The 57,671-nt window shown below is 65.3% G+C and carries 38 protein-coding genes (1 of these 38 only partly in view); 7 read left to right on the forward strand and 31 right to left on the reverse strand.

Features of this window, described 5'->3' with window-relative positions; genetic code table 11:
* Nucleotides 1–38: 38 nt before the first annotated feature.
* The 3 genes from AABA86_RS15805 to AABA86_RS15815 form a co-directional block, all read right to left on the reverse strand.
* A complete protein-coding gene (locus tag AABA86_RS15805; protein WP_338307465.1) occupies nt 39–1,727 on the reverse strand; it encodes a ShlB/FhaC/HecB family hemolysin secretion/activation protein in 1,689 nt (562 codons plus the stop codon).
* Between the two features lie 11 nt (nt 1,728–1,738).
* Entirely contained in the window at nt 1,739–18,457 is a 16,719-nt protein-coding gene (locus tag AABA86_RS15810; RefSeq protein WP_338307466.1) for a leukotoxin LktA family filamentous adhesin, read from the reverse strand.
* A gap of 69 nt (nt 18,458–18,526) precedes the next feature.
* Nucleotides 18,527–19,276 (reverse strand): hypothetical protein, encoded by a 750-nt coding sequence (locus AABA86_RS15815; RefSeq protein ID WP_338307467.1) that lies wholly within the window; start codon nt 19,274–19,276, stop codon nt 18,527–18,529.
* A gap of 295 nt (nt 19,277–19,571) precedes the next feature.
* Here AABA86_RS15815 and AABA86_RS15820 point away from each other — a divergent pair, with 295 nt between their 5' ends.
* The 3 genes from AABA86_RS15820 to AABA86_RS15830 all read left to right on the forward strand — a co-directional run bounded on the left by AABA86_RS15820 (nt 19,572) and on the right by AABA86_RS15830 (nt 24,470).
* Nucleotides 19,572–20,603: an ABC transporter substrate-binding protein gene (locus AABA86_RS15820; protein ID WP_338307468.1), complete on the forward strand. Its 1,032-nt coding sequence runs from the start codon at nt 19,572–19,574 to the stop codon at nt 20,601–20,603.
* Nucleotides 20,600–23,293 carry a hybrid sensor histidine kinase/response regulator gene (locus tag AABA86_RS15825; protein ID WP_338307469.1) on the forward strand — a complete coding sequence of 898 codons (2,694 nt, stop codon included), beginning with the start codon at nt 20,600–20,602 and terminating at the stop codon, nt 23,291–23,293. Before AABA86_RS15820 ends, AABA86_RS15825 begins: the two co-directional genes overlap by 4 nt.
* Nucleotides 23,294–23,510: 217 nt before the next feature.
* A complete protein-coding gene (locus tag AABA86_RS15830; RefSeq protein ID WP_338307470.1) occupies nt 23,511–24,470 on the forward strand; it encodes a c-type cytochrome in 960 nt (319 codons plus the stop codon).
* Between the two features lie 47 nt (nt 24,471–24,517).
* Here AABA86_RS15830 and AABA86_RS15835 read toward each other — a convergent pair whose 3' ends face one another.
* Nucleotides 24,518–25,450, reverse strand: a complete 933-nt coding sequence (locus tag AABA86_RS15835; protein ID WP_338307471.1) for a LysR family transcriptional regulator — start codon at nt 25,448–25,450, stop codon at nt 24,518–24,520.
* 127 nt (nt 25,451–25,577) lie between these two features.
* Here AABA86_RS15835 and AABA86_RS15840 point away from each other — a divergent pair, with 127 nt between their 5' ends.
* Nucleotides 25,578–26,516: a ring-cleaving dioxygenase gene (locus AABA86_RS15840; protein ID WP_338307472.1), complete on the forward strand. Its 939-nt coding sequence runs from the start codon at nt 25,578–25,580 to the stop codon at nt 26,514–26,516.
* On the forward strand, nt 26,513–27,139 hold the full coding sequence (locus AABA86_RS15845) for an alpha/beta hydrolase (protein ID WP_338307473.1): 627 nt from the start codon (nt 26,513–26,515) through the stop codon (nt 27,137–27,139). Before AABA86_RS15840 ends, AABA86_RS15845 begins: the two co-directional genes overlap by 4 nt.
* Nucleotides 27,140–27,181: 42 nt before the next feature.
* Here AABA86_RS15845 and AABA86_RS15850 read toward each other — a convergent pair whose 3' ends face one another.
* The 7 genes from AABA86_RS15850 to AABA86_RS15880 all read right to left on the reverse strand — a co-directional run bounded on the left by AABA86_RS15850 (nt 27,182) and on the right by AABA86_RS15880 (nt 35,422).
* On the reverse strand, nt 27,182–28,156 hold the full coding sequence (locus AABA86_RS15850) for a magnesium transporter CorA family protein (RefSeq protein WP_212248564.1): 975 nt from the start codon (nt 28,154–28,156) through the stop codon (nt 27,182–27,184).
* 353 nt (nt 28,157–28,509) lie between these two features.
* Complete coding sequence (locus AABA86_RS15855) at nt 28,510–30,003, reverse strand: ABC transporter substrate-binding protein (protein ID WP_212248563.1); 1,494 nt, start codon at nt 30,001–30,003, stop codon at nt 28,510–28,512.
* Nucleotides 30,004–30,058: 55 nt separating this feature from the next.
* Nucleotides 30,059–31,063, reverse strand: a complete 1,005-nt coding sequence (locus AABA86_RS15860) for an ABC transporter ATP-binding protein (protein ID WP_338307474.1) — start codon at nt 31,061–31,063, stop codon at nt 30,059–30,061.
* A complete protein-coding gene (locus AABA86_RS15865; RefSeq protein WP_338307475.1) occupies nt 31,060–32,073 on the reverse strand; it encodes an ABC transporter ATP-binding protein in 1,014 nt (337 codons plus the stop codon). The genes AABA86_RS15860 and AABA86_RS15865 overlap by 4 nt, the downstream gene beginning before the upstream one ends.
* 2 nt (nt 32,074–32,075) lie before the next feature.
* Nucleotides 32,076–32,969 (reverse strand): ABC transporter permease, encoded by an 894-nt coding sequence (locus AABA86_RS15870; RefSeq protein WP_338307476.1) that lies wholly within the window; start codon nt 32,967–32,969, stop codon nt 32,076–32,078.
* Nucleotides 32,966–33,916 carry an ABC transporter permease gene (locus AABA86_RS15875; protein ID WP_028142417.1) on the reverse strand — a complete coding sequence of 317 codons (951 nt, stop codon included), beginning with the start codon at nt 33,914–33,916 and terminating at the stop codon, nt 32,966–32,968. The genes AABA86_RS15870 and AABA86_RS15875 overlap by 4 nt, the downstream gene beginning before the upstream one ends.
* Nucleotides 33,917–34,000: 84 nt before the next feature.
* Nucleotides 34,001–35,422 (reverse strand): amidase, encoded by a 1,422-nt coding sequence (locus AABA86_RS15880; protein WP_338307727.1) that lies wholly within the window; start codon nt 35,420–35,422, stop codon nt 34,001–34,003.
* 123 nt (nt 35,423–35,545) lie between these two features.
* Here AABA86_RS15880 and AABA86_RS15885 point away from each other — a divergent pair, with 123 nt between their 5' ends.
* The gene (locus AABA86_RS15885; RefSeq protein ID WP_338307477.1) at nt 35,546–36,433 is read left to right on the forward strand and encodes a LysR family transcriptional regulator; all 888 of its coding nucleotides are present in this window, start codon (nt 35,546–35,548) and stop codon (nt 36,431–36,433) included.
* Between the two features lie 12 nt (nt 36,434–36,445).
* On the opposite strand, the gene AABA86_RS15890 is transcribed toward AABA86_RS15885, so the two are convergent.
* The 15 genes from AABA86_RS15890 to AABA86_RS15960 form a co-directional block, all read right to left on the reverse strand.
* The gene (locus AABA86_RS15890; protein ID WP_338307478.1) at nt 36,446–37,381 is read right to left on the reverse strand and encodes a carbohydrate kinase family protein; all 936 of its coding nucleotides are present in this window, start codon (nt 37,379–37,381) and stop codon (nt 36,446–36,448) included.
* A 5-nt stretch (nt 37,382–37,386) separates the two neighbouring features.
* Nucleotides 37,387–39,033, reverse strand: coding sequence for an FGGY-family carbohydrate kinase (locus AABA86_RS15895; RefSeq protein WP_338307479.1), 1,647 nt, complete (start codon nt 39,031–39,033; stop codon nt 37,387–37,389).
* Between the two features lie 40 nt (nt 39,034–39,073).
* A complete protein-coding gene (locus AABA86_RS15900) occupies nt 39,074–39,847 on the reverse strand; it encodes an SDR family NAD(P)-dependent oxidoreductase (RefSeq protein ID WP_212248556.1) in 774 nt (257 codons plus the stop codon).
* Nucleotides 39,848–39,878: 31 nt separating this feature from the next.
* Nucleotides 39,879–40,886 (reverse strand): ABC transporter ATP-binding protein, encoded by a 1,008-nt coding sequence (locus AABA86_RS15905; protein WP_212248555.1) that lies wholly within the window; start codon nt 40,884–40,886, stop codon nt 39,879–39,881.
* 15 nt (nt 40,887–40,901) lie between these two features.
* Nucleotides 40,902–41,732, reverse strand: a complete 831-nt coding sequence (locus AABA86_RS15910) for a carbohydrate ABC transporter permease (RefSeq protein WP_212248554.1) — start codon at nt 41,730–41,732, stop codon at nt 40,902–40,904.
* Between the two features lie 3 nt (nt 41,733–41,735).
* Nucleotides 41,736–42,608: a carbohydrate ABC transporter permease gene (locus tag AABA86_RS15915; RefSeq protein ID WP_338307480.1), complete on the reverse strand. Its 873-nt coding sequence runs from the start codon at nt 42,606–42,608 to the stop codon at nt 41,736–41,738.
* Between the two features lie 85 nt (nt 42,609–42,693).
* A complete protein-coding gene (locus tag AABA86_RS15920; RefSeq protein ID WP_338307481.1) occupies nt 42,694–44,007 on the reverse strand; it encodes an ABC transporter substrate-binding protein in 1,314 nt (437 codons plus the stop codon).
* A 248-nt stretch (nt 44,008–44,255) separates the two neighbouring features.
* Nucleotides 44,256–45,206 carry a sugar-binding transcriptional regulator gene (locus tag AABA86_RS15925; RefSeq protein ID WP_212248551.1) on the reverse strand — a complete coding sequence of 317 codons (951 nt, stop codon included), beginning with the start codon at nt 45,204–45,206 and terminating at the stop codon, nt 44,256–44,258.
* Nucleotides 45,207–45,213: 7 nt separating this feature from the next.
* Nucleotides 45,214–45,876 (reverse strand): HAD family hydrolase, encoded by a 663-nt coding sequence (locus AABA86_RS15930; protein WP_095426497.1) that lies wholly within the window; start codon nt 45,874–45,876, stop codon nt 45,214–45,216.
* Between the two features lie 90 nt (nt 45,877–45,966).
* Nucleotides 45,967–47,886, reverse strand: a complete 1,920-nt coding sequence (locus AABA86_RS15935) for a nitric oxide reductase activation protein NorD (RefSeq protein ID WP_338307482.1) — start codon at nt 47,884–47,886, stop codon at nt 45,967–45,969.
* A 10-nt stretch (nt 47,887–47,896) separates the two neighbouring features.
* On the reverse strand, nt 47,897–48,706 hold the full coding sequence (locus AABA86_RS15940) for a CbbQ/NirQ/NorQ/GpvN family protein (protein ID WP_095426495.1): 810 nt from the start codon (nt 48,704–48,706) through the stop codon (nt 47,897–47,899).
* A gap of 63 nt (nt 48,707–48,769) precedes the next feature.
* Entirely contained in the window at nt 48,770–50,116 is a 1,347-nt protein-coding gene (locus AABA86_RS15945) for a cbb3-type cytochrome c oxidase subunit I (RefSeq protein ID WP_212248548.1), read from the reverse strand.
* A gap of 37 nt (nt 50,117–50,153) precedes the next feature.
* Complete coding sequence (locus AABA86_RS15950) at nt 50,154–50,606, reverse strand: c-type cytochrome (protein WP_212248547.1); 453 nt, start codon at nt 50,604–50,606, stop codon at nt 50,154–50,156.
* A 114-nt stretch (nt 50,607–50,720) separates the two neighbouring features.
* Nucleotides 50,721–50,981, reverse strand: coding sequence for a cytochrome C oxidase subunit IV family protein (locus tag AABA86_RS15955; RefSeq protein ID WP_212248682.1), 261 nt, complete (start codon nt 50,979–50,981; stop codon nt 50,721–50,723).
* On the reverse strand, nt 50,981–51,559 hold the full coding sequence (locus tag AABA86_RS15960; RefSeq protein WP_338307483.1) for a cytochrome c oxidase subunit 3 family protein: 579 nt from the start codon (nt 51,557–51,559) through the stop codon (nt 50,981–50,983). Before AABA86_RS15960 ends, AABA86_RS15955 begins: the two co-directional genes overlap by 1 nt.
* Nucleotides 51,560–51,732: 173 nt before the next feature.
* Here AABA86_RS15960 and AABA86_RS15965 point away from each other — a divergent pair, with 173 nt between their 5' ends.
* Nucleotides 51,733–51,900 carry a hypothetical protein gene (locus tag AABA86_RS15965; protein WP_212248545.1) on the forward strand — a complete coding sequence of 56 codons (168 nt, stop codon included), beginning with the start codon at nt 51,733–51,735 and terminating at the stop codon, nt 51,898–51,900.
* An 11-nt stretch (nt 51,901–51,911) separates the two neighbouring features.
* Here the strand turns inward: AABA86_RS15965 and mmsB are convergent, their stop codons facing one another.
* From mmsB to AABA86_RS15990, 5 genes are all read right to left on the reverse strand, one after another.
* On the reverse strand, nt 51,912–53,102 hold the full coding sequence (gene mmsB / locus AABA86_RS15970; protein ID WP_152103236.1) for a multiple monosaccharide ABC transporter permease: 1,191 nt from the start codon (nt 53,100–53,102) through the stop codon (nt 51,912–51,914).
* A complete protein-coding gene (gene mmsA / locus AABA86_RS15975) occupies nt 53,099–54,676 on the reverse strand; it encodes a multiple monosaccharide ABC transporter ATP-binding protein (RefSeq protein WP_338307484.1) in 1,578 nt (525 codons plus the stop codon). The genes mmsB and mmsA overlap by 4 nt, the downstream gene beginning before the upstream one ends.
* A gap of 128 nt (nt 54,677–54,804) precedes the next feature.
* Entirely contained in the window at nt 54,805–55,878 is a 1,074-nt protein-coding gene (chvE, locus tag AABA86_RS15980; protein WP_338307485.1) for a multiple monosaccharide ABC transporter substrate-binding protein, read from the reverse strand.
* 72 nt (nt 55,879–55,950) lie between these two features.
* The gene (locus AABA86_RS15985) at nt 55,951–56,829 is read right to left on the reverse strand and encodes an SMP-30/gluconolactonase/LRE family protein (RefSeq protein WP_338307728.1); all 879 of its coding nucleotides are present in this window, start codon (nt 56,827–56,829) and stop codon (nt 55,951–55,953) included.
* A protein-coding gene (locus AABA86_RS15990) for an aldose epimerase family protein (protein WP_338307486.1) crosses the window boundary here: on the reverse strand, nt 56,829–57,671 show its 3' portion. The gene runs 234 nt beyond the window's last position; the window shows 843 of its 1,077 coding nt (coding positions 235–1,077); its start codon lies off the right edge, out of view — the gene reads right to left on this strand; it ends in the stop codon at nt 56,829–56,831. Before AABA86_RS15990 ends, AABA86_RS15985 begins: the two co-directional genes overlap by 1 nt.

A 57,671-nucleotide genomic window follows, 5' to 3' on the forward strand; every position in this document is an offset into this window, starting at 1 on the left:
ACGTGACGCAGGCGGAGAGAGAGCGGCGCAGCCCCCCGCTACGACCTGCTCCTGCCGGCCACCGCCGCCACAGGCGCGGGGCTTTCCTGCTTCTGGAACATCAGCAGCGGCCTGAAGATGACGCGGCCATAGGCCTCGTAGTGGTTCTGGGTCGAGACCGCCATCTTCAGTGGCGTCGCATAATTCGCCTCGAAGGTCATGAACGACGCATAGGTCCAGGAGAAGCCGACGCCGACCGAGGCCATTTCGGTGACGCCGGGGAAGGTCGAATACACCGCACCCCAGTCGGTGAAGATGTAGGTGTCGAAACCCCTCAGCCATTGCGACCAGTTGTAGTGCAGCTCGGCGTTGAGATAATAGCCGCTGTCGCCGGAGGCCGCATTGGAGGGATAACCGCGTACGGTGGTGGGGCCGCCGATCGAGAAGATCTGATCGCCCGGCAGCAGCTTCTCCTGCGTGTACTGCCAGCTTGCCAGCACATTGGCGCTGAAGTTCTGGGGCCCTGCGGCGCTGGTGGCGATCAGCGAGCCGGTGTAGGTGTTGAACGCGCGGTTGTTGCCGAGCACATAGTCATGCCACGCGACGTAGTTCACTGCCGGCGAGACCGTGATCGAATAGGTGTTGCCGGACTTGGTCACCGAGATTCCGGCCGTGGTCTTGTCGTAGTGGTCGTCGGTGACGGCGACCGTGGCAAAGCGGCTGACGGTCTTGCCCTCAGTCAAGGCCGCGTTGAGCAGCACCAGCCAATCCTGGGTCACCCAGACCGGCTGGCTGAAATTGACCGCGGCCTGGCTCGATCGGCCGGTGACATCGAGCGCGACGAACGGTCCCTGGACGATCTTGATCTTGCCCTCGGTATAGCTGACGCCGGCGCGGCCGCCCCAGGGATTGACCGGGATGCTGTAGGCGACATTGCCGTTGAGATTGCCGTCGGAGCGGACGCCGTAGAAGGTCAGGCGGTCGTCGACGCCGAACAGGCCATGACGCTTGTAGAAGGCCCCGCCCTCCCAGCGCCCGGTGTTCTCGGAACCCTGGTTGTCTGTGAAGAGCTGCAAGGTGTCGACCGGCGGCTCGATCACCGCGAACTGCAGGTCGGTCAGGCCGAAGCTCGTGCCGGGCTGCAGCAGGGCCTTGATCTGCACGTCGTTGGTCCGGTTGAACCAGATCACGTCACGATTGAGTTTTGGAACGTCGAGGACCTCGCCTTCGGGCTCCTTCACGCGATCGAGGATGTAATCGGTGCGGGTCTGCTTGTTGCCCTCGACCGTCGTCTTCTGCAGCCGTCCTTCGGTCAGCTTGACGCGGACGACGCCGCCCTTGGCGTCCTGCTCGGGCAGCGTCGCGATGCCCGTGACGATGCCGCGCGCGGCATAGACGGCATTGATGTCGGCAACGAGCTGCAGCAGCGAGGCGATGTCGACGTTCTTGCCGACATATTTCTTCGCGATCTCATCCAGCTCCGCCGGCGTGATGAACTTGGACTCGTCGAACGTGATCTTGCGCAGGCGAAACTTCGGCCCGCCCGGCTTCAGGAGCTGGGATTTTTCCCGCTCGCCACCGATCACCGCCGGCCCGGTGAGCTTGGGCGGGGCGCTCTGCTGCTCGAGCTGCCGCCGCTGCCGGTCGACGTCGTTCTGGATCACGCCGGGATTGATCGACTGGGCGCGCGCACAGACGATGCAGCAAGCTGCAAGCCCGATCCCCAACGATGCTCCCAGAATCCGCATCCCGAATCCAATTACCATGCCTGTGCGAGACGGCCAACGGCCGGCTTCGCCGTTTCAACCGCCGCATCCTTCCAGCCCGGTCGTCCCGCACGTTGTCCCTTCTGGCGCAGCTTGCGCATGTCGCTGAGCCCTTCGATGTTGACCGCGGGGCCGGAGCCGACCGCCTCGACCGGCTGCGGCGTCAGCAGCGCGTCGAGGCGCGCCTGACCGGACAGACCGAGCAGGTAGAACGTCCCCCCATCCTTCTTCGCGAGCCAGGTCTCGATGCTCTCTTTGCCCTCGCCGTCGACCGCGATGTTGCGCATCATGCTGGCACCCGTGAAGTCGTTGCAGCAGGTGTGGGTCGACCCGTAATTGGTGACGGTCGCCGAGACATCGCCGGTATAGAACACCACATAGGCGTTGCTGACATTGGCGTTGCCGGTCTGGCTCATCGTGAACACGCCGCCCGGCTGGTAGAGCTGCAGCGACGGCCAGCTGGACGGCGCCGGCGTACGGTTGTTCAGGAGTATCTGCTGGGTCGCTGTGGTGAGCATGAGCTGGCCCGGCACGTAGCCGTTCCGGATCGAGACGGCCGGCGCATCGGTCCAGAAGTTTGCGTCCACCACCCTGAACTGGTTGACGATGATGCTGTCAGGATCGATCGAGACGTTGGCATATTTGGCAACGCCGCCGTTATAGCCGGTGATGTTCAGGATCAGCGGGACCGCCGGGTTCGAACGGATCTGCTCGCCCTTGACGTTGATCGTATCGGCCGCGAGGTCGAGCTCCCGCACGACGCTGACCCAGTTGATCGTCAAGTCACCCGACGACGTCATCTTGACGATGTCGCCGCTGATCCGGTCGAGCGAGACCGGTCCGACCACATCGAAATGCGTGTCGCCGTGCGCGGAGATCGATCCGCCGCGGAGCGAGCCCGTGTCGGACTTGATGTTGAGGTCGCCGGCATCGCCCGGGATCCCCGTCGTGGTGAGCTGGCTGAAGACGACGTCGTTCACGGCATGCAGGGTCTGTGTGCCGCCGCTGATGGCGGTGCCGATGGTGATCCCTCCGGTCGTCGCGGTGACGTCGAGCGTGCCGCCAACGTTGAGATTATCCCAATGAACGACCGTGCCGCTCAGGACCGCGTTGCCGGTCGTGGCCGTGAGGTTATGACCGGTGTTGGTCCCCGCCGCGATCAGCCTCGCCGAGCCGTGGGCCGAGACCGAGCCGAGCGTCGGCACGCCGCCGGCCATCACGGTCTGCGCGTGGATGAAACCGGTGTCGGCGGTGACGTTGATGCTGCCGGCATCGCCGTTGATGCCCGTCGCCGTCAGCGCGTTGAAGGTGACGTTGTCATGGGCGTGGATGGTCTGCGTGCCGCCGCTCTGCGCGGTCTGGAACGTGATGCTGCCCTGCCCCGCGGTCGCGCCCAGCGTCGTCCCGACATTGAGGACGTTCCAGTCGAGCGGGCCGCCGTTGGCCGTCAGCAGTCCGGAGCCGGTCGTCGCGGCGAGCGTGTTGCCGGTGATGGTCGTGGCCGCAACGAGGCTCGCCGAGCCATGGGCCGAAACCGAGCCCAGCGTGGTCACCCCGCCCGACGTCACCGTCTGCGCCAGGATGAAGCCGGTGTCGGCGGTGACTTTGATGCTGCCGGCATCGCCGCTATTGCCGGTGGCCGCGAGCGACTTGAACGTCACATTCTGGGTGGCGTGGATCGTCTGCGAACCGCTGCTGTCGGCGGTGCCGATGAGGATGCTGCCATTGTTTGCGACGGCGCGGAAAGATCCGCTCGCGCCGGTCGCCGTGCCCGCCACCACCTCGGCCAGCGCCAGGCCGCCGGTGCCGATGATGTCCACGCTGCCCTTCACCGCGGACAGCAGGCTCACCTCGGTGTCAGCGAGAACCTTGACGTAGATGTCGCCGGCGCTCGCGCTCGCAGACAGCCGCGCGGCACTGAAGGTAAACCGCCCGGTCGCACTGCCGATGCCGTTCGATGCGCTCAGCGAGAGCTCGGCGCCCGCGCCGGAGGCGACGAACTTGGTCTGGCCGTCGCCATTGTCGATGATCGATCCGAGCGAAGCGACGCCGCCGGCGGTGACGATGATCGACGGGGTGTTCGAGGCGCCCGCGTAGGACAGCGACGAATTCAGTTGGCCGATCGTCGCATCGCCGGTCGTCGTCACCGAGATCAACCCGGGCGCGTTGATGGCGGAATAGGCACCCATCGACAGGGTGGAAGCCACCAGCGTCACGCCGCCCGTGCTGCTGGTCGCAACCACCGGCGCCGCACTGGTGCCGGCCGCGAAGGTCATGCCGCGATTGGCGAGCAGCTGCATCAGGCCGTCGCTGGTGATGCCAGTATTGATGGTGAGTGCGCCGCGCGCCACGTTCAGCGTCAACGCGCCGCCAGCCGTCAGCGCCCCATAGGGGCCGCTGGTGCCGACCGCGAGATCGCCGGTGACCGCGAGGATGCTGAGGTCGCCGACCGCCGAGCCGGTCACCGCGCCGGAGATGTTCACCTGCAGCGGCTGGAAGGCCCCGCCGTTGAAGCCGATGCTGCCGCCGGCGCGCAGGTCGAGGTCGGTGCCAAGGATGTGGATCGCGGAGCGGTCCGTGAAGCCGGCTTCGGCGTAGATGCTGCCGGTCGCGGCGAGCTGGATCGCATTGCCGGCGGCGATGTTGCCGAGGATGAGATCGCCGGTGGTCTGCCTCACATAGATGCCCTGTGCCGACGAGACCTGGTCGAGCTGGTCGTTGCCCGGGTCGGCAAACGCGATCTGAAGCGCGTTGGCGTTGGTCGCGGGATTGCTTCCGGCAGCCCCGGGGGCGCCGACATTGCCGTGCTCGGCGATCAGGGTCAGGTTGGCGATATCGCCCGAAATCACGGCCCCGCCCACATTGGCGGAGATGTTGGTCACGGCGTCGAGCTTGACGTCGCCGCGGCCGGTCACCTCGATGCCGTTGGTTTGCGCGGCCGCGATCGGGCCGTAATTCGCGGTGACGCCGCCGAGCGCGAGGCTGTTCTTGCTGCCGAGATAGACGTTGGTCAGTGCCTTGGCCGAGATCGCGATCGGGTTGTCGACGACGACGAGATTCTGCTGCGACAGGCTGACCGTATAGGTCGTGACATGGGTCGTCGGATCCGTGACCGCGCCGACGGTGAGCTGGCCGGGACCGGCCGTGGCGAGCAATCCCCTCTGCTCCGGCGTCAGCGACGAGGAATCGACGCTGGTGAAGGTGAAGGTCTGGGGCGCAGCCGAATTGCCGACCGAGCCGCGCGGCGCGTAGAGCATGATCTGGTTGGCGCTGACATTGGCCACGACGTTCTCGTCGATCGGCGGCGGTGCCGCGCCGACGGCCGACGACGACACTGTGTAGGCGAGTTGGCTCTGCGTCCACTGCGAGCCCGCGGTGATGATGCTGTAGACCCGCTCGGTCGATGCGAGCGTGTAGCTGTAGTTTGCATTGTAAGCGCCAAGCGCCGTCTGCAACGCCGTGTTGCTCGGCATCCGCTGGCTGGTGGTCGCCACGCCGTCGAACAGCTTGGTGAACAGGGTCGCCGACAGCGAGCTGCCGAACACGGTCCCCAGCGGATCCGCGGGAGCGGCACCGAGCAATGTCGTCAGCGAGGTCTTGAGCTCGTCGGTGGTGATCTTGCCGAGCAGGAACTGATCCCTCAGGAACCGCGTCGTGGCCTCGGTCTTCATCTGCGTCGCGGTGACGTCGGCAGGGTCGATGCCGAGCTTGGCCGCCACCTGCGCCCGCAGCACCGTCTGCCCCACCGAGGTCGGGTTGTAGGTGCTGCCGTTCGCAAAGGCGATGTTCTTGAGCTGGAAATAGTCGTTGTAGGCCGACGTCACCATGGACTGGTAGCTGTTGACCGCGTTGGTGGCGGCGTTGCCACTGACAAGGTCGAGGCTGGCCTGGACGTCCTGAAGATGCTGGCTCTGTGCCTGGGTCAGGCCGACCGCCGCCCGGCCGTTCAGGATGTTGGCCTGGTTGCCGTCGGAGCCGGCGGCCTCCAGGAAGACCGGGCCACCGGTCGACTGGATCGTGCCGAGGCGCAGATCGCCCTTGGACTGCACGATATAGGTGCCGGTGGCCGAGGCGCTGTCGAGGACGCCGCCATCGACGGTGCCATTGGCCTGAATCGTCCCTGTCGCCTGGATCACCAGCGGATTGATGTTGGTCAGGGTGGAGGTGCCGTTGACGACGGCGCTCGTCGCGCCGATCGCACCGCCGGTGGAATTGATCTCGATATTCTTGCCGATCACGACGGGCGTGGCGATGTTGTAAGCGGACGCTGAGTTGATGTCGCCGGTCGCCGAGAGGAAGACGCTGCCCTGCGGCGTGGCGCCTGCCGAATTCACCTTGACGTGGTCGATCGACAGCGAGCCGACAGCCGCGATCGCGATGTCGCGGTCGATCGTATCGGCCTTCAGGCTGCCGCCATAGACCTGCACCTGGACGGGAACGCCGTTCGTGCCGCGCGTGCCGATGCCGCCATCCGCCGACAGCGTGACGTTCTTGCCCGAGATCATCGGGTTGTTGGCGTTCGCGCCTGATGTGATGGCCGAATTGGCGCCGGTGGCGATGACCGTCGTGTCACCCGAGAGGTTGTTGATCGGCCCGTTGATCACGATGCCGGAATTCGAGCTGACATTGACAGTGCTCGCGCCGCCGCCACTGAACTGGATGTTGATCGGGTTCGATGCCTTCACCGTGTTGGTGAGCGTCAGGGTCAGGTGATCGTAGATCTGCTGGAACCAGTCGTAATGACCGTCCGCGCCGCAGCACATCCCAGCCGACGTGTTGTAGCCACCGCCATGATAGCCGCCGGTCGCCGTGACCACTTCCTGGAAGTTCGCGGTCTGCAATTGGCCGGTGTTGCCGCCTCCGCCCGTGGCTTGCATCACGTTCTCGACCAGGCTGACGGTACGGGTCCAGTTGTCTCCGGACGCGTTCGGCGTGTAGTGCCAGCCATAGTCGAACTGCGTGCTGGTCGTCGGACGATCCAGCGTCGCCGTGTCGACCCACTGGTAGTACATGTTGGGCTTTACAGTATACTGGATGCCCGCTGTTCCGCTCATACCGCTCAGCATCGCGGCGGTGTACGAGCTCGCATTGACGCCGGCCGCCCTGTACGTCGACACCTGCTGGCCGCCCGACGCGGAGGGATTGTAGACGTACCACGTCGTCTGCTGCTGGAGCTGATCGACGATCTGGATCACGCTGGGCGCGCTGACGCCGGTGTTGATGGTGTTGGTGACGAGCTGGAGCCCAGTCGTGTTGTTGACCGTGATCGTGCCCGCACCACCCTTGACCGCGATCGTGCCCTGGGAGGTGCCGTCGGTCGAGGTCGAGATGATCTTGCCGTTCAGATAGACGTAGCCGCCCGAGCCCTGCACCACGCCGTTCACCATGATCTGGTCGGTGAGAGCGTTGTACTTCACGCCGATCTTGATATCGCTGGAGAACTGCGTCGTCGCAGCCGCCGTGATGTCGTAATAGCTGCCGTTCCGCGCGTTGGCCTGGGCCTGGGCGAAGTCCGCGCCATTGTTGCTGGTCTTGAGACCGTTGATGGCGGACAGCACCCCGCCGCCGATATCGACCGAGTAATTACTGCTCGTGCCGCTCTGGATGAGGCCGTTGACGTTGATGACCCCCGCCGAGATGATGATCGCCTGGCCGAGGATGAAGGGCCGATCCGAGGGGTTCTGGTACCCCGAAGGCGTGGTCGAGGCCCAGTTCGAGCTCGCGTTGGTGTTCGCGGTCCTCGGTGTGATCACGTCGTTCTGGATATTGACGACCTGGAAGTAGGCCGAGCACCCCGAGCAATTGAACGGCGAGTAGTACGTGTCCGTGTGGGTCGAGGTCGAACCGTCGGGGTGTGTTGTAACGGTGTCGTGGGTCGTGTTGCTGAAAACGCCCTGGCCGGCATAGGTATTTTGCTCCCACGGCGCGGTCGAAATCTGCTGGACCGTCGGGCCTTCCATCGCCGCAAGCGTGGCGGTGCTGCCCACGCTGCCGCCGCCTCCGTTGGGCGAGCCGTTGCCCATCGGCAGGAAGATCGCCGAATAGAGCGACAGGCCGTCGTAATAGGTCATCAGCATGCGGGCGGTGAAGACCGTGCTGTTGGCGGCCGTCTGCTGGACGCCGCTATGGCCGTCGACGCAGCAATAATAGAAATACGGGTGATTGCCGCCGTCGCCGATATGCGGGCTGTACGCGTAGGCGCCATAGGCGCCGAGATAGGTCGCCGCCGCCATCACCGCCGTCAGCGTGTCGTTGTCGGCCGGCTTGTATTCGACACCGGCCCATTGCGAGGTGACATCGTGGTTGGAGTTGTAGAAGCTGCCGACGCCGCCGAGGAAGATGAATGAGCCGTTGGGCGCCACCATCTGGATGGTCGCGGCATTGAGCGACTGCGACGCGACGACGCTGCCGAGCTGGCTGGTGATCTTGAGCAGCCCGTTCTCGTTGGTGACGATGCCGTCGAAATAAATGTCGGGCTTGCGGGTCAGCTGGTTGCCGTTGCCGTCGACACCGAGCCCGGTGCTGGGATCGAGGCGGTTGTAGGTGGCCGAGATGTCGATGATCGGCGTCGCGCTCGGCGTGGCGGTGAAAGTCACGTTGGAATGCGAGTCCGGGTCGACATGGTCGATCTGGCGGTAGGTGATGTTTCCGCCGGTCACATTGGTGACCGTGAGGTTCGCGAAGTCCATGAAGTCGAGGCCGCGGTTCTCGACCCTGATCGTCGGCGAACTCTGCGCGCTCACCGATGGCGCCGTGTGACCGGACAGGCTGTTTCCAGTCAGCTTCTGCGCCAGGATCGAGACATTGCCCGCAGACACCAGGATGTCGCCGAACGCGAAGGCGTTGCCGGCGGCGTCGGAAGTATACGGCGCCTGCTGGATCAGCGCGTTGATCTGGCGCTGTGCGTCGCCGGTCGGATCGGAGCCGGACGGCGCCATCGTGGCGGGATGTGCGGACGTCGACGTCGAGAGCTGGGTCCGGATCTGCGTCGCGGTCAGGCCCGTCAGCGTGGCCAGCTGGTTGACGATGTTGTCATAGGGGTTGAAGCCGCCGACGATGGTGTACTGGATCGTCTGGTGGTTCCAGCTCTTCACCGGGCTGAAATGATCGACATCGGCGACATATTCAAGCGTGGATGACAGCGACGAGTGAGGACTCGTCGTGCTCAGAGTCGGCGCGCTTGCACCAAGATCGATCGTGATGGTCACGTCGTTGTTGATGCCCGCGACCACCAGGCCGTTGAGCGCGACATCGCCCGTTCCGCTGGTATGGCTGTGGTTGTCGCTGTTCTTGGCGCTGAAGATGTCCAGATACGGATTGTAATTGCTGCCGTTGCCGGACGCGGTGACCTGCCCCTGCGTTGCGCCAAGGTAGATGTCCCGTACGCCGAGCACACGCGAGCTGTCGGCAAGCGTGAGGCTTGAGTCGTTCGCGGCATTGGCCGTGCCGCGATAAAGCGTGGAGATCGGAATGGCGGTGTTGTTGTAGACGACCGTCGTCGCCGTTGCCTGCACGCTGCTGAAGGTGATGGTATCGCCTGACATGCCGGCATAGATGTTGATGTCGCGCCATGCCTCGATTGTCGTGCTGCTGCCGACGTTGACCGCCTGGTTGGCATGGACCCAGCTGTTCGTGCTGGCGCCGACGCCGGCGATCGCCCCGTAGAGACTGGCGTTGGCGTTGTTGGACGCCGACATCGTCGCGGCCGTGCCGACGAAGATCTTGCCGACGCTGAACAATTCGCGGGCATTGATATTGACCGCGAGCGTGGCGTTCGCCGTCATGTTGGACTCGGCGCCACCGCCGGCGAAGAAGCTGGCCGTGGCCAGGCTCGCCGTGTCGGTCGTGCTCAGTGTGTTGTAGGCCTCGATATCGATCACCCCGGTCGCCGTCCGCGGATCGCCGTTGAGGCTCAGGATCGTTCCGGCGCCGATATTGGTGGTGACGTACTGGGTCACATGAGAGTCGCTCAGCGCTGCAGCACCCGAGAACGAGCCGCCGGAGCCCGAGCGTGCGCCGCCGCCGGCCTGGTTGACGTTGTCTTTGGAGATGACGACGATGTTGCCGCCATCCGTGTTGACGATCAGGTGCGTACCGATCTCGGCCGTGGTGGTCGAGGTGACATCATTCTGCGCCTTGCCGGCAGAGACGCCGGCCGTGGACGCCTGATAGGCATCGCCGCTGGCCGCATAATTGGTGGTGTGCGTGGCCTTGACGCTGAGGCCGCCGAAATAGAGCGTGTCATCCGTCGTGCCGCCGTCGAACCGCGCATTGGTCACTGCGGTCGAGCTGGTGGTGGCGACCGCGGCAGCGCCGGCATAGGTGCCGCCCGCGCCGACCGTCGCGTTGGAGACGTTGGTATCCGTGCCGGTGGCCGTGATCCGGAGGATGCCGGTGTAGTCGGTGTGGTTCAGATGGGTCGCGTCCATGTCCGCCGGCGCACCCAGATAAGCATAGGTGTGCGCGCTGGACGACGTCTGCGCGACGGTGGCGCCGAGCGCCAGGAATCCGCTCGAAAGGCCGGTTCCCTCGGCGTACTGGGCGCTGTCGTTCTCGGCCGCGATGGTGACGTTGGCGTTCGGTAGCCGGATCCCCGTCCCGCCATAGGCGTTCACCGTCGCGTTTTCGGACGCCACGGCCAGGCTGCCCTGCGCGCCGATCAGGGAGCCGCCGCCGCCCGCGAGCGCCTTGGCCCAGGTCGTCGTGCCGCTGATTGGAACCAGCGCCATGGCGGTCACCGCGAGCGCACCGCCCGAGAAGCTGGCGTTGTCGCCGACATCGGCCGTCACCGTGGCGCCGACCGTGGACTTGGCGATGGCCATGCCGACGGCAGCGCCGCCGACCGAAACGCCGATCGCCTCGCTCGCAAGATTGGGCGTGATCGACGCCGACACCAGCGTGCCGACGCCGGTCGCGGACGTCGTGATGGAGGCACTGCTGCCGATCTCCGCCAGCACGGACGAGTTCTCGTGGGCCTCCGCATCCGCACCGACGCCGGCGACGATGCCGCCGCCGAGTGCTGTGGCAGTCGTCGTCAGCGTGCCGGCACCGCTGGCTCCGACTGCCAGAGTCGCGACGTTGACGGTGGAGCCGTTCAGAACCCTCGCAGCGACCGAGCTCGTTCGGCTCGCCGTTGCGACCGAAGCGCCGACAGCCACGGCGCCGCCGGTGACGCCGCCCGTGAAGACCACCTGGGTCGTCGAATCCATCGCCATGACGGCGGCGCCATTGCCGGTGCCACTCGCGCCGGTGATCTGGCCGCCGAGCAGCGCCACCACGGAGTTGCTGACATTGCCGACCGCGACAGCCGCCTGGGCGCCAAAGTAAAGCGCCGCACCGCCGGCGATGGCCTCGGTGTCGACGGTCTTGCCGGCATAAGGCCCGGTAGTCGCGTCCTTGACGACGGCCGCAACGGTGACAATCGGCGCCGAGACCGCCAAAGGCGTATCGGCGGCCACCAGCACGCCGGAGCCGTTGCGTCCGTAGTCATTCAGATTGGCGAGCACGGTGCTGTTGACGCTGGTGTAGCCGATGCCCGCACCGATGCCGACATTCTTGGCAAAGCCGGCGCCGAGCAGATACATCTTGGCCGCGTTGGCGCTGGTGGCGGCGACGTTGACCTGCGTGCCCGTGACGTTGCCGCCCGCGATCTGCGCGACGACGACGTCGTTGCCGCCGCTCAGCACGTTGCTGACGTCGTAGGTCGAGCTGACATTGGCGCTGTTCGGATTGCCGGCCGTGCCGCTGGCGACGGCGTTGCTGCCCTGCGCGTTGCTGGTGCCGTGGTTCACGGACGCGATGGTGCCGCTGCCGCCCTGATTGAGCTGACCGGTCTGCTGGCCCTGGGTGTCGGCATCGGCGGTGTTGGTGCCGATGATGATGACGCCGACGGTCGCGCCGATGCCGACGCTGCCGCCGATGCCGGCGGTGACCGCGTAGGACAGCACCTCCTTGGTGCTGAGCGCATTGACGTTGATCGCGCCTGACGAGTTCAGATTGCTGTTCCAGCTCTCGGCAACGGTCCGGCTCTTGAACACGATGACGTTGGCTGCGGCGCCGACGCCGACGCCTCCCCCGCTGGCGCCGACCGCAAGTGCGCCTGCGATCTCCTTGATCGCCACGTCTTCGTTGGCGTTGATCGTCACCGCGCCGGCCGTACCGCCCGTCACCCCATGCAGCGTGGTGTCGTAAACGCCGGCGATGGTGGTGTTGTTGGCGACCTCAATGTTGGCCATGCCGGCGATAGCCGCCGTCCCGGTCGAGAGCGCGCCGCCGATCGCATAGGCCTCGAAACGGTTCTTGGTCTTGGCCTCGACGTCGAGCGCGCCGCTCAGATTGAGCGCGGTCGTGTGCGCCGCGCCGTTGCCCTGATAGCGGAACTCGTCGCCGACATAGGCCAGAGTCCGGTTCGAGGAGACCTGGACCAGGAACGCCGCGCCGATCGCGGCCTGGCTGCCATAGGCGCCGGAGCCGTTCGCGGAGAAAATGCCGGTGTTGTTGTTAGCGTTCACCGTCAGTGACGCGGCCGTCAGTGCGCCGCCGTCGACATAGGCTTCCGTCGTCGCCTGGAAGACGTTCAGGCCGACCGAGCCGGTGTTGAAACCGATCGCGATCGACGACGCATCCTGCTCCGCATTGGCCTTCACAGTGACGGCGCCGACCGTCTCGCTCGACGACTGCACGCCGCCGACAGTGGCATTCGTGATATAGGCCAAGGTCTCGCGCGACATCGTCGTCGAGATGATCGTCGCGCCACCGCCGCCACTGCTGCCGTAAGCGATGCCGGCGCCGAACGCGCCGGAATAGGAGAAGCTCGACGCGGCGACCTCGATCTGCGGCTTGAGCGTCGAGGAGGTCAGGCGCGTGTCGATGGCCGCGCTGTCGATATAGGCCCTGGTCGACCCGCTCATCACGTTGGTGATCGGATTGATCATGATCGCGATGCTGGAGCTCGCGGCAAGCGAGGCGACGTTGGTCACGACGGCCTGGTGCGAGCTCGCCACCACGGCAAGGCCGCGCAGGATGTCCTGGTTCTCGGAGAGGTCGGGCGTGGTGTCGGTCGGCGCGTGGGCGGTGCCGAGATCGAACGCGTGGATGAGTGTGCCGTTGTTGACCGACAGCGTATCGGACGAGCTGGTTCCGAGCGCATCGACCTTGGTGTTCGCTCCGCTTATATAGGCGGCCGTCGTCCCGGTGATCTGGTTGGTCACCAGCGAACCCGCGCCGCCGGCCGCGCCCTTGCTGATCGACAAGGCGCCGGCGAACACAGCCGCCTTGTCGTTGTTGCCGGCGATCACGCCGACATTGTTGGTGGCGGTGACGTCCGCACCGTTGATACCGTTGGTGCCAGCCGCGGTGATGCTGGCCGTGACATTGGTCCCCATCAGATTGGTGGCGACCGAGCCGGCGAGCCCGACCTGCGAGGACATCGCGACACCGACGGCGACCGTCGAGATGCTGGCGTTCGAGTTCGCACCGACGGCAACACTGCCGGATGCGGTCAGCTTGGAGCCGGTGACGCCGGCGCTGACATTGTTGGCGATGCTGCTGTAGACCAGCGCCAGGCCGGCGGCGCTACCTTGCGTCGAGGCGCCCGCGACGGCGGCGGTTCCGGTGATGCTGGAATTGTCGGTCGCACTGACGGAAATGTTGCGGCCCGTGACGGACGATTGCGTCGCGCTCGACAGGCTGTTGCCGATGGCCGCCGAGACGGTATTGGCGATCGAGCTGATCGTCGTGCCGCCGACGCCTGCGAACTGTCCGGTCGCGAAGCCGAAGCCAATCGTGACCGACTGGATCTTCGAGGAATCGACCGCACTCACGCTGACATTGCTGACCGCCGACATCAGGACGTTGGCGATATAGGCCGAATGCGTGGTTGCGATGGTGTCGTAGACGATCGAGGCGCCGACATTGTTCTTGCCGGCCTGGATGAGGCCCGCGACAGAGACGATGCTGGCGCCCGGACCATTCCCCGTTCCGTCGTTAAGCGCGGCCGCGCTGAAGTCGATGCAGTTCTGCCCGCCCGTGCCGCCGGCGACCGTGCAGGTGTCCGTGGCGAGATGATTGTTGTTCGACTTCTTGACGAGGTTGCCGAGCGCTGTGTCCAGAGCCGACACGGCGCCGCTGTCCGCCAGCACCGTCACGCGCCCGACGTCGATGCTGACCGTCGCGCCGCTGTTGATGTAGGCCGTCGTGGTGGGCGTGATCTCGCTGACGACGATCGCGCCGGCAAGCCCGTTGGACCCCGCGCCGCCCGAGGCCGCGCCGGCCGCGATCACGCTGGCGCTGTCGGCCAGCACCAGCAGGGTGTCGTAATTCGAGATCGAGGTGCTGCGGATATGCGCGTCGGTCGCGTTTCCGCCGGTGGGATCGCCGATCGAGGCGTAGGTCAGTCCAATGCCGACGCCGGCCTGGCCACCCGAGATATAGAGCGAGCCGCCACCGATCGCGATGTTCGTGGTCTGGTAGGCGTCGACCTCGAGCGCGCGGTTGACGCCGCTCGCCTGCCCCGTGATCGTCGAGCTCTCGATATAGGCGTTGGCGCTGTCGGTGATGATGCCGACCGAGGCCGACAGCGACGCCGCATTTGATTTCGAGCCCGCCACGCCGAGGGCGACGACGGTCTCCGAGCCGCCATTGAGCGCCTGCACCGTCACCGAACTCTGGTTGCTCATGGTGGTGCCGTAGATATAGGCGAGCGTCGCATTGTTCGACATCGCCGCCGCGATCGCACCGCCGATCGCAGCCCCCGTGGCGGACCCTCCGGCCAGATTGAGCGCCGCAGAGCCCGAACCATTGTTGAGCATGGTGTCGTTGAGCGCCTGAACGATCGTGCTGGTCACCACCGCACCGGTCGTGGTGTATTTGTTGACCGTCGTATTCTTGATGTAGGCGCTGGTAGCCAGCGAGACGTCGCTCACCGACGAGCTGCCGGCGAGATCGAGGCTGAAGCCGCTGGTGCTCGATCCCGAGGTCGATCCGATCTTGCCCGCCGCCGTCGTCACGCCGGCGGTGCCTCCGGTCGAGGCGGCGCCGGCAGCGCCTGCCTTGTCGGAGAAATTCGACGACGCCGGGTCGGAGACGGCTGCCGCCACGGCGGCCGCGGTGATGCGCCCCGAAGTGGTCGCGCTGAGTGTCAGATTGTCGACATTGACCGCCCCGCTTCCGCCGCTGGTGCCGGCGAACGGATCGTTGGCACTGAACACGCCGGGCCGGATGTCGGAATGGTTGTCGCCGATATAGGCGGAGGTGTCGGTATTTGCGCCGAGATAGGCGACCGACAAGCCGACCGCCGAACCGCCGCTCCCGTTATAGCTCATAGCGCCGGACAGCGTCACGACCGACAGATCCTGCTGCGCCAAGATGCCGACGGTCGGTGCATAGACGGTGGCCTGGCTCGAGATCGACGCATGCGTCGTGTTGTTCAGGAAACCGAGCGAGGTGATGCCATTCAGCGCCAGCGTGCCGGCAGCCTTGCCGGACGACGGTGCGACAGCGACGAACCGGTCTGAAGTGATCGCGTTGACGGCGATGTCGTCCGCCGCACGCAGCGTCGCGCGGTCCGAAACGCCAGCGATGGTATTGGTGTTGAACTGGACGAGATTGAGCGCGCCGCCGACGGAGGAGCCGCCCGAGGTGTTGCCGAACAGGAAGCCGAGCGTGCCGACATTGCCGGCGGCGTCGATCGACGCCGTGGTCGTGGTGGCCGCGATCTGGAGGCTGGCGTCGTAGGTATGGACGTCGCCATTGTCCATCCCGACCGACCAGCCGGTGCCACTGCCGCAGGCCGCGGTCGCACAGGTCGCCGTCAGGCTCGCGCTGCCGGCCACCCACGCCGTCGTGTTATTGTTCACGACGAAATGGTTCAGCGAACCGGCGATGCCGATCGTGTCGCCGGCGTCCGCGGTGGCATTGGCGTAGCTGGTCAGGATGTTGCCGCCGACGCCGAGATTGCCGTTGAGGTGGCTCAGCACCGCGCCCAGACCATCCCACTTCAGCCAGGTGTTGGTGATCGGCAATTCGGTGGTGGCATCGACGGCGATGTTGGCCGCGTTGATCAGCGTGCCATTGCCGACATAGGCGTTCGAATTATGCGTGAAATTGCCCCAGGCGACGGCCGCGCTGATCGCGGTGCTCTCGCCGGACACCGGGTCTTTCGTGATCGCGCTGGACGTCGCGTTGCTGCGAACGCCGCGATCAATGACATTGCTGGCGACGGCAACGTTGCCGCTGGCATAGATGCTCGGCGCGCCGCCGCTCGGATTCTGCGCGATCGCAGCGGTCGCGCTCTGGGTGCTGTTGGCCAGCGACAGCGCAGCTGCGACCTTGAAATCGAAGCTCAGCGGCACCAGCGATCCCATGTGGTCCCTGATGATCGACGTCGGCGAGGTGACGGCGCGCAGTCCTCTCTCGATCGCCGCGATCAGCGCCGGCAGGCCGGCGATGGACGAGGCCATCGTGGAATTGCTCGTCGTGTCGGACGTCGCTTCGACCAGAACGGAGGCGTTCATCCGGTTGTTGATATCGGTTCCGATCGATGCGCCGAGCGTTGCGGTCGCGGACGTCGTGATGTCGCTGATGGCCAACGCCCCACCGACGGCGCCGCTCGCCCCCGTCCCGGGTGCCGCGACCGACGTTGCGCTGGTCGAGAACGAGTTGTTGTTGATCGCGCGTATTTTCAGCGTGCTACCGCTGGTATTCACCAGGCCCGCAGCAAGGTGCGCGCCGGTCTCGACGTTGGCGGTCGTCGACACCGATCCCTTGGAGTAGGCCACCGTCGGGACGATCTGCGCGCTCGTCGATGCCGCGAGGGCAGAAACGGCAATGGTCGCATCGTTGAGCGCCTTGATCTCGAGGTTGCCGCCGGCGTTGATCGTCGCGCCCGAGGCGATGTTGGTGGTCACGTTGCCATCGATCTTACCGACGACCACACCGGCCGCGACCGGCGTGAGACTGCCGAGCAAGGTGGATGCGACCGCCGGATCCGACGCGGTCTCGGTGGCGTGTGCGGAAATGGTGACGTCGCCGCGGCCGTTGATGTCGGCATGGCTGTTGATGTTGATCGTCGCGGTCGCGCTGGCCGCGACATAGCCGCCATTGAGCCCGAGCAGCGAGGCAGCGAGCGTCGACCCGACGAGCGCGAGATCACCGACCGCAGAACCGTTCAGGAAACTCGACACGGCCGTCGAGGTCGCGGTGATCGAGACGGTACCACCGGTAATCTTGCCGTCGACCGTGATCGCCGTCGCGGCTGTGGCCTGACCGGACAGCTTGATGTCGCTCGCCGTTGCCCGCAACGTCACATTGCCGTCGGCGTAGGTGGTTCCGCCGAAATTGACCGACTGCGCCAGGATCTGCGCGCCATTCATGATCTCGATGTTCGGCGCGTCGATGATGACGTTGTTGGCGTTACCGGTCGAATGGCCGGAACCATCGAGACGACGGGCGTCGATCATCGCATGCGCGGCGAGCGTGATGGAATGATCCGCCTGGATGAGGTAGTCGGCACCGGCGCTGAGCCCGGCGAGCGCAGCCGCGACGGAGCTGTTCGACAGCGTCACGCCGGTATCGCCCTGGGCGGCATCGCCGACGACCAGGTCGGTCGGATCGATCAGCAACGTGCCGGCCTTGCCGTTGGCCGCGCTGAGATTGACCTTGATACCCTGGCCGATGTCGATGACGCCGTTCGCGCTGAAATCGACCAGGCCTGCATTGCCGGTCTTCGCGCTGGCGTTGAACCTGGCCCCGCCCGTCACGGTCAGATTCTGCGCCGCCTTCAGACGGACCTCGCCGGCATCGCCGGTCTTGCTGGCGATATTCAGCCTGGCGTTCCTGCCGATATCGATGTTGTTGCCGGCCTGCACCGTGATGTTGCTCGGCGTCGAGGTCTTGCTGTGCGCGGTCAGGCGGCCGTTGACGCGAGCGTTGTTGACGGCGCCGATATGGATCGAACCGTTGCTGACGGTGATCGAGCTGGCGCTGCGCAGGCCCTTGGAATTGACGGATGCCGCGAACTTGGCGGCGTGGTCGAGATTGGCGATGTCGCGCTGGGTCGCGCCGCCGACGAAGACGTTCTGCCCGGTCAGGCGCACGCCGTCCTGGGCATTGACCCGGCCGTAGATGCGTATGTTGCCGTCCGGCGAGACCGGGAATGAGCCCGCCATGAGATTGCCCACCGCCGTGCCGTTGATCGCACCGCTCGGACCGATCAGGCTGTCGGTGAACTCGCGCGTCGGGGTCGAGACATTGAGGCTGCCGACATTGACCACGCCGCTGCGGCCGACCACGAAGCCCTTGGGATCGGCGAAATAGACATTACCGCCGATCGCACCGTTCATATAGGAATTCAGCGTGCCGTTGACGTAGACCGGCGCGTCGCGAACGATGTTGACGAGGTTTCGCGTCCCGGTCGGCAGTTGCAGGTTGACCGTATTGCCCTGCCCGACGCTGAACTGCGAGAACGAGTTGAAGGCGTTGTTGCCCGAGACCGTCGACGTCGTGACGTTGGTGACGCTGCCGGAAGTTTGAAGGCTGGTCCCGGTGCGGCCGTCGGGAACGATGACGTTCGCCGTCTGCGCCTGAAGGCGGACGCTGTACACCGGCAGGAAGACCATCTGCATCGCGCAGAGCAGCGACATCGAACGGAAGCGCGCCAGCCCCCGCAGCGTCGTCCGCTCGTCATTGTCTCGCGCCGCAGATGGTCCGCGCATGTCAGATCCTCCTCATCGGCATTGGCGCCGATCCACAACCGGGTGGGAGAATGTCGTGCGATCCCGACATCAGAACTGGCCGGGCGGCAGCTTGAAGATGTCGGGGCTCTTGGCGTCGGCCACGTAGAACAGCAGCAGGCTTGTCGGCGTCAGCACACGCTGGTTGTTCTCCTTGTTCTCGAACGTGCCCTGGAGCAGCAGGATCACCGAGCGATCCTTGGCGTCGCTGCCGCGGAACATCACGATGCCGCCGGCGACGGGCATGTTGACGGCGATGGAGTCGGGCTTGAAGCCTTCGCCCATGAAATGGGCGCGCAGGATGTTGGCGTTGGAGAACAGCTTCTCCGGCGTGATCGCGGCGTCAGTCGCCTTCGACCAGACCGCGCCGACCTGGATCAGCGACTTCGACTTGTAGCCGAACACGTAGGAGAGTTCGGCGGTGCCGCCGTTCGGCAGTAACTCCGGCACAGACAGCAGAATGCTGTGCGTCAGCTCGGACGCGTTGTCCTGTGACTTGATGGCGTCGGGCTTGGCGTTGAAATCCTTCGTCATCGCCGCGCGCACATCGGCCTCGTTCATGCCGAACTTGGCGGAGCGGAAACCGTCGATCGCCTTGGTCTTGTCGTCCGCGGCGGGGGTCTCGGCCGAATTCGGCCCGGCCGCGACGGGCGTGCCCGCTGCAGCGGGAGCACCGGCCGCAGCGGCCCTGGGGGCCGGCGCGGCCTTCTGCTTCGGTACGGCGCCCTGGGCCGCGAGCGGTCCGGCAGCAATGAAGGTGAGCAGGCCGACGACGGCCGGAACGAGATAGATTTTGCGCATCGAAAACCTTCGAAACAACTTGAAACAACGCTTCAAAAATCGGCAGCTGCGAAATCGCCTTCCCCGAACCGTCGTCGCAACCGAGACGGAAAATGCTGCAACGCGACAAGGCGTTACAAGGCGTCACGAAGCAGACAACGCTCGAAGCAGCGACTCTTTGGCAGCGTAGGAATACGGTATCGGGCTGCCAAACGCTGCGAATGAGCATTCATAAGCGCATTTTTTCATCAATTGTGGATGCCGGCCGTTCGCGCTAAGCATCCGCTCCGGGGCAAGCCATCATGCGAAGAGTATCATGACCGAACGGCCTTCCGCTCTCGCGGTCGATCGCCGCGGCTTCATTCGCCTTGCGGGCGCAACCGCCGCGGGATGGGTCGCGCTCGGCGCAACGTCGGATCGCATGCGGATCGTCGGATCGCTGACCGCATTGCCGCTCGACGACGAGCTGACCCGGCGGAGCATGATCGACAGTGCAACCTCCCGCCTCGGCGGCCTCGTCGCCGGCTTGAGGCAGCGCGGCTGGGTCGAAGGCGTCAACTTCCGCCTCGAGCTCCGTTCGACCTTCGGCACGCCGGACCGGCTCAAGGCCGCGATTCAGGAATTGCTGGAGCTGAAGCCGGACGTGATCCTAACGGGGTCGACGGTCGAAACCGTGGCGGTCCTTGCCGCCACCAGGACCATCCCGATCGTCTTCGCGACCGCCAACGATCCCGTCGGCAACGGCTTCGTCGAAAGCCTTGCGCATCCCGGCGGCAACGTCACCGGCTTCACCAACAGCACTGCCGAGATGGGCGGCAAATGGCTGCAGCTGATCCGCGAGGCCGTGCCCGATCTTGCGCGCGTCGGTATCCTGTTCAACCCTGCGACCACCCCTCGCGGCGGGCGCTTCTTCCTCGACTCGATCGAGCAAGAGGCGGCCGAGTCCGGAGTGTCCGCGATCCCCGCCCCCGTCAACGCGCCGACGGACATCGACGAAGCCGTCGGGCGCTTCTCCGAGGCGCCCAAGGCGGCGATGATTGCGCTGGTCGACAGCTTCCTCGTCGTCAACCGGCAGGCGGTCGTTGCGGCGGCAGCCAAGTATCGCGTGCCCACGATCTATCCGTTCCACTACTTCATGGATGCCGGCGGGTTGATGAGCTACGGGCCGACGCTGGAAGTGCGCTCGGCCGATTACGTCGATCTCATCCTGCGCGGCACCAAGGCCGGCGACCTGCCGGTGCAATCGCCGCGGAAATACGAGCTCCTGATCAACCGCACCGTCGCCCGCACGTTGGGATTGACCATCCCGTTCACGCTGCTCGCGCGCGCCGACGAGATCCGCGAGTGAACGAAACGGTCGACCAGGGACATTTGCGGACGCCTCCCGGCCGGCTGTTCCGCAAATATCTCTATTCGATCGTCGCCCTTGCCTTTGCCGCGCTCGCCATCAACACCGGCTTCGACGTCTGGTTCTCCTATCGCGAGCAGAAGCAGCTTCTGGCGGCGACCCAGCGCGAGCAGGCGGCGTCCGCTGCGATTCAGATCGGCCAGTTCATCGGCCAGATCGAAAACCAGATCAGATGGCTCTCGCGCCTGCCGCCGGAGCTGTCGACCAACGAAGACGAGCGGCTGAACGCCATCCGTCTCCTGCGCCTCTCTCCGGCGATTGCGGAAATCGCCGAGCTCGACTCGCGCGGGCTTGAACAGATGCGCGTGTCCCGCCGTGTGGCGGACAGGATCGGCAGCAAGGCCGACCTCTCCGCCTCACCCGCCTTTCGCGGTGCCAATGAAAGCCGGGCCTATTACGGGCCGGTCTACTTCTTCGGCGACACCGAACCATTCATGACGCTCGCCACGCGCGGAATTGGCCGCAATCCCAACGTGATCGTCGCCGAGGTCAATTTGCGCTTCATCTGGGACCTCGTCGCCGGGATCAGGGTCGGCAACACCGGCAAGGCCTATGTGGTGGACCGCACGGGGGTCTTGATCGCGCATCCCGATCTGTGGCGAGCCCTGCAACGCAGCGATCTCTCCGGCCACGCCGACGTCCGCGCCGCGCTCGACGGCGTGGGGCCGCCCTCCGGCGGCCTGGTCAAGGAGGACCTGTCCGGTCAGCGCGTGCTGTCGACCTATGCGACGGTCCCCTCGCTCGGCTTGCTGGTGTTCGTCGAGCTGCCGCTCAGCGAGGCCTATGCGCCGATCTATGCGTCCATTGGCCGTTCGACCTTTCTCCTCGTCGTCCTGCTCGCCGGCGCGGTGCTGGTCTCTCTCCTTCTCAGCCGGCGCATGACGGGGCCGATCCAGCTGCTGACGCAGGGCGCGCGGCGGATCGGGAGCGGCGATCTCGGCCTGCGGCTCGCGATCAAGACCGGCGACGAGCTGGAAGCGCTCGGCGATCAGTTCAACCGGATGGCCGCGCAACTGCGCTATTCCTACGCGACGCTGGAGCGCAAGGTGATCGAGCGCACCTCCGAGCTGGAGAAGGCGCGCGATCAAGCCCTTGCCGAGCACGATGCCGCCGAGCGCGCGCGCAGTGCAGCTGTGGCGGCCAATGAGACCAAATCGCGCTTCCTCGCTGTCGTCAGCCACGAGCTGCGCACGCCGCTGAACGGCGTCATGGGCGTGCTGCAGCTGCTCGACGACGGCAGCCTCGGCGAAGCGCAGCAGCGCCGCCTCACGACCGCGGCCGCATCGGGCGAAACGCTGATCGCGCTGGTCGACGCCATCCTGGAATATGCGCGCCTCGAGGCCAGCACCGAAACGTTGGAGACGCGCGATTTCCGCCTCGGCCAGCTGATCGAAACGGCCGCCGACCTGATGCGTCCGCAGGCTTTCGGCAAAGGACTGACCTTCGACCTCGCCTGCGATGCGACGGTCAATACCTCCGTGCACGGCGATCCCGTGCGGCTCAATCGCATCCTGCTCAATTTGATCGGCAACGCGATCAAGTTCACCCCACGCGGCGGCATCGGCTTGAACGCGGCCGCCGAGCGCCACGACGATCATGTTCTGCTGCGCATCACCGTTCGCGATACCGGCATCGGCATCGCGCCCGACATGCACGAGCGGATTTTTGAGGATTTCGTGCAGGCGGACGACAGCATCGCGCGGCGGTTCGGCGGCACTGGCCTCGGCCTTGCGATCGCGCGGCGCCTCACCCGCCTGATGCGCGGCGAGCTGACGGTGGCGAGCACGCCGGGCGCGGGCAGCTCGTTCATGCTTGACGTGCCGCTCGGCCTCGCCGCGAGCGGTATCGCGCAAGGCGCGCTTCCGCCGCCGTCGCGGCAGCTTCGCGTGTTGCTGGTCGACGACGATCCCGTCAATTGCGAGGTCGGCGAAGCGATCCTGAAGCGGCTCGGCCACCGCCCCACCCTCGCCGGCAACGGCGCCTCGGCCGTCGCACTTGCCCGCGATCAGGCCTTCGACGTCATCCTGATGGACCTGCACATGCCCGACATGGACGGCGTGGAGGCCGCGTCGCGGATCGGCAAGCTCGGTTTGCCGAAGATGCCACGCATCATCGCCGTCACCGCCGACATTTCCACCAAAGCCCGCGAACGGCTCGCTGGCGCCGGCATCACCAAAATCGTGAGCAAGCCGATCCTGATCAACGCGCTGCGCGAGGCGATCGAGGACGATCCCAGGGAGGAGCCCGCCGCAGCGCAACTCGCTGCAGGTGCATTGATCGACCGGCATTTCCTCGACGATCAGAAGGAGCTGCTCGGCGCGACCCAGATCGCGAAACTCAACCAGCTTCTACGGCAAACGAGCGAGCAACTGATCGGCGATATCGTCAAGGCCGCGGACATTGGTGATCACGAGCAGCTCGCGCGGTCCGCCCATCAGCTCGGCAGCGCCGCGAGCGCGCTCGGCCTCGTCCACCTGTTCGAGCGATGCCGCGAGATCGAGCTGGCGGCAGCCACGATGTCTCCACCCGAGCGCCAAAGTGCCGCGCGTGAGCTCGCTGCGCTGCGAGCAGCGTCGATGAGCGCGCTCGACGATCTGCTCCAGCCTACCGAGCAGCGATCGGTCAGCTAGATTTGCTCGGGTCGAGCTCTTAGCGTTTTGACCCTGAGCGGACCAACTCGGCTGAAATCGCACATTGACGTCTGCGAGCCCCCGGCGTTGAATGGTGTTTTCGATGTGGCGGAGAGCTGCGGCGTCCCGTCGCCCGACAAGCGCTCGTTAGCCGCTCCTGATCTTCGCCTTCGGAAAGTACAGTTGGCTTCACCGACTCGCTGGGAGGTCGAGAGCCATGAGATTTCCAGCTGCTCTATGCGTGTTCTCGTTGGCATTGCTCACCGCGGCGGGGGCGCGTGCGCAAATCCAGGAGGGCCCGCCAGCGTGGGCCTACCCGGTCAACCCGCCCAATTTTCAACGCACGCCTGACGATGGCACGATCAGGCACGTTCCTGACAGCGCCGCAGGTTTTACGCTGACGCAAGTGCGCGATCTGTTCGCCGCGCCCGACTGGCACCCGGACGATCATCTGCCAATGCCGGAAATCGTGGCGAGGGGGAGAAAGCCAGAGGTGTTTGCGTGCGGCGTCTGCCACCGGGCAGACGGACCGGGCGGTCCTGAGAATGCCAGCCTATTTGGCCTCTCCGCGGAATACATCATTCAGCAAACGGCGGAGTTCAAGACGGGCCTGCGCACGAACTCTGCACCTCGCGTCGCCACCGACCTGATGATCAAGTTGTCCAAAGCGGTGACCGATCAGGAACTCGCAGAGGCCGCAGCCTACTTCGCCTCCATCAAGCCGAGATCGAATATTGTCGTCGTAGAGGCCGAGGCGGTGCCAAAAACACAGGTGAGAGACTTGTTCCTGGCTCCGCTGGACGGCGCCGAGAAAGAGCCCATCGGTCAGCGCATCATCGAGATACCGGAAGACGTTGAGCACTTTGTCAGCCGGGACTCGCGCGCTCGTTTCATCGCCTACGTCCCGGTAGGCAGCGTTCAGAAAGGACGGACGTTGGCAACGAACAGCGATCCGCGCGTCCAGTGCGGGACCTGTCACGGTGCTGACCTCAACGGGACTGTCATCGCGCCGGGGCTTGCGTCCCGTTCGCCCACCTACATGTTCCGGCAGCTCTATGACTTCAAATCGGGTGCGCGGAAGGGCGCCAACAGCGAACTCATGAAACCGGTTGTCGAGAATCTCAGCGTCGACGACATGATCGCGCTGGTCGCCTTTTCAGCGTCGCTCAAGCAATGACAATCTTCGGGTGCTGTGCAGAGCGGGCCAGCCGGCGCGTCGTGGGCTTACGGCCTGGCCTCCGCACGTCTGCCCCCGCCGTCGCCTTCGTCCTCGTCACGGCTGAAGCGCTCGACCAGAAAATCGATGAAGAGCCTGACCTTCACCGACAGATGCCGCGTCGGCGGATAGACCGCATAGAGCGCGAGCGGCGGCGCGGAATAGTCTTGCAGCACGGCGCGCAGCTCGCCCTTCCTCAAAGCATCAACGGCAATGAACTCCGGCAGCAGCGCGAGGCCCCTGCCTTTGATCGCGACGTCGCGCAGCACCTCGGCATTGTTGACGCAGAGCGACCAGGCCGGCTGGATCCAGTGATCACCGTCCGCGCCCGTCAGCTTCCATTGATTGCCGGTGAGGAGGAAGCCGTAGGTCAGCGACGCGTGATCGCGCAGATCCTGCGGATGCTTTGGCGTGCCGTGACGTGCCAGATAATCCTGCGAGGCGCAGATCATGCGCGCCACCGGCATGATTTTTCGCGCGATCAAACTTGACGATTCCAATTCTGCAATCCGAAGCGTCACGTCAAAGCCGTCCTGGACGGGATCGAGCAGGTCGTCGCTGAGCACGATCTGGAGCTGAAGCTCGGGATAGCGCGTCATGAATTCAGCCAGCACCGGCCCTAGCCGCATCGTGCCGAACGACATCGGCGCGTTGACGCGCAACAATCCCCGCGGCGCCGACTGCGCCTGCGTCACCGCCTGGTCGGCCGCCTCGACCTCCGAGAGGATCACGAGCGCGCGCTCGAAATAGCGCTGGCCGTTCTCGGTCGGGCTCGCATGCCGGGTGGTCCGGTTCAGGAGCTGGACGCCGAGGCTCTCCTCGAGATCGGCGATGTATTTGCTGATCGCCGAGCGCGACAGCCGCAGCTGCCGGCCGGCTTCCGCAAAGCTGCCGCTTTCCACCACCTTCACGAAGGCCCGAAGACTGCCGAGCTTATCCAAGGGCTGCTTCCGTCGATTGTTTCCAAATCGTAGACATAGCCGTCATATTTGCATGGATTGTCTCCAATCCAAAGCGGAACAATATTTCCGACCAGAGCAAGACGCTCCCCGAGCTTGGAGGACGACAATGTCTGGACTGCACCATGTCACCGCGATCGCCGGCGACCCCATCCGCAATTTCGGCTTCTACACCCGGGATCTCGGTCTGCGCTTCGTCAAGAAGACGGTCAATTTCGACGATCCCGGCACCTATCACTTCTATTATGGCGACGAGACCGGCCGCCCCGGCACCATTCTGACGTTCTTCCCCTGGGCGGGCGTTTCGGCCGGGCGCCGCGGTGTCGGCGAGACCCATCAGACCGCCTTTCGCGTGCCGCAGCGCTCGCTCGGCTACTGGACCCAGCGCTTCACCGAGAAGGGCATCGCCTACGAGGCGCTCGAGAAGCGTTTTGGCGAATCCGTGCTGCCGTTCACCGATCCCGACGGCATGGCGCTCGCGCTGGTCGGCATTCCCGGTGCCGAGAGCGAGCCCGGCTGGAGCAATGGCGACGTGCCGGTCGAGCACGCGATCCGCGGCTTCCACGGTGTGACACTGCTGCTCGACAGCGCGGTGAAGACCGCCGCCGTCCTCACCGACGTGTTCGGCTTCAAGGAAACGGGGCGCGAAGGCTCGGTGATCCGCTTCAAGGCGCCGGGCGACGTCGAGGGGAGCGTGGTCGACATCTACGAGGCCAAGGGCTTCTTGCGCGGCCATCAGGGCGGCGGCTCAGTGCATCACATCGCCTTCCGCGCGGCTGACGATGCCGAGCAAGGCAAGATGGCCGAGAGGCTCGTAAGCAATCACGGCCTGCATCCGACCGAGCAGAGGGACCGCAACTACTTCCGCTCGATCTACTTCCGCGAGCCCGGCGGCGTGCTGTTCGAGATCGCGACCGACATCCCCGGCTTCGCCGTCGACGAACCCGTCGCGACGCTCGGACGTGACCTCAAGCTGCCGAGCTTCCTTGAACAACACCGCCAGCAAATCGAGGGCGTTCTACCGAACCTGGAAGAGAGCGTGTCATGACCGAGAGTGCCTTCATCCATCGCTTCGAGCCCGCGGCCAGCGCGGGCTCCACGCCGCTGCTGCTGCTGCATGGCACCGGCGGCGACGAGAACGACCTGCTCGGGCTCGGCAAGATGATCTCGCCGGGGTCCGCGCTGCTCTCGCCGCGCGGCCGCGTGCTCGAGCACGGCATGCCGCGGTTCTTCCGCCGTCTCGCCGAAGGCGTGTTCGACGAGGACGACGTCCGCCGACGCGCGCGCGAGCTCGGCGACTTCGTCAACGAGGCGCGGAAGCGATACGGCATCGCCGCGCCGGTCGCGGTCGGCTTCTCAAACGGCGCCAACATCGCAGCCGCGCTGTTGCTGTTGCAGCCGGATGTGCTCGCAGGCGCGATCCTGCTGCGCGCGATGGTGCCGCTGTCGGATCCGCCCGCAGCCGATCTTGCGGGCAAGCCGATCCTGCTATTGTCCGGACAGGCTGATCCGATCGTGCCGGCCGGCAATTCGGCCAAGCTTGCGGCCCTGCTCTCGCAAACAGGTGCAAGCGTGACCCACAGGGTCCTGCCGGCGGGCCATCAATTGTCGCAAGCCGACGTGACCCTCGCCCGCGACTGGATCGGCAGCGTCGACGCCAAGGCAGCATGACCTGACGAACGGCGCATCGTTACGAGCGATGCGCCGCTCTTTTCACTCGAACCAGCCGCGCCGCTTGAACCAGATCAGCGGCAGAACGCCGCTTGCGATGATCGCGAGGCATGCCAGCGGATAGCCGAACGTCCAGTCGAGCTCCGGCATGTGCTTGAAATTCATGCCCCAGATGCCGACCAGGATGGTTGGCGGCACACCGACCACGGACACAATCGTCAAGATCTTGAACAGCTCATTCTGCTGGATATTGATGAAGCCAAGCACCGCATCCAGCAAAAGTTGGATCTTGTCCGACAATCTCGTTTCGTAATCGTTGAGCGAGGCGACGTCCTTCGACACCGCCTCGAGGCGCTTCTTCGAGGCTGCCGTGATCCACTCGCTGCCAACGTCGCCAGCAAACGAAGCGATGCGGCCGACCCCAAGTAGAACATCCCGCGCCTTGGCCAATCTGTCGGCCAGTTCACCGATGTTTTCGAGCGCTTCCCGCATCCTGCGACTGGAGTGGGCCAGCCGCTTGGTCCGAACGAGGCCGCCCTTGAAAACGCCCCGCGAAAGCCCGTCGACTTTCGCACCAAGATGCTCCAGGACATCGGCGCCGCGATCGACCATTGCTTCGAGCAAGCTGGTGAACACACACATGCCGTTCTCGAGACTGTCGTCGGAGCCGATGCGCTCACCGATGGCCTCGAAGATAGGCAATTTGGCAAAACGCACTGTCACCAGCACGTGGGGACCGATGACGAAGCCCACCGGCGTAATCTCGGCCTCGCCGCCCTCGTCGGGCTGGACTGCAGGAGAGCTGAGATAAAGCGTGCCGTGGTCAAAGATCAGTCGGCTCGATGCTTCGATCTCGCTAAGAGAATCCTGGGACGGAATCCGTATTCCCAACAGCCGTTCGACAAACTGCTTTTCCTCGTCGGTCGCATTCAGCAGATCTGCCCAAATGATCTCCGAGGGCATTTCCGTGCTGATGCTTCGCCAGTCGTTGGACGGCCATCTATACAGTTTGAGCAAGAACCGAACTCCGTGTGCCCCCGGCGGCGGACCACGCGGCATGCGGCCATCCTGCGTCAAGCTAACGCACGAGGATTTCGATCGTTCAATGTCTGGAAATCGACGGAAGCTGCGCTCGAAAGAAACGCCTTCTGATGATGCTGCCATCATGCCGGTGTTTTGCCCGACGCATCAACCGGTCTCAGCTGCGGCGCATGATGCCGAGCACCCCCGCAAGCCATTGAAATAGCTGGCCCCGTCTACTGTGCATGGGGTTGTTTTCGAGTTTTTTGCCTGGAGCAGTCGAACCAATGGCCTCTTCCCGATGGAAGAGGCCATTGTCGACGCGAACCAGCGATCTGTTGGAGTATTCGCTACTCCCAAGACCACGTCGAGAAATCGTTCTCGAACTGCGGGACTTCCTTCCAGACGCCCTTCAGCTTCTTGTTGGTGACGGTGGGCCATTGCGGCTGGAACAGGTAGGCGGAGACGGCGTCGGTCGCCAGCATGCGCTGGGCATCGCCGAGGAGCTTGGTGCGGGCGGCTTCATCCGGCGTCGACACGATCTGCTTGTAGAGCGCGTTGAACGCCTCGTTGTTGTAGCCGAGATAGTAGTCCGGCTCGGTGATCTTGACGAGGTCGAACGGCTCGACATGGCTGACGATGGTCAGGTCGAAATTGTGCGGACCGTTGGGCGCGAACACCTGCGACAGCCACTGCGCCCATTCGACGTTCTCTATTTTGGCGACGATGCCGACCTTGGCGAGCTGGGCCGCGACGATCTCGCCGCCCTGCCGCGCATAAGGCGGCGGCGGCAGCTTCAGCGACAGCTCGAGCGGCGCGGTGACGCCGGCTTCAGTGAGCAGCTTCTTGGCCTTCTCGGGGTCGTAGGGGTTGACGCCGGTGGTGTCGACATAGCCGAGCGATCCCGGCGTATAGAAGCTGCCGATCGGCGTGCCGAACCCCTCTACGGCGCCGTCGATCAAGGCCTTGCGATCGATCGCAGCGAGGATGGCGCGGCGAACACGGACGTCGTCGAGTGGCTTCTTGCGGTGGTTGATCGCGACGATGGTCTTGGCCCTGGAACCGCCGATCAGCACCGTGAAGCGCGGATCAGACTTGAATTGAGCAACGACGCGGGTCGCGATGCGCGGGAATGCGTCGACGTCGTTCGAGAGCAGCGCCGCGGCCTGGGCGGCCGGATCGGAGATGAAGCGGATCGTCACCTTCGAAAGCTTGATCGCCGAAGCGTTGCGATAGTCGGCCCATTTGCTGAGCGTGATCGAGGAGCCCTTGGCCCAGGCGCCGAGCTGATAAGGCCCGGTCCCGACCGGCTGCGTGACGTTGGTGGCCGCGCTCTTCGGCTCGACGATCGAGCCGCTCGCCTGCCCCAGCAGGAACGGCAGGTTCGGCTCGGAGTATTTCACCGAGATCACGACGGTGTCGGCGTCGGGCGTCTCGACCTTCTCGAAGGCCTGGAACAGGCTCTTGTCCTTGTTGGTGCTGGTTGCCGCGGCGTTGCGCTCGAACGAGAACTTCACGGCCGCGGAATCGAACGCCTCGCCATTGTGGAATTTGACGCCCTTGCGCAGCTTGAACGTGTAGGTCTTCAGGTCGGGCGACGCGGTCCAGCTCTCCGCCAGCAGCGGCGAGACCGAGCCGTCCTCGTTGATCTTGGTCAGGGTCTCATAGATGTTGTAGAGCGTGACCTCGGCAATCGCGGCAGCGGCGGCATTGGTGGGGTCGAGCCCGGGGGGCTCCAGCGTCATCGCCATGACGACGCTGTCCTTCTTGCTCTGCGCCAGCACCGGCAAAGGCGTTGCGACCAACGCGGCGGCAAATGCAACGATCGACAATTTCCTGAACATGCGTAACTCCCCGGCCTGTTCTGTTCTTAAGCCTACGCCAATCCTGCTCCGGACACTAACCTTCCATGGCCGCCTGCGGCAACGCCATCACGGCCTCCGCCTTGTGGCAGGCGGCAAGGTGCCCCTCGCCCACCTTGCGTAACTCAGGCAGGGCCTCGCGGCAATGCTGGTCGGCGAGCGGACAGCGCGCGACATAGGGACATCCGGCCGTGGCCGCCGATTGCGAGGCGATCGCCTGGCCCCCGCGCCGCCGCCGGCCGCCGCCGGCGCGCGCCCGCGGCACGGCCTCCAGCAGCGCCCGCGTATAGGGATGGGCGCAATGCTCGAACAGGTCTTCCGGCCGGCCCTGCTCGACGATGCGGCCGAGATACATCACCGCGACCTCGTCGCAGAGATAGTCGACGACGGCGAGGTCATGGCTGATCAGGATGTAGCTCAGCCCGAACTGCTCCTGCAGGTCCTGCATCAGGTTCAGCACCTGCGCCTGCACGGAGACGTCGAGCGCGGAGACCGGCTCGTCGGCGACGATGAGCTTCGGCTGGGTGATCAGCGCGCGCGCGATCGCGATGCGCTGGCGCTGGCCGCCGGAGAACTCGTGCGGATATTTCTCCATGTCGGCATCGCGCAAACCGACCTGGCGCAACACTGCGGAGACGCGCGCGCGAAAGGTGGTGCGGTCGGCGTCTTCCAGCACCGTCAGCGGCTCGGCGACGATGCGGGCGATGGTCTGGCGCGGATCGAGCGATCCGTAGGGGTCCTGGAACACCATCTGGAAATCGCGCCGCGCGCGGCGCAGCTCGTCGGCCGAGATGCGGTTGAGGTCGCGCCCGAGCAGCGCGACCTGCCCCGAGGTCGGCCGCTCCAGCGCCATCACCAGCCGCGCGAAGGTCGACTTGCCCGAACCGGATTCGCCGACGACGCCGAGGCTCTCGCCGGCGGCAACCCGCACGCTCACGCCGTTGAGCGCGCGCACCTGCCCCGGCGGCCGGAACAGGCTTTCCCGCGGCAGGGCGTAGCGCTGTTCGAGATCCTTCACGTCGAGAAGAGGCGCAGCGGTCATGCGGTCACCGCTCCGACGTTCTCGGCCATCGAGACATCCGTCCTGATGCAACGCACGAAGTGCCCGGGTCCGACATCGACCATCGGCGGAAGCGCGGCGCGGCACCGATCGATCACGAGGGGACATCGGTCGGAGAAAGTGCACCCCGCCGCCAGATCTGCAAGCTCCGGCACGGTCCCCGAGATCGTCTTCAGCCGCGTCCCCTTGCGCGCGCCGAGCTTCGGCCGGGCGCGAAACAGGCCCTGCGTATAGGGATGCCCCATGCGGCGGAACACCTCGTCGGTCGGCCCGCTCTCGACGACAGTGCCGCCATACATCACCATCATGCGCTGCACGTTCTCGGCGATGACGCCGAGATCGTGCGAGATCAGGATCATCGACATGCCGCGCTCCTCGACGAGATCGGCGATGAGGTCGAGGATCTGGCCCTGGATGGTAACGTCGAGCGCGGTGGTCGGCTCGTCCGCGATCAAGAGGTCAGGCTCGCAGGCAAGCGCCATCGCGATGGTGATGCGCTGACGCTGGCCGCCGGAAAACTGGTGCGGATAGGCGTCGACGCGCCGCGCCGGATCGGGGAGTCCGACGCGGTCGAGCAAGGCGATCGCCTCTTTGCGCGCCTGTGCCGCCGAATGCTTCTTGTGGCGTCGCAGCGGCTCGGCAACCTGATGCCCGATCGTGTGCATCGGATTGAGCGCGGTCATCGGCTCCTGGAAGATCATGCTGATGCGGTTGCCGCGCAGGCGGCAATAATCCGCGTCCGGCAATCGGGCGAGCTCGTTGCCGTCAAGCTTGATGCTGCCCGAGACCACGGCGCTGTCTGGCAGCAGCCCCATCAGGGACATCGCCGTGACCGATTTGCCGCAGCCGGATTCGCCGACCAGCCCCAGCGTCTCGCCGCGCTTCAGGGCGAAGCTGACGCCGCGCACGGCCTGCGCCGGCCCGCGGCTGGTATTGAGACGCACGCCGAGATGATCAACCTCGAGCAGCGGCACGGCCTGTCGCTCGCCCATCGTCATCGCTCCCGTGCCAGTCTGGGATCGAGCAGGTCGCGCAATCCGTCACCGAGAAGATTGAGGCCGAGCACCGCGATCGCGATCGCAGCGCCCGGATAGACCGCGAGCATCGGCGACTGGAACAGCAGCGTCTGCGCATCGTTCAGCATCCGTCCCCAGGACGGCTGCGGCGGCTGCGTGCCCAGGCCAAGATAGGACAGCGCGGCTTCGGCGAGGATCGCGAGCGCGAACTGGATGGTGACCTGCACGATCAGGATCGACAGAATATTCGGCAGCACGTGCTCGATGGTGATGCGGAAGGCACCCTTGCCCGCGGCGCGCGCGGCCAGCACGAATTCGCGCGCCCAGATCGCGTTGGCCGAGCCGCGCGTCAGCCGGGTCAGCGTCGGGATCTGGAAGATGCCGATCGCGACGATCGAGGTCACCATCCCCGGCCCCACCACCGCGGCGAGCATGATCGCGGAGAGCACCGCCGGAAAGGCGAAGGTGAAGTCGGAGAAGCGCATGATGATCTCTTCGGTCCAGCCGCGCCGGGCCGAGGCGACCAGTCCGAGCGTAACGCCGAAGCTGAGACCGATGCTGACGGCGATGACGCCGACCATGATGGTGGAGCGGGCGCCGGCGAGCAGCAGCGAGACGATGTCGCGGCCGAAGGAATCGGTGCCGAGCCAGTGCGCTGCCGAAGGCGGTCGCAGCTTCGAGGCGATGTCGATCTCGTAGGGCGACCACGGCGTCCACACCAGCGAGAGCAGCGCCGAGGCGAGCACCAGAAGGCTCAGCGAGCCACCGAGCACGAAACTGCGATGGCGCAGCGCGCGGCCCCAGAAGGTCTTGGCCGGCACGCGGCGCGCCGCGACCGGCGCGTCAATTGGAGTGGTCAGGGGCGCGCTCACAGGTCGTGGACCTTGATGCGGGGATCGATGAAGGCATAGAGCACGTCGACCACGAAATTGACGATGACGACCATGGTCGCCAGCAGCATCACGCAATTGCGCACCACGATCAGGTCGCGGTTGGCGATCGACTGGAAGATCAGCCGGCCGAGGCCCGGCAGATAGAACACGTTCTCGATCACGATGGTGCCGGCGAGTAGATTGGCGAATTGCAGCCCCATGACCGTCATGACGGGGATCATCGCATTGCGCAGCACGTGGCTCCACAGCACCTCGCGCTTGCCGAGCCCCTTCGCGCGGGCGGTGCGGACGAAGTCCTCGCGCAGCACTTCGAGGACGGCCGAGCGCGTCACACGCGCGAGGATCGCAGCCTGCACCACCGCGAGCGAGATCGCCGGCAGCAGCAGCGACTTGACGCCGAGCCAGATGCCTTCTTCCCAGCCGGAGAATCCCCCCGCCGAGAGCCATTGCAGCCGTACCGAGAACAGGAGAACCAGCAGTATCGCGAACCAGAAATTCGGCAACGCGATGCCGACCTGCGTCAGCGACATCACGCCGACGTCGCCGAGCTTGTTGTGGTTGGCGGCGGTGTAGATGCCGGCCGAGAGCGCCAGCGTCACCGTGATCGTCATGGCCATGATCGCGAGCGGAACGGTCAGCACCAGCCGCTCCGCGATCAGGCTGGCGACCGACGTGCCGTAGACATAGGAGTTGCCGAGATCGCCGACGAGGAGGCCCTTGATCCATTGCAGATAGCGAACCGCCAGCGGCTGGTCGAGCCCGAGCTTGACGGTGAGCGCACGCACCGCGTCTGGCGAGGCATCGGCGCCCATCAGCATCTGCGCGGCATTGCCGGGAAGCGCATCGAGCACCAGGAAAATGATCAGGGATGCGCCGACCAGCGTCGCCAGCAAGGTCAACAGACGTCGGAGGACAAATACGCTCATGCGCGCTCGGCTTCAGGGCTCAGCTGCGGCACGATCAACATGTCCGGGCGGCTGAGGCAAGCCTTTTGCTGCATACCCATCTTCTCAAGCCGGCCAGCGGGACAGAAGGTCGCTTGAAGCCTCGAACAGTGCGCTGACGCGCAGCAATTCCGCATCGGCACGGAAGCGGCCGACGAGCTGAAGCCCGATCGGCAGGCCGTCGCGGCCAAAGCCGCTGGGCAAGCTGACGGCGGGATGGCCGGTCATGTTGAACGGCATGGTCCAGGGGAACCAATGCGGCCGGACGCTGTCGAAATGCGCCCCGTCGATCTCGATGGTGCCGAACAGATCCTGCTTGATCGGCAGCGCGGTGCGCGTCAGCGTCGGCATCGCCAGAAAGTGCCCGCGCGCAAGCAGCGATTGCACGCGGCGGAACAGCGCGGTGCGCGCGAACATCGCCTCCTGATAGTCGACGCCGCTGACCTCGGTGGCGAGCGCGAGCTGCTTGAGGAAGGCCTCGCTCAGCTCGTCCTTGTGCTCGGCTGCGAGTTTTGCAAAGCGCGTGCGCCAGACCGTGTGGTTGATGGCGCGCCAGATCGGCTCGATATCGAAACCGTCGCTAGAGAATTCCTCGAGCTCGGCGCCGAGCCCCGCCAGCCGGTCGAGGCTCGCTCGGAAATTGGCTGCCACTTCGGCGGACACCGGACGGCTTGGCGGCGTCAGGCAGTACAGGATCCGCTGCCCGCGCAGATCGTCGCGCCGGGCGGCCGTGCCGATGAAATCGGGCACGGGAACGCCGATCGACCAGGGGTCGCAGGCATCCTCGCCTGCCATCGCCTGCATCATCAACGCGGTGTCGGCGACGGTGCGGGTGGTCGGCGTGACATAGGTCTGGTTGCCGAACACATCCAGCGCCTGGCTGTGCGGGATCACGCCGTTGCTCTGCTTCAAGCCCACCACGCCGTTGCAGGCGGCGGGAATTCGTGTCGAGCCGCCGCCGTCGGTCGCGATCGCCAGCGGCGCGATGCCGCTGGCCACGGCGACGGCCGCGCCCCCGCTGGAGCCGCCGGAGGACCGGCACGCATCCCAGGCATTGCGGGTGCGGCCGAACAGGGGTGAATCGGTCAGGCACTTGCTGCCGAATTCCGGCGTCGTGGTCTTGCCGATCAGGATCGCGCCTTCACTGCGCAGCCGCGCCACCGCGACGGCATCCTCGTTCGGCACATTGTCCTTGTAGGGAACGGCGCCGAAGGTGGTCTTGACGCCCTTGGTGTTGACGATGTCCTTGACGGTGACGGGGATGCCGTGGAGCAGGCCGAGCGGCTCGCCGGCCATCATCCTGCGCTCGGCGACGCGCGCCTGCGCCATCGCCTCGTCGCCACACAGTGTGATGAAACAGTTCAACTCGGGCTGGAGCGCCTCGGCGCGCGCGAGCACGGCACTGACGATCTCGACGGGGGAAATCCGCTTTTCGGCGATGAGGCCGCGCAGCTCGGTTGCGGACAGCAGACAGGGATCGCCGTTCATCGTCACATCACGCTCCGAAGCGGGCCGCCGTTGGCCCAAAGCATTGACAGCGAGAATGACAGTTTTGTTAACTCGCCGTCCAATACGATTTTGGTCGCCAACCCATACGTTTTCGGTATGCCAATGGATCTTCGCCGGCTCCGCTATTTCGTCGCCGTCGCCGAAGCGCGCAGCGTCGGCAAGGCCGCCGAGCGGCTGCGGATGGCGCAGCCGCCGCTCTCGGTCCAGATCCGCAAGCTGGAGGCCGAAATCGGCGCGCCGCTGTTCCGCCGCGGCACGCGCGGCATGGACCTGACCGAGGCGGGCCAGGCCCTGCTTGCGCGCGCCGGGGAGGCGCTGGCGCTGGCCGCCGACGGCGTCGAAGCCGCACGCGCCGTCGCGGCCGGACGGCGTGGGCGGCTCTCGGTCGGATACATGTTCGTGCTGGCGAATGCCATGCTGCCGCGCCTGATCCCGGAGCTGCGGCGGTCCATTCCCGGCGTCGACCTCGACTTCGCCGAGCTCAGCGCCTCGACGCGCGAGGCCCGGCTGCTCGACCGCAGCGTCACGGTCGCCCTGTGCATGCCGGCGATCCACCATCCCGAGGTCCAGGTGGCGCGGATCGGCGCGCAACCCTTCATGCTGGCGATGCCGATCCGCTCGCCGCTCGCGCGCCTGAGCTCGGTGCCGATGGAGAGGCTGCACGGCCGCCCGCTGATCGCGTTGCCGCCGCCGGAGCAAGATCCCGCCTCCTCCGCGGTCGCAGCCCTGCTGCGACGACATCAGATCGTGATGCCGATCGCGAGCCGGGTGGAGACCGTGCATTCGGCGATGAGCCTGGTTCTCGCCGGCGAAGGTCTTGCGATCGTGCCGGCCTGCGCCCAGCTCGGCGCGCCACGCGGTATCGTGTTCAGGCCGCTGCGCGATGCGGCCGATTCCATCGACATCGCGGTGTGCTGGCGGAGGGACTCCCACAGCCCGCTGATCTCCAGGTTTCTCAAATGCGCCGAGAAGGCGGTCGTGCGGCTGTGACGCGGCGCCGGGCTACAAGCTCCATGTGATCTCACGACTCCAGGGCGGATCGGCGCCCGGGCGGGTGCAGGTCAGGCCGGCGCAATTGGCGGCAAAGGACAGCGCCCGGCGGAGCTCGTCGACATTGATGTCCTTCAGTGCTTTCCGGGCAATGCGCCCCTGCTTGTGCAGGGCAAAGAGCAGCGCCGCCTGAAAACTGTCGCCCGCGCCGATCGTGTCGGCGACTTCGACCTTGGGCGCGGCGACCTCGATCTGACCTGCCGCCGTGTGCCACGCGACGGCGCCGTTGTCGCCGCGAGTGATGACGACGAGGCTCGTGCCCTGCCCGAGCAGCGCGCTCGCCCGCCGCTCGTAAGGCTCGTCGCCGAAGAGATAGGCGAAGTCGACGTCGGACATCTTGATGAGATCGGCGTGGCCAGCGAACTCGGCCATGCGCGCCAGATAAGCCGGCTTGTCCTTGACCAGATTGGGCCGGCAATTCGGATCGAAGGAGATCGTCGATGACGCCCGCGCGTCCGCGATCAGCGCCGTCGTCTCCGCCGCGCCCTGGTCGTTGACGAGCGTGGTCGAGCCGACATGAACGGCTTCCACATTCGCGAACGGAATCGTCCCGCGCCGGTAGGTCCAGTTCCGCGTCGCGGTTCCGGCGTCATAGAAGGCGTAATGCGACTCGCCCGCGACGATGCGGACGAAAGCGAGCGTGGTCTGGTGATCGCTGCGGGTGGCGAGATTGAGGTCGACGTTGGAGGCCGCCGCATGATCTGCGATCATCCGCCCGAACAGATCGGTCGAGATGCCGCCGACGAATCCAGTGGGTGCGCCCAGCCGGGCCATGCCGATCGCGACGTTGAGACAGGAGCCGCCGACGGCCGGCATCACCGCCTCGCGTCCTTGCCCATTTCGCGTCGGCACGAAATCGATCAGCGCATCGCCGCAGGCAATCAACATGTCCTTCAACCTCTCGCGATGTCGGCCATCGCCGCGCGGCTGCCGCGATCGACGTCGCGCAGGAGCTTATAGACCTCGCGCTTGCGGGTGTGAAACGCGGCCATGTCGGACGCGGTCGGCTCGCTCTTCCGTCCCAGCGCCGACATCTTTGCCATGGTCTCGCCGATCGAGGCATAGGCGCCGCCGGCCACCGCCCCCAGCATCGCCGCCCCCAGCAGCACCGGCTCCCTGGTCTGCGGCAGCGCGACGGTAAGACCGGTGGTGTCGGCCATGATCTGCCGCACCAGCGGGCTGCGGCTCGCACCGCCCCCCATGATCATGATGCTGGAGCGAACGCCATGCGCGGCAAAAGCCTCGATCACCTCGGCGAGCCCATAAGCGAGCCCGCACAGGCCGGCCACGAACAGCCGCTCCATCGCGGCGATGTCGGTGTCGAGATCGAGGCCCGCGATCACCGCGCGCGTATCAGGGTCGGCGTAGGGCGAGCGGTTGCCGATGAATTCGGGGAGAACATGAATGTCGCGGGCGAGCAGCGCGGCACGGCTGGCGCTGCCTGCGCGCGCGATGATGCGGCGCTCGAGGAAGTCGATGAGGTCGAGGCCCTCGCTGCGTGCCGCCGCGCTCGCCTGGGTATGGCCCGGATGCGACTTGAGGAGATGGTCGATCGCCGCGCCCGCGGCCGACTGGCCGCCTTCGTTGAGCCAGAAGTCCGGGACCATCCCGGAGTAATAAGGCCCCCACACGCCCGGGACGAAGCACGGCTCCTTCGTCGTCGCCATGATGCAGGCCGACGTTCCCATGATGTAGGCGAGACGGTCGCCGACATCGGTCGCCCCGCCCGATCCGTCGCGGCCGCCGATCGCGCCGATGCCGCCGGCATGGGCATCGATCAGCGAGGCCCCGACCGGTATGCCCGGCGACAGGCCGAGCTCGGCAGCAGCTATGCGGGTGAGCCCCGCACCGAGCCGCGTGCCGGGGGCGACAATCTCGGTGCCGATGCGGGCATATCTTTCGGCGACGAAGTCAGACAGGCCGATGCGCTTGAAGAATTGCGCGCTCCAGCCGCCGCCATCATGGGCAAGATAGTTCCATTTGCAGGTGACGGTGCAGGTCGAGCGCTGGAGCGAGCCGGTCGCGCGCCAGGTCAGATAGTCCGCGAGATCGAAGAAGTGGCCAGCGGCATCAAAACTCGCGCGCAGATGCCGCTTCAGCCATAATAGCTTCGGCATCTCCATCTCGGGCGAGATCGAGCCACCGACATAGCGCAGCACGGCGTCCTCGGTCTCGTTGATCAGCCGCGCCTCGGCGATGGCGCGATGATCCATCCAGACGATGACATTGCGCTGCTGGTCGCCGGATGTGCTGACCGTGAGCGGTTCGCCCTGCCTGTCGAGGACAACCAGCGAACAGGTCGCGTCAAAGCCGATGCCGCCGACGCTGTCGGGCGCGATGGCGGCTTCCGCCATCGCGGCCCGCACCGATGTCGCGCAGGCGTCCCAGATGTCTTGGGACGATTGCTCGACGATATCGCCGGCCTCGTGCCAGATCCGGATCGGATGCCGGGCGGTGGCCAAAAGCGTGCCGGCCTCGTCAAACACTCCGGCCCGCGTGCTCGTGGTCCCCACGTCGACGCCGATATACGCTCGCGGCATTGTCGCTCCCGGTCGCTTTCCGTCAACTTTGACGGTGAGCCTACCAGCAAGTATAGCCGCCATCCACCAGCACGATGCTGCCGGTCATCAGGCTCGCGGCCTCCGACGAGAGGAACAGCACGACCGAGGCGATCTCCTCAACCTGCCCCATCCGCGCCATCGGGGTTCCGCCGATCCAGGCGTCGTACATTTTGGCGTTGCTCTTCACGAAAGCGTTGAGCGGCGTCTCGATATAGGTCGGCGCCACCGCATTGACGCGGATGCCGCGCGCGCCCCATTCGGCGGCCAGCGATTTGGTCAAATGATGCACCGCCGCCTTGGAGGCGTTGTAAAAGCACTGCTCCTGCGGCTTGTTGACGATGAAGCCGGACATCGAGCCGACATTGACGATGGCGCCGCTCTTCGCCTTCAGCATGTGCTTGCCGAACTCGCGGCAGCACCAGAAGGTGCCGTTGAGATTGACGTCGATGACGTTGAGCCAGTGCTCGTCGGTCACGGTCTCCGCCGGGGTTTCGCTGCGGGCGATGCCGGCATTGTTGACGAGGATGTCGACCTTGCCGTGGCGGGCGACGAGGTCGTTCGCGACCTCCGCCACGCGTTTGGTGTCGGTCACGTCCATGATCGCGGTCTCGACGTCAAAGCCCTTCGCCTTCAGGCTGGCCTTGGCGCTGTCGGCGACCTTGCTGTCGCGGTCGCCGATGATGACCCTGGCGCCAGCTTCAGCCAGCGCTTCCGCGCAGCCCAGGCCGATGCCCTGCCCGCCGCCGGTGATGAACGCGGTCTTGCCGTTCAGCTTGAATTTTTCCAGGTACATGGTGGTCTTTCCGTCTCTTGCCGTTTTCTTGTCAGTTCCGAAGCGCGTTGCCGCTCGCGTCGAAGCGGTGAATGCGCGCGGGGTCCGGCACCAGCGACACGTGGTCGCCGGCATGCAGGCTCAATTCGCCGATATAGCGTGCGGTCAGCATCCCGAGCGGGCCGGCATCGACATAGAGGAAGGTGTCGCTGCCAAGATGCTCGGCCACCGCTATGGTCCCCTGCCAGCCTCCGGTGCCATCGCGCTCGATCTTGAGGTGCTCCGGCCGGACGCCGATGGTGGCCGCACCACGTTGCAATGCGAGCTCGCCGGTGACGAAATTCATCTTGGGCGAACCTATGAATCCGGCGACGAACAGATTGGCCGGCCGCTCGTAGAGCTCCAGCGGCGACCCATATTGCTCGATCTTGCCGCCGTTCAGCACGACGATCTTGTCGGCCATGGTCATGGCCTCGACCTGGTCATGGGTGACGTAGATCGCGGTGGTGCCGAGCTGCTTCTGTAGCCGCGTGACCTCGATCCGCATCTGCACGCGCAGCGCCGCATCGAGGTTGGACAGCGGCTCGTCGAACAGGAACGCCTTGGGCTCACGCACGATGGCGCGGCCGATCGCGACACGCTGGCGCTGGCCGCCGGAGAGCTCGCGCGGCTTGCGATCGAGATAGGGCGTGAGGTTCAGCGTCGCGGCGGCGGCCTCAACCTTGCGGTTGATCTCGTCTTTGGCAAGCCCCGCCATTTTCAGGCCGAAACCGATATTGCCGCGCACGCTCATATGCGGATACAGCGCGTAGGACTGGAACACCATCGAGAGACCGCGCTTGGCGGGCGGCGTATCGACGACGTTCTTGCCGTCGATCAGGATCTTGCCACCAGAGACGTCTTCGAGCCCGGCGATCAGCCGCAAGAGCGTGGTCTTGCCGCAGCCGGACGGACCGACAAACACCACGAAGGAGCCATCGGCAATCTCGAGGTCGGCGCCCTTGATGATGTGCACGGGGCCGAAGGATTTCTGCACGTCCTGAAGTGTGATCTGACCCATGATCCGGCAGCCCCTTTACTTCACCGCGCCGAAGGTGAGCCCGCGCACGAGCTGCTTCTGGCTGAACCAACCGAGGACGAGAATAGGCGCGATCGCCAGCGTCGAGGCCGCCGACAGCTTTGCCCAGAACAGCCCTTCCGGGCTCGAATAGGAGGCGATGAACGTGGTCAGGGGCGCCGCGTTCGACGTCGACAGGTTGAGGGTCCAGAACGCCTCGTTCCAGGCGAGGATCAGATTGAGCAGCATGGTGGAAGCCAGCCCCGGGATCGCCATCGGCGTCAGCACGTAGACCAGCTCGCGGCCGATGGTGGCGCCGTCCATGCGCGCGGCTTCAAGGATGTCGCGGGGAATCTCCTTGAAATAGGTGAACAGCATCCAGATGACGATCGGCAGATTGCCGAGGCACAGGATGAAGACGAGGCCGATGCGGGAATCGAGCAGACCGAAGGTCTTGTAGATCAGGTAGATCGGCACCAAGACGCCGACCGGCGGCATCATCTTGGTCGAGAGCATCCAGAGCAGGATGTCCTTGGTGCGCTTGGTCGGCGAGAACGCCATCGACCAGGCCGCGGGGATCGCGATCAGCAGCGCGATCAGCGTCGAGCCGCCGGCGATGATGATCGAGTTCATGGCGTGGTGGAGATAGTCGCTGCGCTCCTGCACGGTCGCGTAGTTTTCGGTGGTCCAGTGGAAGAACAGGAAGGACGGCGGGATGGCGAAGGCCTCGAGCTCGGTCTTGAAGCTCGCCAGCACCATCCACAGGATCGGGAAGAAGATCAGGAAGCCGAACAGCCAGGCCACCGCCGTCGATATCACCACCCGCCGCGTCGTCGCCATCCGTGCCATGCTTCAAGCCTCCAGATTGCGGCCGACGATGCGGACGAGGAAGAAGGCGACGACGTTGGCGATCACCACCGCGACGAGGCCGCCCGCGGAGGCGCTGCCGACGTCGAACTGGATCAGCGCCTGCGAATAGATCAGGAAAGCGATGTTGGTGGTCGACAGTCCCGGGCCACCGCCCGTGGTGACATAAATTTCCGCAAAGACCGTGAGCAGGAAGATCGTCTCGATCAGGATCACCACGGTGATGGGCCGCGCCAAGTGCGGCAGCGTGATGTAGATGAAGGTCGAGACCGCGCTGGCGCCGTCCATTTCGGCGGCCTCCTTCTGCTCCTCGTCGAGCGACTGCAGCGCGGTGAGCAGGATCAGCGTCGCGAACGGGAGCCATTGCCACGTCACGATCAGGATGATGGCAAACAGCGGCAAATCGTTGAACCAGTCGATCGGCGTCAGATGGAATAGCGAGGCGAGCCAGGCGAACAGGCCGGACACCGGGTGCATCAACAGATTCTTCCAGACCAGCGCGCTCACCGTCGGCATCACGAAGAACGGCGCGATCACCATCAGCCGCACGAAATTGCGACCGATCACCGGCTGGTCCATCAGCAGTGCCAGCGGAATGCCGAGCAGGATCGTCAGCGCCAGCACCGAGCCGACCAGCACCAGCGTATTCCGAAGCGAGGCCAGAAAGGCGGGATCGGTGAGGAAGTAGCGGAAGTTCTCCAGCCCGACGAACGCCTCGGAGCCGGGATCGAGCAGGCTGTAATGCAGCGTCGAGAAATAGATCGTCAGCGCCAGCGGAACGATCATCCAGATGAACAACAGCCCGACCGCCGGCGTCAGGAGCGAGCGCGCAAGGAACTGCGTCTGCCGGGTTGCCATCAACGCTTCTCCGCTGGCGGGAAGAAGGCGGCCATCCATGACGCTGGATGGCCGCCAGTCTGAGCTCAGGAGGAAGAGCTCGGGTTCACTTGATGTAGCCGGCGCGCTTCATCTCGCGCTCGGTCGCGGACTGCGCGGCGGTGAGCGCAGCGTCGACCGTCATCGAGCCCGCAAGCGCGGCGGAGAATTGCTGGCCGACCTGAGTGCCGATGCCCTGGAATTCGGGGATCGCGGCGTATTGCACACCGACATAAGGCACCGGCTTCACCGTCGGCTTGTTCGGATCGGCGGCGTCTATCGAGGCCAGCGTCAATTTAGCGAACGGGGCGACCTTCAGATATTCAGGGTTCTGGTAGAGCGAGGTGCGCGTGCCCGGCGGCACGTTGGCCCAGCCCTCTTTCGACGCGACGAGCTTGGTGTAGTCCTTGCTGGTCGCCCAGGCGATGAACTTCTCGGCGGCTTCCATCTTCTTGGAGCCGGCGGGGATCGCGAGATTCCAGGCCCACAGCCAGTTGGCGTTCTTGCCGAGCCCGGTGTTGGGCGCGAGCGCGAAACCGACCTTGTCGGCGACCTTGGAATCCTTCGGATTGGTGACGAAGGACGCCGCCACCGTGGCGTCGATCCACATCGCGCATTTGCCGGCATTGAACAGCGCCAGATTCTCGTTGAAGCCGTTGGAGCTTGCGCCGGGAGGGCCGGCTTCCTTCATCAGATTGACATAGGTCGTCAGCGTCGTCTTCCATTCCGGCGTGTTGAACTGCGGCTCCCATTTCTCATCGAACCAGCGCGCGCCGTAGGAATTGGCCATGGCGGAGAGAAACGCCATGTTCTCACCCCAGCCGGCCTTGCCGCGCAGGCAAATGCCGTAGGTGCCGGCGCTCTTGTCGGTGAGCTTCTTGGCGGCATCGACCACGAAATCCCAGGTCGGCTTCTCCGGCATCTTCAGGCCGGCCTTGTCGAACAAATCGGTGCGATACATCACCATCGAGCTCTCGCCATAGAACGGCGCGGCATAGAGCTTGCCGTCGGCGGTGACCGCGTCCTTGATCCTGGGCAGGAGGTCGGCGACGTCGTAGTCGGCGCCGAGATTGGTGAGCGGCACCAGCCAGCCCTTCTTGGCCCAGATCGGCACCTCATAGGTGCCGATGGTGAGCACGTCGAACTGACCGCCCTTGGTGGCGATGTCGGTGGTGACGCGCTGACGCAGCACGTTCTCCTCCAACGTCACCCACTTCACGGCGATATCCGGGTACTTCTTGGTGAACTCAGCCGTCAGCCCCTGCATGCGGATCATGTCGCCATTGTTGACGGTGGCGATCGTCAGGGTCGTTTCGGCCATCGCGGGGACGGCCAACAACAGAACAGACGCGCCGCAGACGGCGCCCAAGACATGTTTCACGGTGACCTCCCTCAAACTCGCGTTTTGAGCATATGCCCACGCGTTGGGCGTATGTTCAACTGAGGGATGGTGCTTGTCAAGCAGGCGCGCGGACGTTTGCGCAACTTATGAGTGCTGCGGTGCGGGAGGGGTGGGAGGTCGTGCGGTGCAGAAGCGACGGGAGTTGTTCAGATCGAGCGCCGCGGCTTGCTTCACCTCTCCCGCAAGCGGGAGAGGGAGCCGTGTCCCTTTGCCGCGCGAAGCTCGCCTCAGCGCTCCAGAATCGCCTGCGCGGTCGTCTCGTCGGTGATGAGGCCATTGATCAGGCCGCCGTTCAGCGCCGCCGCGATCGCCGGCACCTTGGCGGCACCGACCGCGGCGGCGATGGTCGTGGTCTTCGCCGGCACTTCCGGCGGGATGCTGGTGAGGCGCTTGTTGGTGCCGGCCTTGAGCAGGCGGCCCTTGGAATCATAGGCCCAGCCGGTGATCTCGCCGATGGCACCCAGCCGCATCATCTCGAACAATTCGTCGCGGGTGACGAAGCCGTCGACATGCACCTGCGCCTTCTGGTCCATCTGGCCGATGCCGACGAGGCGCAGATCAGCCTTGGCCGCGACCGCCTTCACTTTCGCGATCGGCTCGATGCGGACCATCTTGTTGCGCTCGTCCTCGGACGACATCAGGAACGGCAGCGGCATCGGATAGTGCCGCGCTCCCGTCCGGTCTGCGAGCCGGCCGACGGTGTCGTAAAAGCTCGCCGAACCGTCCGCGGAGATGGTGCCGACCAGCGAGACGATCTGATGATTGGGTCGGTCGATCGGGGTGACGCGTTCGACGGCAGCGCGCACCGCCCGGCCAGTGCCGAGCGCGACGATCACCGGCGTCTCCGAGCGCAGCGTCGCGTCGAGCAGATTGGCGCAGCGTTCGGCGATGCCTGCCGTGGCCTGCGGCGCCGCCGGATCGGCCGGCACCACCTCGCAATGAGCGAGGTCGAAACGCTCCTTCAGGCGCGCCGCAAGTTCCATGCAGGCGGCGATGGGATGTTCGAGCCGGAAGGTGATGAGGCGCTCGGCAAGGCACAGCGACACCAGCCGCTGCGCCGAGGCGCGCGAGACCTGCAGCATCTTTGCGATCTCGTCCTGGGTGTGACCCGCGATGAAATAGAGCCAGCCGGCGCGCGCGGCATCGTCGAGTCGCGACTTGTCGTTCTCGGCGGCCATGCGGGCCTCACGCCTCCCAGAAATCGCTCATGCGCGCGAAGACCCGGTCGGCCCCCGCCTCGGACAATATAGCCCGCCCATCGCGTCCGCGATAATGGCTGCCGCCGACAAATCCCCAGACGGTCATGCCGGCCGCCTTGCCGGCCTTGACGCCGCTGACGCTGTCCTCGATCACCAGCGTGCGCGCAGGTTGCACTCTCATCTTTTCTGCCGCGAGGAGAAAGAGGTCAGGCGCCGGCTTGCCATGCCGGACCATCTGCGCGGTGTAGAGCCGCTCGCCGAAATGCGCCCGCAGGCCTGTGACGTCGAGGGAGAGCGCGACGCGGTCGAGGTCGCTGGACGAGGCCACGCAAAACGGCACGGACAAGTCGGACATCACGCCGGCAATACCGGGAATCGGCTCAAGCGAAGCTGCGAACGTCGACAGCACTTGCGACTTCAGGCGCGGCAGAAAGCCGTCGGGCACGATCTGCCCGAGATCGCGATAATGCTGCTCGATCGCCTTGGTGCTGCGCCCGAGAAAGAGCTCGAGCGCCTGCTCCTGGCTGAGCGCGATGCCGAACTCGGCCAGCACCTCGGACAGGCATCGGCAGCTCAACAGCTCGCTGTCGACGAGCACGCCGTCGCAATCGAAGATGATCAGATCGGGTCTTGGCTGGCCACGGTCCATCCGGCCATACGATCATATACTCACTGTATGAGCAATAGCTCACCGGAGGACCGGGCGCCGCGGGGCGCGCCGGATGAGTGCGCGACCGGATTAGTGCGCGACCTGCCGGTAGATCGCCGGCAGCGCCGCGGGCAGCCGCTTGATGTTCCCGACGATGGCATAGCCGCCACGGCCGAACAGGGTCGGGAAATAGGATTGCGCGGTTGCGTCCACCGTGACGCCGAAGGCGGCGATGCCGAGCCGGCGAGCCTCCTGCACCGACTTGCGGGTGTCTTCGAGCGCGAAGCGGCCCTCGTAATGGTCGACGTCGTTCGGCTTGCCGTCGGTGAGGACGAGCAGCAGCTTCTTGCGCTGCGGCTGGCGGGCGAGCTCGGCCGCGGCGTGGCGCACCGCCGCGCCGATCCGCGTGTAATAGCCGGGCTTCAGCGCGCCGATGCGGCGCTCGACCGTCCCGCTCATCGGCTCGCCGAAGGCCTTGACCGTCTCGAGCCGCACCCAGGAGCGCCGGCGCGAGGTGAAGGTGAGGATGCTGTGGTGATCACCGCAGGCCGAAATCCCATGGGCGAGCGCCAGCAGCGCCTCCTTCTCGACGTCGAGCACGCGGTAGCCGTCGACCCAGGCATCCGTGGACAGCGAGACGTCGACGAGCAGCGTGACCGCGAGATCGTGCCCTTGCGGGCGCATCGCGACGTGGATGCGATCGAGACCGCTGCCCCCGCTGCCGGCGCGGAGATCGCACCGCGCACGTACCAGCGCGTCGAGATCGAGGTCGTGTCCGTCAGCCTGAGCGCGCATCAATTCATGGCGCGGCCGCAACACCTCGAAGCGGCGGCGCACCTGACGGATGTGCCGGCGCATGGCGTCGTCAGGCGTCCAGCTCTCACCGTGCTCGGAGGCCGCACCCGCCAGTACGCGGCAATGATCGGGCAGATAGGAGCCGCTGCGGTAATCCCATTCGGGATAGGTGAGGTCCGCGTTCAGCCGCGATGCATCGAGGGCCTCCGGCGGCAGGTCGAGGTCGAACTTGAACCGGCTCGCCGGCTTGCCGGTGCGGCGGCTGAGCGTGATCTCCTCGAGATCGTCGGCCGCCTTCTGCGCATCCTCGTCCTCGCTGTCATCGGCCGGACGGTCGACATTGACCATCTCGGCCATCGCGAGGATCTTCTCGAAGCGGTTGAGCACGAAAGGATCGCGGCGATTGGCATTGTCCTCGCGCTCGCGGACGGCAAAGCGCTTGCGATTGTCCTGGGCCTCGGGCTCGGCCCCCGGCGCGCACTCGTCCTCGCCGGCATGTGCGGGCGACAGCTCGCGCGTCCAGCAATCCCCCCAGAGCGGGCACGGCAGGATCGAATGATAGCCCGGCGGCGCCTTGTCCGGCAGCGGGCCCGTTCCCATCATCGCCGGCCACAGTCCGCCCGCAGGCGCCTTTCCGGCGCCGAGCAGGGCCAAAACGATCTGCTCGACCTCCTGCTCGATGCGCGGCAACGGGCGACGAGGCCGGGCCTCGGCCGTTGCTGCGGCGAGCTGGGCGTATTCGGCGACAAGCCCGGGGAATTGCGTGAGCACCCAGACCGCCGTCTCACTTGCCCGGCGCAACACCAGAAGGTCCCGCCGCAGCGGATCGGCTTCCGTGATCGCCTCGATCGGCGCGGCCGCGAACCACGCCGCAAGCCAACGATAGAGCGCCGCATTCAACGCGCGGTCGGGAAAGATCGAGATGCGATCGGGCAGGAAAATGGTCGCGGCATCGCGACCCGGCTGCTCGAGGCGCTCGTCTCCGAGGCCGATGCGCTGCCGCCAGCCGAGACGGTGCCCCGATTTTCGCGCGCCTGCGCTTGCAATCTGCACCCCGGTCTCGCCGCCGAGCGCGCGGAACATCACCGCGAGCCGCCCTCTCACCTCGGTCAGTGCAACGGCGTGATCATCGTGAACCGGATAGCTCGCGGTGCCGCCGACCATCCTGTGCCAGGCGCGGCCGACCGTCTCCTCCAGTTCGAGGAAGTCGAGCATGGGCGCGGCCTCACCCGATGACGGCGCGTGCGACGTCCAGCAGCGCAGCCTTCACGTCGGAATCGTCGGTCAGTGGCTCGATCATGCCGGCCAGCACGGCATCGGCAATCGGCGTGCCCGCGGCAATCAGGGTCGCGCAATAGACCACGAGCCGGGTCGAGACACCCTCCTCCAGATCGTGGCCCTTGAGCGCGCGCAGCCGGCCAGCCAGCCCCACCAGCGGCCGCACGCGCTCCGGCGACAGTCCGCTTTCGGCGGACACGACGGCGATCTCCTGCTCGGGCGGCAGGAAGCCGAATTCGATGGCGATGAAGCGTTGCCGCGTCGATGGCTTCAGCGCCTTCAGCAGCGTCTGGTAACCGGGGTTGTAAGAGACCACGAGCATGAAGCTGTTCGGCGCCACCAGCTCCTCACCGGTCCGCTCCAGCGGCAGGATGCGGCGGTCGTCGGTCAGAGGATGCAGCACCACGGTGACGTCCTTGCGGGCCTCCACGACCTCGTCGAGATAGCAGATGCCGCCCTCGCGCACGGCGCGCGTCAGCGGACCATCGGTCCACACGGTGTCGCCGCCCCTGAGCAGATAGCGGCCGGTGAGATCGGCGGCGGTGAGATCGTCATGACAGGCGACGGTATGAAGCGGCAGGCCCAGCCGCGCCGCCATATGCGCGACGAAGCGCGTCTTGCCGCAGCCGGTCGGCCCCTTGAGCAGAACCGGCAGACGCCGTCGCCAGGCATGCTCGAAAAGCTCGCATTCGTTTCCGGATGGAACATAGGCCGGCAGCTCGGGCGCCGAGGTCACCGTGTGAAGGGCAGCTTTCATGATGTCTCTCCGGATTTTCCAGGAAGCAGGCGGCCGCAGCGAACCGCGGCCGCCCTTTCTCGTTTACTCGGCCGGCTGCAGCGCGGCGGGAATGGTCGCCTGCTTCTCGCGGCCCGGCACCAGCACGGCCCAGACGAACATCAGCGCGGAGATCGCGACGAACACACCGGAGCCGAGCCGGACCCAGTAGAACATCGCGAGCTGGTCCTGCACGTCCATGTAGCTCTGGCCGAGCACGCGCTGCAGGTGGACCTGGACCACGCCGGCAAAGGTCAGCGCGAAGGTCATGGTCATCATGGCCGTGCACATGATCCAGAAGCTCGTCATGGAGAGCCACTGATTGTAGGGCGCACGTCCCTTGATCTGCGGGATCGCATAGGCCATCACCGACAGGTTCAGCATCACATAGGCGCCGAAGAAGGCGAGATGGCCGTGCGCGGCGGTAACCTGCGTGCCGTGGGTGTAGTAGTTCACCGAGGACAGCGTGTGCAGGAAGCCCCAGACGCCGGCCCCTAGGAACGCCATCACCGAGCAGCCGACCGACCACAACAGCGCGGCACGGTTCGGATGCTTGCGGCCGGCCTTCCAGGTCATCTGCACGGTGAAGATCACCATGGTGAAGAACGGCGCAACCTCGAGCGTGGAGAACAGCGAGCCGATCCACTGCCAGTAACCGGGCGCGCCGATCCAGTAGAAATGGTGGCCGGTGCCGAGAATGCCCGAGAACAGGGCAAGGCCGATGATGACGTAGAGCCACTTCTCGACGACCTCACGATCGATGCCGTTGAGCTTGATCATGAGATAGGCGAGCACGGAGGCCATGATCAGCTCCCAGACGCCCTCGACCCAGAGATGGACGACGTACCACCAGTACATCTTGTCGACGGCAAGGTTCGCCGGGTTGTAGAAGGCGAACAGGAAGAAGATCGCAACGCCCCACAGGCCGAACAACAGGATGTTGGTGACCGTGGTCTTGCGGCCCTTCAGCGCCGTCATCGTGACGTTGAACAGGAACATCAGGCAGACGACGACGATGCCGACCTTGATGATGAAGGGCTGTTCGAGGAACTCGCGGCCCTCGTGGTAGTGGAAGAGATAGCCGACCACAGCGACGCCGGCTGCGCCGAAGAACATCCAGAACTGGATCTTCGCCAGCAGCGGGCTGTACAGCTCGGTCTCGGTCTCCTCCGGGAGCAGATAGTAGGTCGCGCCCATGAAGCCGATCAACGACCATACGATCAGCGCGTTGGTATGGATCATCCTGACAATGTTGAACGGCAGGATGACCGACAGGGTATTGGGCAGGACGTAGATGGTTCCGGCGAGCAGGCCAAACAGGACCTGGGCCAGGAACAAGGTCAGCGCGCCGTAGAAATACAGCATCGCGACTTTCTGGGTTTGGTACTTCATCTCGGGTTCTCTCTGTCTTGAAAGAGGAAAGCTGTGCTCAGCCGGCCTTGTTCGGCGGCCAGCTCTGACGCTTGATCGTGCTGGCCCATTGCAGGAAGTCGGCGAGATCGTTGAGTTCCTGGTCGGTCAGGTTGAACTGCGGCATCTGGCGGCGGCCCTCCGCGCCCGAGGGCTGCGACTGCATCCAGGCCTTCAGCGTCTCGCGCGCGGCGGCCGGATCCTCGTTGCCGCCCCAGCGATCCCAGACGTTGCCGACCTCGGGGGCGAAATAGGCGCCCTCGCCCAGCAGCGTGTGGCAATTGATGCAGGAGTTCTTCTCCCAGACATGCTTGCCGCGGGCGACCGACGACGTCAGCGTCTTCGCGTCCGTGGACGTTGTGGCCATGTAGTAATGGCTGTGCGCCGTCAGCCCTATGAAAATGGCGAAGAAGAAGGCCGAACCGCCGTAGAAGACATTTCGAGCGGCCGACTTGGTCAGGCGTTCAGCCATTGCCAATCCTTTCCGTTTGATTCCTGAGAAAGATGCGATCCTGCGATTTATTGCCGATCGCCTGGGATCACTCTTTGACGAAGCGCAAGCAGCGCGACGATGCGCAACCGCCAGTCAGATCAGGGCGACGACGGCGGATGCGAGCCAGGCAAACAGCACCACGATGAAGACCCAGGCGCTGACGATGCCGCGCCAAAGTGCCGGCGCTGAGCGAAGATCGAGGAAATCGAGCACGATACGTCGGCCCTTGAGAGCGGCGAACGTCAGCAGCAGGGCATTGGCGAACAAGGGGCGCGACACCAGCGGCGGGATCAGAATGGTCGCGAGCGCAAGGCCGATCAACACGATCCAGGTGATGTCGAGACGATCGGGAATCACGGGTGCACCAGATAGATGATGGGAAACATGACGATCCAGAGCAGATCGACCATGTGCCAGAAAGCGGTTCCGGTCTCGACGCCCGCCGCCCGGGCACCCCGGGAAACTACTGCCAGAATCACGATGCCGAGGCCGACATGCAGGAGGTGGAAGCCGGTGAGGAGGAAATACAGCGTGAAGAACGGGCTGGTCTCCAGGCCGTTTCCTAACGCGATCTCGCCGGCATATTCGAACAGCTTGACCGCGATGAAGACGCCGCCAAGGGCCATGGCGCCGAACAGCCAGCCGCGCGCACGCCGGCTTTCGCCCGCCCGTGCAGCTGCCGTTGCGCGCGCGGCGGCCCAGCCGCTGGTCACGAGCACGATGGTGTTGATTCCCGCCAGATGCGCATCAAGACTGGCCTGACCGGCCGCGAAGACCGCCGGGTGAAGCACACGCGCGATGACGAAAGCACCGAGGAACAGGCCGAAGGCGGCAAGCTCGCTGAAGATCAGCACCCAGATCATGGGATCGCCGGGAAGATCTTCCAGAATTCCCCAGCCGGTTCCCTGTTGTTCGCAATCCGTCGCCGACATCTGACTTCCGCATCAAGACGCCGGACAGATATCCCACCGGCGCGATTCCAACTTTGTCGCCGGACAAATAGTGCAACTGGCCAGAAGCGGGTTTGCGCTATCGCAACGTCCCGCCCGCGGCGCCGCCATAGGGTGGATGCATCCGGCGGTTCCGCAAAACGGCGAGCGATGCAATGAGCGATGCACAAATCGGGCTGATGACCGCGACCCCCATCATCATCGCGTTCGCCATCACGCTGCGGCGAATGGGAGTGCTGTCGACCGTGGCCACCGTATCGGCGGTGACCCTCTCCGTCGCGATCGCGGCGGTGCTGTTCACGACGCAAACACCGCTGCCGTAGCGCCGTTGCGGCTACCTGCGCTGGTTATACACGTCGATGCACACCGCTCCCAGCAGCACCAGGCCCTTGATCACCTGCTGATAGTCGATGCCGATGCCGAGGATGGACATGCCGTTGTTCATCACGCCCATGATCATGGCGCCGACCACGGCGCCGCCGACGCGCCCCACCCCGCCATAGGCCGAGGCGCCGCCGATGAAGCAGGCAGCGATGACGTCGAGCTCGAAACCCAATCCCGCCTTTGGCGTTGCGGTGTTGAGGCGCGCGGCGAAGACGAGGCCGGCAAGCGCGGCGAGCACACCCATGTTGACGAAGGTGAGGAAGGTCAACCGTTCCGTCTTGATGCCCGACAGTTTTGCGGCTTTCGCATTGCCGCCCACCGCGTAGACCTGCCGGCCGATCACGGTGCGCCGGGTGACGAAGCCATAGAGCGCTATCAACGCGGTCATGATGACCAGCACGTTCGGCAGGCCGCGATGCGAGGCGATCAGATAGGTGAAATAGAGCACGGCGCAGGCGAGCAGAACGCTCTTCCCCAGGAAGAACACGTAGGGCTCGACCTCGATGCCATGCGATTGCTCGCGCGAACGGCCCTTGGCACTGGCATAGACGAGCCCGAGCGCGAGCACGGCACCGATCAGCATGGAGGTCGGATGCAGCGTGCCGGCTTCGGGCAGCAGTTCCGGAATGAAGCCCGACGACAGCTTCTGGAAGGTCGCCGGGAACGGGCCGAGCGACTGCCCCTGCAGCACCGCGAGCGCGAGGCCCTTGAACACCAGCATGCCCGCCAGGGTCACAATGAAGGACGGAATGCCGAAGAAGGCCACCCAATAGCCCTGCGCCGCGCCGATCGCCGCCCCCAGCAACAGGCAGGCGATGAAGGCGAGCGTGTAATCGATCTTGTAGGTCACCATCAGCACGGCGGCGACCGCGCCGACGAAGCCGGCGACCGAGCCGACCGACAGGTCGATATGGCCGGTGACGATGACCAGCAGCATGCCGAGCGCCATGATGACGATGTAGCTGTTCTGCAGCACCAGGTTGGTCAGGTTGAGCGGCTGCAACAGCGTGCCGCCGGTCATGACCTGGAAGAACAGCATGATCGCGATCAACGACATCAGCATGCCGTAGTTGCGCAAATTGTTCTTGATGAAGCTGCCGTGCCGGCGCTCCTCGGGCAGCGATACCGTCTTGTCGGTCATGGCTGCATTCCTCCCATTTCCGCGGCCGCGGGCGCGGCGTTCCCAATGTTTCGTTCGTTGCGCATGATGGCGCGCATGATCTTTTCCTGCGTCGCGTCCGCACCCTTGAACTCGCCGACGAAGGCGCCGTCGTTCATGACGCAAATCCGGTCGCAGATGCCGAGCAGCTCGGGCATCTCCGAGGAGATCACCACGACGCCGCGGCCGGCTTCCGCCAGCTCGTTGATGATACAGTAAATCTCGTATTTGGCACCGACGTCGATGCCCCTTGTCGGCTCGTCCAGGATCAGCACCTTTGGGTCGGTCATCAGCCATTTCGACAGCACAACCTTCTGCTGGTTGCCGCCGGAGAGCTGGCCGGTCTCCTGGTAGACGTCGGAGCAGCGGATGCGCATGCGGGTGCGATAGTCGCTGGCGATCTTCAGCTCGGCGATGTCGTCGATCACGCGTTTGGGTGCAACCTGATCGAGGCTGGCGAGCGTGATGTTCTTGCGGACGTCGTCGGCCAGGATCAGGCCGAGCTGCTTGCGGTCCTCGGTGACGTAGGCAAGGCCGGCGTCGATCGCCGCCGCGACGCTCGGCAGCACCATGTCTCTGCCTTCGAGCCGGATGCTGCCGCTGATATTGCTGCCCCAGGAACGGCCGAACAGGCTCATGGCGAATTCAGTGCGGCCGGCGCCCATCAGTCCAGCAATGCCGACGACCTCGCCGCGCCTGACGCCGAAACTGACGTTCTTGATCACCTGCCGCTCGGGATGGATGGGGTGATAGACCGACCAGTTCGCGACGTCGAGCACAGGCTCGCCGATCCTCACGCTGCGCTCCGGGAAACGGTGAGCCATGTCGCGATTGACCATGCTGCGGATGATGCGGTCTTCCTGGATCGGCTCGGCGCGACAATCGATGCTGTCGACGGTGCGGCCGTCGCGGAGCACGGTGATGTGGTCGGCGACCTTGGCGACCTCGTTGAGCTTGTGCGAGATCAGGATCGAGCCGATGCCCTGCTCGCGGAACGCCATCAGGCGTTCGAGCAGCGCGGCGCTGTCGGCCTCGTTGAGGCTCGCGGTCGGCTCGTCCAGGATCAGCATCCGCACCCGCTTGGACAGCGCCTTCGCGATCTCGACAAGCTGCTGCTTGCCGACGCCGAGATCGGTGATCAGGGTGTCCGGGGATTCCTTCAGGCCGACCTGTGCCAGCAGCTCACGTGTACGACGGTAGACCTCGTCGCGGTCGATGACGCCGAGCTTCGACGGCGGATGCGACAGGAAGATGTTCTCGGCGATCGACATCAGCGGGATCAGCGCCAGCTCCTGGTGGATGATGATGATGCCGAGCGCCTCGGAATCGTTGATGTCGCGGAAGCGCCGCTCCTCACCGTCGAAGACGATGGTGCCCTCGTAGCTGCCATGCGGGTAGACCCCGCTCAGCACCTTCATCAGCGTCGACTTGCCGGCGCCGTTCTCGCCGACGAGCGCGTGGATCTGGCCGGCATGAACCGAGAAGTTGACGTCGCGCAGCGCCTGGACGCCTGCAAAACTCTTGCTGACGTTGCGCATCTCCAGCATGGCGGTCATGGCGTCGTGTCCTTGGAAACTTTCGTGAATCCCTCCGCCGTCATTCCGGGGCGATGCAAAGCATCGAACCGGAATCTCGAGGTTCCGGGTTCGCCCTTCGGGCGCCCCGGAACGACGGCACGAGAACTCTACTGGAATTGCGACTTCTTGTAGTAACCGCTCTCAACCAGGACCTTCTCCCAATTGTCCTTGTAGACCACCACCGGCTTGAGCAGATAGGACGGCACGGTCTTGACGCCGTTCTCATAGGTCTTGGTGTCGTTGACCGTGACCTGCTTGCCGGCAAGCGCGGCGTCGACCATGTCGGCGGTCACCTTGGCGAGATCGCGGGTGTCCTTGAAGATGGTCGAATACTGGTCGCCGCGCAGCATCGCCTTGATCGAGGGCACCTCGGCGTCCTGCCCCGAAATGATCGGCATCGGCTGACCGGCGCTGCCGTAGCCGACGCCCTTCAGCGAGGAGATGATGCCGATCGAGATGCCGTCATAGGGCGAGAGCACGGCGTTGATCTTCTTGTTGCCGTAGTAGGCGCTGAGCAGATTGTCCATGCGGGCCTGGGCGGTGGCGCCATCCCAGCGGAGCGTCGCGACCTTGTCCATGCCCATCTGGCCCGAGGCGACGACGAGCTTGCCGCTGTCGATATAGGGCTTAAGCACGCTCATCGCGCCGTTGTAGAAGAAGTAGGCATTGTTGTCGTCCGGCGAGCCGCCGAACAGCTCGATGTTGAACGGGCCCTTGCCGTCCTTGAGACCGAGGCCCTGCACGATCGACTCGGCCTGGAGCACACCGACCTGGAAATTGTCGAAGGTCGCGTAATAGTCGACGTTCGGCGTGCCGCGGATCAGGCGGTCATAGGCGATCACGGTGATGCCTTTGGCCTTGGCCTGCTTGAGCACGTCGGACAGCGTGGTGCCGTCGATCGCGGCGATCACCAGGGCTTTCGCGCCCTTGGTCACCATGTTCTCGACCTGCGAGAGCTGGTTCGGGATGTCGTCCTCGGCATATTGCAGGTCGGTGTTGTAACCGCGCTCCTTCAACACCTTGACCATGTTATTGCCGTCGTCGATCCAGCGCGCCGACGATTTGGTCGGCATCGCGATGCCGACGGTTGCCTTGTCTTGCGCGGAGGCGGTGAGGCCCGTGGCCATCGTCGCAGCGCCGGCCAGCGCCAGCGCGAGGAATGTCGTCTTCAGTTTCAGCATGTTTTACTCCCTTGGGTGTCAGACTGTTTCTTTGTTTCGTCGAGAACTTCGTCGTGGGCTGCCTCTGGTCTCCTATGCGAGCTTGACGTCGGGCTCCGCGCGACCGCGCGCGGATGCCTCCAATAGAAAAGTGCAACCGGCTTGCGGATCGGCGGCGCGCGCCGCCGCGTCCATATCCTGCCAGGCTGACGTGACGAGGAGGCGCGACAGATCGGGACCGACGAAAGCGGGACAGCTCGCTTGCTTCGCCGGCACGCTCAGTGAGCGCAGATGCTCGCCTTGCGGAGAATAGACATCGATACGGCTCGCGCCCCAGCAGGCATTCCAGATCTCACCGTCGACATCGCACACTGAGCCATCGAGGCCGCCGATGCCGGTGTGGCGCAGCAACACCTCCGGCTCGCCGCGCGGCAGGCCGGTCGCGGGATTGAGCGGCACGGCGTAGAGCACCGCGCGCGCGGTGTCGGCGAAGTAGCCAATGGCGCCATCCGGCGAAAAGCAGATCGAGTTGGGAATGCTGATGCGGGGGAACAGCAGCGAGATCTTGCCGCGATGAAACGCGTAGATCGCGCCCGCTCCTGCTTCCGCGTTGCGGCCCATGGTCCCGATCCAGAATGTGCCGGACTGATGCACGCGGGCATCGTTGGAGCGGGTCGCGGGATTGTCCGCTTCGAGCGGAAGGAACAGCGTCATGGCGCCATCGGCAAGCTTGCGGATATAGAGACCGTCCTCGGCGACGATCAGCTGGCGCTCGGCATCGATGCGCCCGAGCGCGCTCGCCATCCGGCCGAGCGCATGGACGCGGATGCTGCCGCTGCCGAGTTGCGCCTCGAACAGCCGTCCCTCGCGGATATCGAACCACCAGGCCGTATCGGTGGTCACGTCATAGGTCGGGCCCTCGCCGAGATGGCAGGGATCGTCCGAGAGAATGGAGATGGGGACCTGTTCCATCATGGCGTCCTCACTCCGAAGCGATAGACCGTGTGATGGCGATAGACCTGGCCGGGATCGAGGCGCGGGCTCGGAAAATCCGGCCGGTTCGGCGCATCAGGCCAGATGTGCGGCTCCAGGCACATGGCGTCCGACTGCCGGATGAGCTTGCCGCCCTTCCCCGAAATCGTGCCGTCGAGATAGTTGCCGGAATAGACCTGAAGGCCGGGCTGGTCGGTGAACAGCTCCATGATCCGCCCCGAAAATGGCGCCTCGAGCCGGGCAGCAAGCGCGAGCTTGCCGTCGCGCCCGAGGCAGTAGGTGTGGTCATAGCCCCTGCCGTTCTGCAATTGCTCGTCGCTTCGCCGGATGCGTTCGCCAACCGACCGAGCTTCGCGGAAGTCGAACGGCGTGCCGGCAACCGCACGCGGCGGCTCGGGCAACGGAATGGCGGTGGGATCGATGGCGAGGAAATGCTCGGCGGCGACCATCAGTCTGTGGTCGAGAATGGGCATACCCGACGTCGCGCCTTCTAGATTGAAGAAGCTATGGTTGGTCAGATTGACGATGGTGGGACGGTCGGTCCGCGCCTCCATGCTCAGCGACAGCTCGGTTGGGCCGGTGATGCGATAGGTCAGGCGGACATCGAGCCGGCCGGGATAATTCTCCTCGCCATGCGGGCTCGTATAGACGAGCGTCACCGCGGGCTCGGCGCCGTCGTCCATCTCCGCAATCTGCCAGAGCTTGCGGTCGAATCCATCGAGGCCACCATGCAGCGCATTCGGCCCATTGTTGACGGCAAGCTGCACCGTCTCGCCGTCGAGCGAGAACTGTCCTTTGGCGATGCGGTTGGCGTAGCGGCC

Origin of the sequence: Bradyrhizobium sp. TM233 (assembly GCF_036247965.1) — a bacterium.
In the GTDB taxonomy this organism is placed as follows: domain Bacteria; phylum Pseudomonadota; class Alphaproteobacteria; order Rhizobiales; family Xanthobacteraceae; genus Bradyrhizobium; species Bradyrhizobium ottawaense.

Coding starts and splice junctions, on each gene's coding strand:
- AABA86_RS15805 (WP_338307465.1), bottom strand. CDS start 1,727: ATGCGGATTCTGGGAGCATCGTTGGGGATCGGGCTTGCAGCTTGCTGC.
- AABA86_RS15810 (WP_338307466.1), bottom strand. CDS start 18,457: ATGCGCGGACCATCTGCGGCGCGAGACAATGACGAGCGGACGACGCTG.
- AABA86_RS15815 (WP_338307467.1), bottom strand. CDS start 19,276: ATGCGCAAAATCTATCTCGTTCCGGCCGTCGTCGGCCTGCTCACCTTC.
- AABA86_RS15820 (WP_338307468.1), top strand. CDS start 19,572: ATGACCGAACGGCCTTCCGCTCTCGCGGTCGATCGCCGCGGCTTCATT.
- AABA86_RS15830 (WP_338307470.1), top strand. CDS start 23,511: ATGAGATTTCCAGCTGCTCTATGCGTGTTCTCGTTGGCATTGCTCACC.
- AABA86_RS15840 (WP_338307472.1), top strand. CDS start 25,578: ATGTCTGGACTGCACCATGTCACCGCGATCGCCGGCGACCCCATCCGC.
- AABA86_RS15845 (WP_338307473.1), top strand. CDS start 26,513: ATGACCGAGAGTGCCTTCATCCATCGCTTCGAGCCCGCGGCCAGCGCG.
- AABA86_RS15855 (WP_212248563.1), bottom strand. CDS start 30,003: ATGTTCAGGAAATTGTCGATCGTTGCATTTGCCGCCGCGTTGGTCGCA.
- AABA86_RS15860 (WP_338307474.1), bottom strand. CDS start 31,063: ATGACCGCTGCGCCTCTTCTCGACGTGAAGGATCTCGAACAGCGCTAC.
- AABA86_RS15865 (WP_338307475.1), bottom strand. CDS start 32,073: ATGGGCGAGCGACAGGCCGTGCCGCTGCTCGAGGTTGATCATCTCGGC.
- AABA86_RS15875 (WP_028142417.1), bottom strand. CDS start 33,916: ATGAGCGTATTTGTCCTCCGACGTCTGTTGACCTTGCTGGCGACGCTG.
- AABA86_RS15880 (WP_338307727.1), bottom strand. CDS start 35,422: ATGAACGGCGATCCCTGTCTGCTGTCCGCAACCGAGCTGCGCGGCCTC.
- AABA86_RS15885 (WP_338307477.1), top strand. CDS start 35,546: ATGGATCTTCGCCGGCTCCGCTATTTCGTCGCCGTCGCCGAAGCGCGC.
- AABA86_RS15890 (WP_338307478.1), bottom strand. CDS start 37,381: ATGTTGATTGCCTGCGGCGATGCGCTGATCGATTTCGTGCCGACGCGA.
- AABA86_RS15895 (WP_338307479.1), bottom strand. CDS start 39,033: ATGCCGCGAGCGTATATCGGCGTCGACGTGGGGACCACGAGCACGCGG.
- AABA86_RS15900 (WP_212248556.1), bottom strand. CDS start 39,847: ATGTACCTGGAAAAATTCAAGCTGAACGGCAAGACCGCGTTCATCACC.
- AABA86_RS15905 (WP_212248555.1), bottom strand. CDS start 40,886: ATGGGTCAGATCACACTTCAGGACGTGCAGAAATCCTTCGGCCCCGTG.
- AABA86_RS15910 (WP_212248554.1), bottom strand. CDS start 41,732: ATGGCACGGATGGCGACGACGCGGCGGGTGGTGATATCGACGGCGGTG.
- AABA86_RS15915 (WP_338307480.1), bottom strand. CDS start 42,608: ATGGCAACCCGGCAGACGCAGTTCCTTGCGCGCTCGCTCCTGACGCCG.
- AABA86_RS15925 (WP_212248551.1), bottom strand. CDS start 45,206: ATGGCCGCCGAGAACGACAAGTCGCGACTCGACGATGCCGCGCGCGCC.
- AABA86_RS15930 (WP_095426497.1), bottom strand. CDS start 45,876: ATGGACCGTGGCCAGCCAAGACCCGATCTGATCATCTTCGATTGCGAC.
- AABA86_RS15935 (WP_338307482.1), bottom strand. CDS start 47,886: ATGCTCGACTTCCTCGAACTGGAGGAGACGGTCGGCCGCGCCTGGCAC.
- AABA86_RS15940 (WP_095426495.1), bottom strand. CDS start 48,706: ATGAAAGCTGCCCTTCACACGGTGACCTCGGCGCCCGAGCTGCCGGCC.
- AABA86_RS15945 (WP_212248548.1), bottom strand. CDS start 50,116: ATGAAGTACCAAACCCAGAAAGTCGCGATGCTGTATTTCTACGGCGCG.
- AABA86_RS15950 (WP_212248547.1), bottom strand. CDS start 50,606: ATGGCTGAACGCCTGACCAAGTCGGCCGCTCGAAATGTCTTCTACGGC.
- AABA86_RS15960 (WP_338307483.1), bottom strand. CDS start 51,559: ATGTCGGCGACGGATTGCGAACAACAGGGAACCGGCTGGGGAATTCTG.
- AABA86_RS15965 (WP_212248545.1), top strand. CDS start 51,733: ATGAGCGATGCACAAATCGGGCTGATGACCGCGACCCCCATCATCATC.
- mmsB (WP_152103236.1), bottom strand. CDS start 53,102: ATGACCGACAAGACGGTATCGCTGCCCGAGGAGCGCCGGCACGGCAGC.
- mmsA (WP_338307484.1), bottom strand. CDS start 54,676: ATGACCGCCATGCTGGAGATGCGCAACGTCAGCAAGAGTTTTGCAGGC.
- chvE (WP_338307485.1), bottom strand. CDS start 55,878: ATGCTGAAACTGAAGACGACATTCCTCGCGCTGGCGCTGGCCGGCGCT.
- AABA86_RS15985 (WP_338307728.1), bottom strand. CDS start 56,829: ATGGAACAGGTCCCCATCTCCATTCTCTCGGACGATCCCTGCCATCTC.